The following is a 56,493-nucleotide window of genomic DNA, read 5'->3' as shown; positions in this document are numbered from 1 at the left end:
GGTGGACCACCTGGCGCACCAGCTCGGCGGCCGTGTTCTGCGGGGTGATCTGCACGGAGGCGGGGTTCTTGAGGAACTTGGAGGCCAGCTGCTTGATCTCGTCCGTGAATGTGGCCGAGAAGAGCAGGGTCTGACGGCTCGTGGGCAGCAGGGCGAGGATCTTCTGGATGTCGCGGATGAAGCCCATGTCGAGCATGCGGTCGGCTTCATCGAGCACCAGGATCTCAAGCTGGCTGAAGTTCAGGTTGCCCTGGCCCTGGTGGTCCAGCAGGCGGCCCGGGGTGGCGACCAGGATCTCGACGCCGGCCCGCAGGGCCTTGGTCTGGGGGTTGATGTTCACGCCGCCGAAGATGGTGGTGGAGCGCAGGGGGATGTGCTTGCCGTAGGCGCGGACGCTCTCCTCCACCTGCATGGCCAGCTCGCGGGTGGGCGTGAGGATGAGGGCGCGGATGGGATGGCGCGCGGGCGAGGCCGAGGTGCTGGCATGGGGGGCCAGCAGCTGCAGCATGGGCAGGGTGAAGCCGGCGGTCTTGCCGGTGCCGGTCTGGGCGCGGGCCAGCAGGTCGCGGCCCTCCAGCACCAGGGGGATGGCCTGGGCCTGGATGGGGGTGGGGGTTTCGTAGCCCTGCTCGCGTACGGCGCGCAGCAGCTCGGGCATCAGCCCGAGGGTATCGAAGGACATGGTCGCTCCTGGAAGGGCCCGCCCGCGGAAGGTTTCCGGAGGCCCGGTCAGGGCGAAAAGTGGGGTATTCGGACTGAAAAGAGGCGGAGACCGGGGGTCGCCTGCGATCACGAAGTCATTAGTTTATCTGAATAGTCAGGATTTCGCCAGCCACCGTTCCAGGTGGGCGTTCCAGGCTGGCCGGAGAGCCAGGACCGATGGGGCTTCAGATGGAGGACGCCGTGCGCAGCAGAGCGTCCGCGGGCGCCGGGCGCCGGACGCGGCGATGGCGGCGGTGCTGGTGCCGGCGATGGACCTCGAAGGCGAACGCGTCCAGGGCCTCGGAATCCGGGGGCTCGCCGTTGAGCGACAGGGAGAGCGTGAGCAGCCCCTCCCGCTCGGCGACGTGGATGAACTGGGCGTCCGCCAGCTTGGAGGGCATGCACTCCAGGGGGCCCACCAGGACGGCGGCGTCGATCTCGCCCCGGCGCCACCCCAGGATGGGGGCGCCGAGGGTGAGCACGGCCTCCCCTTCCAGGGCCTCGCGCAGGTAGGGGGCGGAAGCCTCCAGGACCCGGGGCAGGGACCCGCGGCGCGGCCAGCCCAGTTCCGCCTCCAGAAGGCCCTCGGCCACGGCCAGGATCCGCTCGCGGATCCAGCGCTCCACCTGGGTGGCGGGGCCCTTCTTGGCGCCCTGGGCCCGCGAGGTGTGCTCGGAATACTGGATGAACTCCGTGGTGGCCTCCATGTCCACCCGGAGTCCCCGGGCCGCGAGGGCGCGGGCGGCCTCCCCGTTGGCGAAGGGATCGAGGCGCACGTAGATCTCCCCCGTCATCAGCACGCGGGGCAGGTCGGCGCCGCTATCCGCCTGCCGGAGCTCGCCGAGGGCCTGGCGGAGCAGCGCGGTCAGGCCGTACATCCGTCCCGTGGCCACCTCGGTGATCACGCGGGTCGCGCTGAGGTCGCCCTTGGCGGCCGCCTCCAGGTGGGCGGCCAGGCGGCTGGCCCAGCGGTCCCGGATGGTCTGCGCCTGGCCCGGCAGCCGTTCCGCGGCCCGGATCAGGCAGAGGGCGCGTTCCAGCGTGCCGAAGGCCGCCATGCCCGCGAAGAGGATGGCCTTGAAGCCGGCGGGCAGGCCGCCGAAATAGTCGCCGTAGGGGGGCGACCAGATCCGCACGCGCCCTGCTTCGCCCAGCCGCTTCAGCACCAGCTGGTGCAGGGTGCGATAGGCGCCCATGCGGCAGGGGCCCGAGGCGGCGGGGAGCAGCAGGATGACGCGCTCCCCGGGATGGCGCTCCAGGTGGGCCAGGAGGTTTCCCAGCACGAGGGTCATGGGCAGGCACTCCTTCCCGGAGGTCTGCCGGCGGCCCAGGAGGAGGGCGGTATGGTTCGAGGGGGGCAGGGCTTCCGCATTCACGCCCATGCCCCGCAAGGTGGCCGCGGCGGCTTCGGTCTCCGGGCCCATGGGCGGGATCAGCAGGCGCTCGCCCAGGCTTTGGATCTCCCGGAAGGTGCGGGTGCCCACGGACAGGTCCGACGCTTCCCTCGGGGCGCTCCGGGAGGTCCGCTGCCGGTCCTCGCGGACGCAGTGGAGGAAGGCCTCCACGCGCGTCTTGGTGCCGGCGTCCCCGGAGTGGCCGTCGGTCTCGATCACGGCGTAGGGGCGGCCCTCCATGAGCCAGGCGAACATCGGCACGGTGAAGCTGTCCGGCCCGCAGGCGTAGTTGGAGCAGAAGATGCTGTAGAGACCCGGCGTCCTCCGGACCTGCCAGGCCGCGCGCAGGATGCGCTGGCTGTGGCCCCAGAAGACCTCGTCGAAGATGGGCGCGTCCTCCGCCACGGGCAGGCAGTCCAGGGGGATGCCGATGGCTCCCTGTTCCCGGAGGATGGCGGGCACGTTGGAGTTCAGCACGTCGTTATGCAGGGTGTAGCCCCGCCCCAGCAGGACCACCGGCACGATCTCGTGCTCCCGGCAGAAGGCCAGGGCCCGGCGGCCCATCTCGCGAAGGTCGGCCTCGAAGGCGAGCTGCGCGGCGCGGGCTGCCCGCCAGGCGGGGCGCCAGCTCAGGGGCCGGCCCAGGTCGATGGCGAGGGCGCGGCAGACGGCGAGGAAGGTCCGGGAGTCGAAGGCGCCGTTGCCATGGTCCACCACGGGTGACAGCACCTTGGGGCCGCCCTCGCCCAGCAGGAGGCGGAGCACGTCCGGCGCGCCTTGGGAGATGGGGCAGACGACGGAATGGGTCTCCCCGCCCACCCGCGGGAGTTCGCGCGTCATGGGCAGGAACAGGTAGTCGGGTTTGGCGTCGGCCATGTCGGTCATGCCGGCCACGAGGCCGTGGTACTGCTGCATGGGGGCGCAGAAGGGAACCCCGGCTTCCTCGATGCCCCGCTTCAGGGCCTCCCGACCGGGCGTGGGCGCCACCTGCAGGTCGAAGCCCAGCTCATGGAGGAAGGTGGCGAAGAAGGGGAAGGTGCCCTGCAGCTGGAACTCGCCGCTGATCCCGATGAGCGGACGGCCGCGCCGGTCGGAGAGACGCTCCGAGAGCTGGGCCACCCACTCGCGGCGCTCCCGGAAGGGGTCGGGGGCCAGGTCGGGCAGCTTGGCGCGGCGCGTTCCCTTGTCCCACAGCGAACAACCGCCGCCCCAGGTGAACTTCGTGACCCGGCCATCCACCTGGGTGGTGAGCCGGTCGATGCGGCACTTGTTCCCCGCGCCGCCGCACCCCTGGGTGGCCGTGCAGACGAACTGGTCCTTGGCGGCCACCTCCGCTTGCAGGAAGCGGGCGCCGTCGAGGGGCTCCGCCTCTTCCCATGCCAGCTCCCGCGCCGCCAGGAGCGCGATGCCCACGGCGCCCATGAGGCCGGGCCGTGGCGGAACGATGACCTCGGCCCCGGTCTGGCGGGCCACCGCGGCGGCCAGCGCGTCCGACGCGAAGGGCATGCCCTGGCAGAAAACCACCTGGCCGACGGATCGGCTGCCCTTCACCCGGTTCAGGTAGTTCGCCACCACGGAGTCGTAGATGCCCGAGATGATGCTGGACTGGGGGGCGCCCGCGGCCACGGCCTCGTCGATGACCTCTGCCATGAAGATGGAGCAGTGCTGGCCCAGGGAGATGCAGCTGTCCGCCGAGAGCGCCACTTCGCCCAGCTGGGCCACGGACTCGATGCCGGTGAACCGCCGCCCCTGCTCCTCGATGAAGGAGCCCGTGCCGGCGGAGCAGGCCTCGTTCATGGCGGCGTCCACCACCTTGCCATCCGCGAGGCGGATGTACTTCGCGTCCTGCCCGCCGATCTCGAAGATGGTGTCCACCCTCGGATCGCACTGGAGGGCGCCGGTGGCGTGCGCGGCGATCTCGTTGATCACCCAGACCGCGTCCCGGCCGTAGCACACGGAGAGGAGGGAGCCTACGATCTCGCGGCCCGAGCCCGTGACGCCGAGGCCCTGGATGCGGTGGGTGGCGGCGGGGCTGGCGAGGAGCTCGCGCATGAGGGCCTGGGCGGCGGCCACTGGGGCGCCATCCGTGGGCAGGTAGCCCTCCCAGAGCACCGCGCCCAGCCGGGCGTCCAGGGCCACGGCCTTCGAGCCGGTCGAGCCGATGTCGAAGCCCAGGATCACGTCCTGGGGCTCTACGTCCACGGGACCGGTGGGCACGGGGCCGACGGGCACGGGGCCGGCGGCCAGGGGGCCCGACGGCTCCGCCAGGCGGCGGACCCGGCCCAGGTGGAAGGCCAGGGGTTCGGTCACCTCCAGGGAGGCCCGGTCCGGCGGGCGCAGCAGGGCGCCCAGCCCGGGCACGGCCGCCGGAGCCTCCGCGGCCAGCACCGCGCAGCCCAGGGCCTCGAGGAAGAGGCGATCCTCCTCTCCGGCCTCCAGGAAGGTCATGCCGTGGGCCGCCGCATGGCGCCGGAAGTGGGCCTGGACGCGCGCCGAGCGGGCCACCCCGCCGGCCAGCAGGAGGCGCTCGGGGCAGACCTTCGGCTTCATGAGGGCCTGCACGTTCTCGGCGATGGCGTCGAGCAGGCCCGCCAGGATGCGCTCCCGGGATTCCCCCTTGTTGGCCAGATGGGTCATGTCCGTCTTGAGGATCACGGGGCAGCGCCCCGACAGCGGCGCCGGGTCCGTCACGCCCTCCGCCAGGGTGGAGGCCTCCTCCACCGTGAGGCCGAACCGCCCCACCAGCTGCTGCAGGAAGTTGCCCGTGCCCTGGGCGCACCGGCCGTTCTCCCGGAAGATCTCCCGGCCTTCCCCTCGGAGTTCCAGCACGGAGAAGCCTCGGCTGCCGATGGACACCACGGTGGCAGGCGCGGGGCCGTGCCGGAGGCGGAACCCCGCCGCCAGGGCCTGGCGCCCCGGGATCCGTGCCAGCGCCACGGGGCGGCCCATGCGGCCGGTCACCGCCGCACCGTCCACGTGTTCCCAGCCCCACGCACCGAGCAGATCCACGAGCACCTTGCCGGGCTCCTTCCCGTGGGGCACCCGGGCCCGGCGGGTCCAGGTCCAAGCCCCGGCCTCGCCCACCAGCTCCACCGCCTTCAGGGTCTCCGCGCCGAGATCGAGGCCGATGAACCGTGCCATGGCGTCTCCCTTCGATCACCCAATGGGCTCCCGGGCAGGATGGGTGCGACCAGAGGCCAGCGGCCAGCGGCAAGGCGCGGGTGTCGTCCTTTGTCGTGCCCTTCCGGGATTCGGGTAATCCATCCATGAATCCGAGGTTTTGGTTTGACGGTCAAGAGGGTTTCGGTAGAATTCCGTTGCATTTTCAATGGGATCATCCGGCGTCAGCAGGTGGGGGAAGGTTCTCCCCGGGGGTGGCGATGGCAGACGAGGTCCTGGAGGAGCGGCTGGAATCCTGGAAGGAGATCGCGGCCTACCTGGACCGCGATGTCCGGACGGTCCAGCGCTGGGAGAAGGGAGAGGGCCTTCCCGTGCATCGGCACCTCCACGACAAACAGGGCAGCGTCTTCGCCCACCGCTCGGAGGTGGACGCTTGGCGGGCCGGGCGGATCCTGGCCCCCGACGCGGAGGGGCCGGCCGCGATTCCCGAGGCCGTCACCACGGCGGAGCCCGCCCCGGTCGAGGTGATCCGGCCGGAACCGCGGGGCGTGGTGCCCAGGGTGCTCTGGTCCCTCACCGCGGCGCTGGTGCTGGCGGGCGGCATCGCCCTGGTCTGGCGGCTGGGCTTCAGGCCCTCCCGGCCGGGCCCGGCCCTGGCGGTGCTCCCCTTCGTCGATCTCGGCGGAGAGCACGGCCAGGAATTCTTCAGCGACGGCTTCACCGAGGAACTCATCACCCAACTCGGCCGTCAGCAGGGCGAGGGCGGCCGCGTGGTGGCCCTGCGTTCGGCCCTGGGCTACCGGAACACGGAGAAGCGGCCCCGCCAGGTGGCCCATGAGCTGGGCGTGGACTACCTGCTGCAGGGGTCGGTGCGGCGCTCGGGCGACCGGGTGCGGGTGGCGGTGCACCTGCTGCGCGGCGCCGACGAGACGCACATCTGGGACAGCAGCTTCGACCGGGACGTGCGGGACGTCCTGGTGCTCCAGCGGGAGGTGGCGGACGCCATCGCCAGCGGGATCAGCCTCAAGCTGGAACCCGGACGCGTCCGCCCCAGGCCCGTCAAGCCAGAGGCCTACGAGGCCTACCTCCGGGGCCGGTTCCTCTGGAACAAGCGCACTCCGCAGGACCTCTACCTCGCGCTGGAACGCTTCCAGGAGGCCGCGCGGCTGGATCCCACCTTCGCCCCCACCCACGTGGGCATCGCGGACTGCTATGCCCTGCTGGGATCCGCCGAGATGGGCGCCATGCGACCCGGGGAGGCCATGCCCTTGGCCAAGCGGGAGGTGATGACCGCGCTGGAGCTGGACCCCGCATCGGCCGAGGCCCACGCCTCTCTCGGCCACATCCGGCTGATCTACGAGTGGGACTGGGATGGGGCCGAGGCCTCCTTCAACCGGGCCCTCGATCTGAACCCGGGCTACGCCACCGCCCATCAGTGGTACGCCCTCTACCTCAGCGCCGTGGGCCGGAGCGAGGATGCCCTGGCCGAGCTGCGGAAGGCCGAGGAGCTGGATCCGCTGTCGCCCGCCGTGAAATCCGCCGTGGCCGAGGCCCACTACTTCAACCGGCGCTACGAAGAGGCCATCGCGGCCTCGCAGAAGGCCCTGGAGCTGGATCCCGGCTTCATCCTGGGCTACCTGAACCTGGGGCGTGCCCTGGTCATGCAGGGGCGGCACGAGGAGGCCATCACGGCCCTGACCGAAGGCTGGGAGCGCTCCGGCCGGGCCCCGGGCATGACGCTCTTCCTGGGGTTGGCCTACGCGGCCAAGGGGAACCGCGGCAAGGCGCAGGAGATGCTGGATCTCCTCAACCATCCGCCGTTCTTCAATGGGAAGCCGGTGTACGTGCCGGCCCTCTACCTGGCCGGGCTCCAGGGCGGCCTGGGGGATCGGGAAGGCGAGTTCCGCAGCCTGCAAAGGGCCCTGGAGGAGCGCTGCGAGTACCTGATCTACATGGACCGCGAACCCATGGCGGATCCCATCCGTCGGGACTCCCGGTTCAAGGGCCTGCTCAAGACCGTCCGGCGATAGGGACGGTTAGGGCTGGCCGGTGATAGGGCCGGTCAAAGCCGGCTCAGGCGCGTCTCCAACTCGCCCAGGGGCCAGCTCTCCTGCTCGCCGCTGGCCATGTGCTTGACGGTGATGGTGCCCCCATCCAGTTCCCCGTCGCCGAGGATGAGCACGGTCTGGACACCGGTGCGGTTGGCCGTGGCCATGGCCTTCTTGAGGGCCCCGCCGCGGGTCTCCAGCTGGAGGGCGATGCCCGCACCCCAGAGCTGCCGCGCCAGCTTGAAGGCTTCCATCGCGGCCCGCTCACCCAGGGGGATGAGCAGGGCGGGGGCGGTCTGGGGGGCCTCGCCGCGCACCTGCTGCAGCACCATGGCCAGGCGGTCCAGGCCGATGGCCCAGCCGAAGGCGGGCACGTCGGGGCCGCCCAGGTGCTTCACCAGCAGGTCGTAGCGCCCGCCGCCCAGCAGGGCGCTCTGGGCGCCCAGGTCCGAGCTGAGCAGCTCGAAGGCGGTGCGGGTGTAGTAGTCCAGGCCACGCACCAGCCGCGGATTCTCCTCGAAGGGGATGTCCAGCTCCGTGAGCAGGGCTTTGAGCCGGGCGTGATGCTTCGCCGAGGCCTCGTCCAGGTAGTCCGTGATGACCGGATGACCTCCCAACGCCGCCTGGCACCTTTCATTCTTGCAGTCCAATACGCGTAGCGGATTGGACTGAATCCGCCGGTGACAGTCCTCGCAGAACTGCTCCGACCTTTCAGCGAAGAAGGCCCGGAAGGCCTCGTAGAAGGCGGGACGCGATTCGGGCGTGCCCACGCTGTTGATGGAGAAGACCATCTGCTTGAGCCCCAGCTCCTTCAGGAAGCCGTGGAGCATGAGCAGGCTCTCGGCCTCGCTCTCAGGCGTGGCCACGCCGAAGCTCTCGGCGCCGATCTGCCAGAACTGGCGGTAGCGGCCCGTCTGCATGCGCTCGTAGCGGAACTGGGGGCCGATGTAATAGAGCAGGACGGGGTCGCTGGAGGTCAGCAGCTTGTGCTGGATGGCCGCCCGCACCACGCCGGCGGTGTTCTCCGGGCGCATGACCACCTGGCGGCCGCCCCTGTCCGTGAACTCGTACATCTCCTTGTTCACGATGTCGGAACTTTCCCCCACGCTGCGTTTGAACACATCGAGCTCTTCGAGGATGGGCGTGCGGATCTCCCCGTAGCCGTGACGGCCGAACACGCGCCGGGCGGTTTCCTCGATATGCTGGAACCAGCGAAGCTCCGCCCCGAACAGATCCCGCATACCTTTCACCGATTGGGCCATGATCCGACTCCTGAGCTTTCTGTCGCTCGTCACCTTCAGCCTACTGTCTTGGGCCCAGAGTCCCAAACCCGCCGGTCCGACCCCCCATCCCCCGCGCCTGAAGGTCATGGTCGACCCGGGGCATGGCGGCGATGATGGCGGAGCCAGGGGCCCCAAGGGCCTGAAGGAGAAGGCGGCGGCCCTCGAGATCGGCAAGGCCGTGGCGGCCAAGCTCGAGACCGCGGGTTTCGAAGCCGTCCTCACGCGCGAGGACGACACCTTCATCCCCCTCTGGGATCGGGCCAAGGCCGCCAACGCCCAGGGGGCAGATCTCTTCATCAGCCTCCACCTGAACGCCGCCCGCGCCCGGGCCGCCCGGGGCTCCGAGGTCTACTTCCTGAGCCTGGGGAAGGGCGATGACGAGGAGGTGGTGGCGGCAGAGAATGCCGGCGCCGGCGACGCTCCGGCCAGCGCGGACACGGTGGTGGCGAGCATCCTCGACGACCTGGCCCAGAAGGCCTTCCTCCAGGATTCCGAGCGGCTGGCCGTGGCCATCCAGGGCCAGCTGAACCGGCTGGCGGGCATCAAGGAGCGGGGCGTCAAGCAGGCCCCCTTCATCGTCCTCCGGGGGGCGGCCATGCCCGCCGTGCTGGTGGAGGTGGCCTTCATCTCCAACCCCAAGGAGGAAGGGAAGCTCAAGGAGGCCGCCTTCCGCGCCAAGGTGGCCGACGCCATCACCCGCGGCGTCCGCCGCTACTTCGCCCAGGCCAACGGCAGCGTGCGCCGGAAGACCGTGGCCGGACCGGGCTGAGCGCCTTTTTGCCTCAGAAGCCGAAGGTCATGGGAACCCCGGCTCCCGACCCTCAACCTTGAACGGAACGCCGATCGCCGCCATGATGGAAGGCTGCAGTACCCGTAGCTCAGTTGGATAGAGCGTTGGCCTCCGAAGCCAAAGGTCGCTGGTTCGAATCCAGTCGGGTGCACCAACAAAGCCAGGGGGGCCGCATGGCCCCCCTGGCTTTGTTGCGGTTCTCTGGGTTCGAACCAGCGAGTGGACCGCCCAAGGCGCCACCTCCGTCTGGAGGACAGCGCTTGGCGCTGTCCTCCAGGTCCTCGCTCCGCTCGTTCGCGGAGCCGGAGCCTCTGTGGCGCCGACGCGGGCCGGGGCGGCGCAGCCGCACGGTTCGAATCCCGATCGGGCCGCATGGCCCCTCTGGCTTTGTTGCGGTTCTCTGGGTTCGAACCAGCGAGTGGATCGCCCAAGGCGCCACCTCCGTCTGACGGACAGCGCTTGGGCTGTCCTCCCGGTCCTCGCTCCGCTCGTTCGCGGAGCCGGACCCTCTGTGGCGCCGACGCGAGCCGAATGGCCTCCCAGGCCGAGGGGGGGCTCCTCCCTGGGGAAACATTTGAAGGCGCCTTGACGGGCCTCATTTTGCGAGGCACAATGATCTTGCCTAAACCGGAGGTCCCAGTGGATCGTGAACTCCTGAAAGGCAGCACTCCCTTGCTGCTGCTGTCGCTGCTCTGCGAGGGGCCCATGTACGGCTACCAGATCATCGAGACGGTCCGCCAGAGAACGGGGGGAACCTACACCCTCAAGGAAGGGGCCCTGTACCCGGCTCTCCACAAGCTCGAGGCGACCGAGTTCATCGCGTCGTACTGGGAAACCCAGGAGAACGGGCGGGAACGGCGCTATTACGCCATCCAGCCCGCGGGCCAGGCCTTCCTGACCGCCAAGAAGAAGGAGTGGAACCAGTTCGTGGACATGGTCCAGGCCTTCGTCGGGCCGAGGGTCTGAAGGATCCATCACCGTGTCCCGCGCGCTCGACGGCTACCTCGCCCAAGTGGCTGCTGGCCTGAGGGGAGTGTCCCGCTGGCGGCGCCTCAGGCTGCTGCGCGAACTGGAGGCTCACCTGCTGGACGAGGCTGAGGCCAGGGGCATCGAAGGCGAATCGGCCATGGCGGCCCTGCTCGCCGAGAAGGAGCGCCCCGGCTTGCTGGCCGGGGAACTTGCCGCCGGCGAGGGCCAGGACGCCAACCACCGTGGCGGCACCGCCCTGGCCGCGGGCATGATCATCGGGATTGCGACAGGCAGCCACATGTGGTTCGAGGGCTGGCGCTGGTACATCTGCGTGGCCTTCGCCGCGGCCCAGGGCCTTGCCGTGGGGGCCGGCTACTTCTGGGCCCGGCGCCACTGGCTCCGGCTCGATCCCTGGGCGAGAACGGCCGTGGCCGTGCTGCTCACCTCCCTGCTCTCGATCCCCCTCGGGTTCACCACCGCCCACGGGTTCAAGCCCACGCGCCTGTTCTATGGCGCCTATACGGGATTCCTCCTGGAGCGCCACAGCCAGGAGCGCCCTCTCTGGCAGACCCTCCTGGAACCGGTCCTCTTCACGGCCTTCATGTTCGCCCTCGAGACGGGGTTCCTGGGCCGGATCCGCTTCCGGTGGTGGCAGGTGCCCCTGGAGCTCAGCTTCAACGCAACCCTGCTGATCAGCGTGATGCTGGCGCTGAAGCTGCGCCGCGCCCTGGCCGAGCGCTGGGTGCTGACGCCCCAGGAGCAGGAGAGCTGATCCAAGCTCTGCCCCGGGGGCCCTGCCTTGGGGCTCTGCCTCGGGAATCCTCCTTGAGGGACGGGTGATTTGGCGATAAGCTATCCATCTTGCGTGGACAAGCCGCGTGCGTTCACCCCGCCCATGGGGGCATCCGGTCGGTCCCAGGAGGAAGAGATGAAGGAAAAGATCCACCCCGAACTGCACGATGTGAAGGTGCACTGCGCCTGCGGCAACGAGTTCATGACGCGCTCCACCAAGAAGGAGCTGCGCGTGGAAATCTGCTCGGCCTGCCACCCCTACTTCACCGGCAAGCAGCGCCTGATGGACACCGAGGGCCGCGTGGAGAAGTTCAACAAGAAGTACGCGAAGAAGGAAGCCCCGGCCGCCGCTCCCGAAGCTGCCGTCGAGACGACAGAAGCCTAGCTGTGATGTTCCAAAGAACGGGCCGAGCTTCTCGGCCCGTTCTTTTGTTTATGCTGTCCGGGGGTCCCGCGCTGCGCGCACACCCCCGGGCTCCCACGCCCAGTTCCGGCGGAGCCGGCCCAGGGCTTTCACCACCAGACAGGGCGCCGGATCCCGAGGTGAGCGATGCTCGACCAACTTGAAGCCGTGGATGCCCGCTTCCAGGAAGTGGAGGCGCAGCTGCAGGATCCCGCCGTGGTGTCCGACCCCAAGCGGCTGCGGGAGCTGACCAAGCTCCGCGCGGAGCTGGAGCCTGTGGTCCAGGCCTTCCAGGCCCAGCGCACGCGCCTCAAGCAGCTGGAGGAGGCCGAGTCCATCCTGGGCGACAAGACCATGGATGCGGATCTCCGCGAGATGGCCGAGATGGAGATCCCCGACCTGAAGAAGGCCATCGCCGAGGGCGAGGCGGAGATCAAGCGCCTGCTCATCCCCAAGGATCCCGCCGATGCCAAGAACGTGATCCTTGAGGTCCGCGCCGGCACCGGCGGCGAGGAGGCCGCGCTCTTCGCCGCGGAGCTGTTCCGCATGTACATCCGCTTCGCGGAGCGCAGGGGCTTCAAGGTGTCGGTGCTGGATGAGAGCGACGCCGATGCGGGCGGACTCAAGGAGGCCACGGCGGAGATCCAGGGGGAGGGGGCCTACAGCCTCTTCCGCTTCGAGAGCGGCGTCCACCGCGTGCAGCGGGTGCCCAAGACCGAGACCCAGGGCCGCATCCACACGTCCGCGGCCACCGTGGCCGTCATGCCCGAGGCCGAGGAGGTGGACATCGAGATCCACCAGAAGGACTTGCGCATCGACACCTTCTGCTCCGGCGGCAAGGGCGGCCAGAGCGTGAACACCACCTATTCCGCCGTGCGCCTCACCCACCTGCCCACGAACACCGTGGTGAGCTGCCAGGACGAGCGCAGCCAGATCAAGAACATGGCCAAGGCCATGACCGTGCTGCGCAGCCGCCTGCTCCAGAAGGCCCAGGAGGAGGCCGACGCGGCCCACTCCGCCCTCCGCAAGTCCCAGGTGGGCAGCGGCGACCGCAGCGAGAAGATCCGCACCTACAACTTCCCCCAGGGCCGCGTCACCGACCACCGCATCGGCGTCACCATCCACCAGATCGACAGCTTCATGTCCGGCCAGCTCGAGCCCATCATCGAGCCCCTGCGCGCCGCGTTCGAGGCGGAGCGGTTGCAGGCGCTGGAGGCCTGAAGCTCCGCCGCTGAGCGCTCGCCGCTGCGCGGCTCTGCGCACGCGGCTCCTGGCAGCCCGCGATCGGGCGGTCCCCCAGACCGCCCTCCCGTTCGCCCGGCCCCTGGGGTCCGGGCTCCCGGAGCGGGGCCCCCCATGTCCGGCCAGCTCGAGCCCATCATCGAGCCCCTGCGCGCCGCGTTCGAGGCGGAGCGGTTGCAGGCGCTGGAGGCGTGAGCCTGGCTCTCAGCTCTCAGCTGTCAGCCATCAGCTCTCGGTAAAAGCAGAAGCGGGAGGCATGCCTCCCGCTTCTTTTTTTAGCTGGTAGCTGACAGCTGATAACTACTTCTTCAGCGTCACCTTCTCCGGCGAGGTCAGGCTGAAGGCGACGGGCTTGCTCGCTGGAATCTTGATCACGGTGTCGGCGGTGCCGGCGGCCACGGCGGTGCCGGCGGCGGCGCCGATGGCCGCGCCGCCGAGGGCGTGGTCACCCTGGTTCTTCTTGTCGGAGAGGAGGCCCACCAGGGCGCCGAGGGCCGCGCCGCCGCCGATGTACTTGGCGTTGCGCTCTCCGCGGGCGGTGGCCACCACCACGTGCGTGTCCGTATCGATGCCGACGCCAGCGATCTCGGTGAGACGGATGCCCAGGGCACCCTTGCCATTGCTGAGACGGCCCGCCGCGGCGCTCTGGGTCACGACGCCCCGGGCCGGGCTGCCGGCGCTCCAGACCAGCTTGCCGTCCACCACGACGTCAGAGGCCAGCGAGCCCTCCCAGGGATCCCCGGCCTGGTCCTTGTCCGTGGCCAGCTCGCGGGCCAGGGTGATCTCGAGCTTGGTGCCGGTGGGCACGTCGACCACCACGGGCTTGGGCGCCTCCTTGGCGACGGGAGCCGAGGCCAGCATGGCGGCCTCCTGCTTCTTGGCCTCGGCGCGCTTCTTCGCGTCGGCCACCTGGCGTTCCAGGGCCTTCACCTGGGACTTGGTCACCTGCTTGACGGTCTCGGCGTCCTCTCCGGTGACCTTGCCGGACTTGGCCTCGGCGAGCTGCTGCTCAAGCTGGGCAACTTTGGCCTCGGCGGCCTTGGCGGCTTCATCGGCCTGGATGGCGGCTTCGCTCTTGCGGTTGCATCCCACAGCCAGGACAAGTGCCGCGGCGAGGGACATTCGGATCAGGGCAGTGCGCATGGGACCTCCGTTGAGGGGGTATATAGTATGACAGCCCGCAAAGTTTACCCACCATGGCCACTCCCAACCTCAACCCCCGCGGTGAATCCGTGCTCCGCACCCTCATCGAGGCCTACCTGGAGGCCGGTGAGCCCGTGGGGTCGCGCCTGCTGTCCAAGCGGTTCCCGGAGCCCCTGTCCAGCGCCACCATTCGGAACGTGCTCTCGGACCTGGAGGACGAGTCCCTGGTGGCCCAGCCGCATACCTCCGCCGGGCGGATCCCCACGGAGCGGGCGTACCGCTACTACGTGGACCGCTGGCTGAAGGCGCAGCCCCCGGACTCCGAGTTGGAAGGACGCCTTGCCGCGGCGCTGGAGGGCCTCGACCTGGATCCCGAATCCTGGGCCCGGCACGCCAGCCGGACGCTGGCCGAGGTGATGGGAGGAGTCTGCCTGGCCCTGCCCCTGCCGCTGACCCAGAGCCGCCTGGTGCGCCTGGAGTTCGTGCCGGTGGGACCGGGCCGCCTGGTGGCCATCTGGGTGGGGAGCCTGGGCGAGGTGGATCACCGGCTCATGGACAACCCATGGAATTACAGTGATACCGTGCTTACTGAGCTGGCGAATTTCGCCACCGCCCAGTTCGCGGGCCTCACCCTGGGCGAGATGCGGTCGCGGCTGCTGGACGCCCTTCAGGCGGGGGCCCGGGAGGGGGAGACGCTTCGGACCCGCCTCCAGGAGCTGGCCTCCCAGTGGCCGGAGGAGCGCCAGGCTGGCGACCCCCCGGTGCTGGTGTCCGGGCTGGGGCGTCTTGGCCAGCTTCCCGAATTCGAGGATGTGGCCCGGTTCCGGGGCCTGGTGGCCGCCTTCGAAGAGCAGGGCCGCCTGGCCCGCCTGCTGAATGCCTTCGCGGACAGGGCCTCCCAGGACATCCAGCTGCTGCTGGGGTCGGAGAATCCGTACCTGGACGGCTGGCCCCTGGCCACGGCCGTCCGCACGGTGGGGTTGGGGCCGGCCGGCTACGTGACCTTCGCCCTGGTGGGGCCGCTCCGCATGGACTACGGCCGGGTCATGGGTGGCCTGCGGTGGTGGTCCCGGCAGGTCCAGCGGCGGCAGGGCGGATCCTGAGACGGTTCCCCGCCGGACTGCGTATACTGCTGCGATGACCACCGGCACTCCCCGCGAGCCCAACGACCTGCCCGCTCCACCCTCCGGCGAGCCTGAGGATGTGGTGGATCTCAGCTTGGACGACGCCCTGGACGCGGATCTCCAGTCCGTCGCAGACGAGGTGGCATCCGGGTATCCCGCCCCGTCCATCGAGGAAGGCGAACTCACGGAGCTCGACGGCTCGAGGGAGGGCCTGGAGGCGGCTCTCACCGAAGCCGAACGGCAGATGGAGGAGATGCTCCGGCGGGAAGGCGAGCTGATGGACCAGCACCGGCGCCTGGCGGCGGACTTCAACAATTTCCGCAATCGCGTCCAGCGCGACATCGCCCTGGCCGTGGAGCAGGCCGAGCGGAAGATCCTCCTCGAGGTGCTTCCGGTCCTCGACAACTTCGAGCGTGGCCTCAGCGCCTCCTACCAGGATGTGGACACCTTCCGCGCCGGCGTGGAGCTGATCCAGAAGCAGTTCGTGGAAGCGCTTCGCCGCATGAACGTCGAGCCGCTTCCGCTGAAAGTCGGCGACACGTACGACGCCCTCCACGCCGAGGCGCTCACCACCTTCAGCGATCCGAACCTTCCCGACGGCGCCGTGGCCGCGGTCTATGAGCGCGGCTACAACCTCAAGGGGCAGCTCCTCCGTCCCGCCCGCGTGGTGGTGAATCGGCTGCAGGATTCCGGGAAGCCCTAGCTGTCGCCCTCCCCGTGTCTTTGGATGACCCAAGAATCCGATTTATCATGAAGTTGCAATTCCCCGGGAGTTCCACCCATGGCAGGCAAACTGATCGGCATTGACCTCGGTACGACGAACAGTTGCGTCTGCGTGATGGAGAGTGGCGATTCACGGGTGATTCCCAACCGGGAGGGGAGCCGCACGACCCCCTCCGTGGTGGCCTTCACGGACAAGGGCGACGTGCTGGTGGGCCACATCGCCAAGCGCCAGGCGGTCACGAACCCGCAGCGCACCCTCTTCGCCGTCAAGCGCCTCATCGGGCAGCGGTTCAACGCCCCCAAGGTCCAGGAGGCCGTCGGTCGGCTGCCCTTCCCGGTGGTATCCGCGCCCAACGGGGATGCCTGGCTGCGCGTGGGTGAGCGGGACTACGCGCCGCCCGAGGTCACGGCCATCGTCCTGCGTTCCCTGAAGCAGGCGGCCGAAGCCTTCCTCCACGAGGACGTGATGGACGCGGTCATCACGGTCCCGGCGTACTTCGACGACGCCCAGCGCCAGGCCACCAAGGACGCTGGCAAGATCGCCGGCCTCAATGTGCAGCGCATCATCAACGAGCCCACGGCGGCGGCCCTGGCCTACGGCTTCAACAAGAAGGGCCTGAAGCAGATCCTGGCCATCTACGACTTCGGCGGCGGCACCTTCGACTTCACCTTGATGGAGATGAACGACGGCGTGTTCGAGGTCCTGGCCACCAGCGGCGACACCTTCCTGGGCGGGGAGGACATCGACCTGGCCATCCAGAACTGGCTCGTGCAGCAGTTCCGGGAGAAGACGGGCATCGACCTCTCCTTCGACCGCATGGCACTCCAGCGGCTGAAGGAGGCCAGCGAGAAGGCCAAGTGCGAGCTGTCCACCCTGGAGCGGGTGGAGATCCGCCTGCCCTTCATCGCCCAGGCCCCGAGCGGGCCCCAGCACCTCGAGGCCACCCTGACCCGCGACCAGCTCGAGGAGATGGCCCGGGCGCTGGTGGAGCAGACGCTGGTCCCCATCAAGGACGCGCTGGAGCAGGGCGGCAAGACGGCCAAGCAGGTGGACGAGGTGATCCTCGTGGGCGGGCAGACCCGCATGCCCATGGTGCAGCGCCTGGTTCGGGACTTCTTCGGCAAGGAACCCAACCGCAGCATCAACCCGGACGAAGTGGTGGCCACGGGCGCCTCCATCCAGGGCGCGGTCCTGAAGGGCGACATCAAGGACCTGGTGCTGCTGGACGTCACGCCGCTCAGCCTGGGCATCGAGACCCAGGGCGGCGGCTTCGTGAAGATCATCCAGCGCAACGCCACCATCCCCACCCGGGACGCGCGCACCTTCACCACGGTCACGGACAACCAGAGCCGAGTGGAGATCCACGTGCTGCAGGGCGAGCGGGAGCTGGCCGAGCACAACAAGAGCCTGGGCCGGTTCGACCTCATCAACCTGCCGCCCCTCCCCAAGGGCGTCCCCCAGATCGAGGTGGCCTTCGACATCGACTCCAACGGCATCGTGAAGGTGTCCGCCCGGGACCTCATGACCGGCCTGGAGCAGAGCATGAGCATCCGGCCCAGTTCCGGCCTGTCCGAACTGGAGATCCAGCGCATGATCCGCGAGGCCCTGGCCAACGCCGAAACCGACGTGAAGAAGCGCGACGCCCTGAAGTACATCGCCTCCGCCGAGGGCCTGATCTTCTCCTGCGACAAGAGCTTCGCGGAATGCGGCAAGTACCTGGCGGAGGACCAGCAGATCATGATCCGCGACGTGCTCTCCCGCGCCCGGCAGGCCGTGGCCTCGCAGGACTCCGCGGCCCTCCGGGCCTGCGAGGGCCAGCTGCTCGAGGCCCAGAACCTGCTGACCGACGCCGTCCTGGCCGCCAGCGAGGCCATGATGGCCTCCCTGGATGGCGAGGATGAGGGGGCGGGGCCGAATTAGGCCGGCCCATCGGCTATCCTGGAATCCAGGATGGGTGCATGAAGCGTGACTACTACGAAGTCCTCGGCGTTTCGAAGGACGCGGGGACGGACGAACTGAAGAAGGCCTACCGCAAGCTGGCCATGGAGCTGCATCCCGACCGCAATCCAGGCAACAAGGAGGCGGAGGAGAAATTCAAGGAGGCGGCGGAGGCCTACAGCGTGCTGTCGGACCCCGAGAAGCGCCGGGTGTACGACCAGTTCGGCCACGCGGGCCTGGGCGGCGCGGGGGGCGGCGGCCAGCAGTTCCAGTTCGATCCGAACCAGTTCGCGGATTTCGAGGACATCCTCGGCAGCTTCTTCGGCGGCGGGCTGTTCGGCGACCTCTTCGGCGGCGGCCGGCGGCGGGCCAGCGGCGAGGAGCGGGGCTCGGACCTGCAGTACAACCTGAAGCTCAGCTTCAAGGATGCGGTTTTCGGCAAGGAGAGCGTGGAGCTCAGCATCCCGCGCCTGGAGGCCTGTGGCACCTGCCATGGCTCCGGCTGCGAGGCGGGCACGCGGCCGGAGACCTGCCCCCAGTGCCGGGGCGCGGGCCAGGTCGCCATGCGACAGGGCTTCTTCCAGATGCTCACACCCTGCCCCCGCTGCGAAGGCAAGGGCCGCATCATCCCGAAGCCCTGCCGCGAGTGCCGCGGAGAGGGGCGGGTTCATCGGAAGGCCAAGGTCAGCTTCAAGGTGCCCGCGGGCGTGGACCGGGGCACGCGCCTCCGCCTCCAGAACCAGGGCGAGGCCGGGCGCTTCGGCGGCCGCACCGGCGATCTCTACGTGGTGTTCGACGTGGAGCAGGATCCGAAGTACGAGCGGGACGGGTTCGACCTCCACCAGCGGCTGGAGGTGTCCTGGCCCCTGTTGGTGACCGGCGGCGCGCTCGAAGTCGAAACGCCCTACGGCGCGGACAAGGTGAAGCTGGCGGCGGGAACCCCGGCGGACCACGTGGTGAAGCTTGTGAATGCCGGTGTCCCCAGGCTCCAGGGCAGCGGCCGCGGCGACCTCTACCTGCACCTGCGGGCGGCCGTGCCGAAGTCCATCACGGCCGAGCAGCGCCAGCTGCTGGAGCAGCTCCGCCGGAGCCTCGACGGCGAACCCGCCGGGGAGAGCGAAGAAGGCTTCCTGGCCAAGGTGTTCGGGGCCGAGAAGGGCGGGAAGAAGAAGCGGAAGTGACGGTCAGTCCGCCACCACCACCTGCCGCTTGCCTTCCCGCTTGGCGCGCAGGAGGGCGCGGTCGGCCTGTTCGATGAGGTGGCCGGCGCCGTCGGCGTGCTCCGGGAAGGCGGCCACGCCGGCGCTGAGGGAGATGGTCAGGCGGTCGTTCCCGATGGTGACGGGCTGGCCCAGGATGACCTCGATGAGGCGCTCCGCCAGCTTCTGGGCCCCCGGGGACCGGGTGCTGGGCATGATGAGACAGAACTCATCCCCTCCATAGCGGTAGAGGCGGTCATGGGCGCGGCAGAGACGCTGGGCGGTCCGGGCGACGGCCTCGAGCACGATGCTTCCCGTGGGGTGGCCGTACTGGCTGTTCACCTGCTTGAGGTCATCCACGTCGATGAACACCAGGGCCACGGATTCCCCCTTGGCGGCGGCCTCGCGCACCGTCTGGGGCAGCTCCGTCTCCAGGCACCGGCGGTTCTGGGCCACCGTGAGATCGTCCTTGAAGGACAGGGCCCGGCTCTCCTCCAGGCGCCAGGCGTTCAGCAGCAGGGGCTCCACGTCCTCGAAGCCCAGGAGGAAGCGCTCGGGCGGCTCAAGGGGGTCCAGCAGGCGCAGGAGGCCCAGCTGTTCCGAGGCGGCCAGGAGGAAGGCCTCGCCCTGGCGCACCAGGTCCAGGGCCTCGTGGCGGGGCAGGGGGGCTTCCGGGAAGGAGCCGTCGCCCGCCCGCTGGTAGAACAGGCTCTCCTTCCGGAGCCAGATCGCGCCACCCTTCGCCCGCGACTGCCGGATGGCGCGGCTCAGGATGAGCTTCAGCAGATCGTCCAGGGAGGCCAGGTGGAGCATCTGGCGCAGCCATCCCTCGCTGCCGAGGTCCCGCTGCCGCAGGTGCCGGAGCGCCTCCCGAGCCGCCTCGAGGGGGCGGTCCTGGCGCATCACCCAGCCTGGCCGCTGTTCCAGCACGGCGCTGATCTCCTCCGCCTCCGCCTCCTGGACCCACCACAGAATTTCCGACCCCTCCGCCGGGATCAGCCGCGGATCCGGCCGTTCGGCCACCAGCACCAGCGAACCGGGCCCCGGTCCTGGCACCACGTCGTGGCCCCAGGCCTCCAGGGCCGTTCGCAAGGCATTGCCGGCCGTGGATGGTTGCGGTTCCAGCCAGTGGATGTGGTGCATGGGGCTCCGGGAAGGTGGGGTCAGGTTGTCACGGGCGGTCAGCCCAGCGCGGCTTCGAGTCTCATGGCGAGTTGGCCGAGGTGGGCGGCGAGGGGCTCCAGGACGGGGAGCGAACCTTCCCGCTGCCCGCGCTCAGCGCGGACCCAGCGCTTGAGGAGGACCACCGCCTGGGCATCGCGCACGCCGAGGCGCTTGGTGCTCTGGATCAGCTTGTGGGAAAGGCGGGCGCGCTCGGTCCCCGCCGGGTTTCCCCTCAGGCTGGCGATGAGCTGCAGGGCCTCCTGGGCCACTTCGAGATCCTGCCGGATGAGGGGCACCCGGGCATTGATCCGGAGCAGGAACAGCTCCAGGAACCGCAGCAGCTCGCCCAGCACGTCCATGGCGTCCCGGAGGGCCTGGTGGACTTCCTCCGGGGATTCCAGCAGCTGGCCCAGGTCCTCGATGAGCCGCTCGGCCTCCTCCCGGTCGGGCCGTCGCATCAGGGGGAACTCGGGGCTGCGGCGGAAGGCCAGCAGGTGACGGTAGGCCTGGGCGAGCCCGAGGGCGAGCCGGGGCCAGTCCTGGAGCTCCAGGCTCAGGAGGAGGTGGGTGTGGATGGGCGGGACCTGTTCCCAGAGCCGCTGGATGCGGAGCCGGAGGCGATCCCCCTCTTCCATCAGGCTGGGGGAGTCCGGGAACAGGCGCTGTTGCACATCAGGAGAGAACAGGCCCACGAGCTCGCCCATGAGCTGCTTCTGGTGGTTGAGGAGCAGGCCGCGCAGGCTGTCCTGGGCGTGGGCCACCTGCTCCGCGTCGGCCCCGGCCAGGGCCTGCTGCAGGAGGCTCCGCAGGGTCCCCTGGTCCTGGCGCAGGCTCAGCACCGCCTGGCGGAGGTAGGCGCGGAGCCGGGGCGCCTCGGGCCGGTCGGGGTCCACCAGGGCGGCCCGGGCGGGGTCGTAGGCGCGCTCCGCCACCCGGCCCAGCTCGGATTCGATGACCAGGAAGGTGGGCACGGAGGCGTAGATCTCCTGGGCGCCGGTGCCGGCCGAAGGCTCCAGGGATTCCATGAGCCCCAGGAGGGAGATGTGGCTGGCCAGGGCCCGGGCCACCACGGAGAAGAGGGCCGGATCCCCGGCCCGGAGATCCCGGAGCAGTTGCCGCAGCTCGACCGGGGTGCGGTCCCTGAACAGCTCGGCGTCCATGCGGGGCAGCACCCAACCCAGGTGGTCCCAGAGCCAGCGAAGGCTTCCCCGCACCTGCTCCACCGCGGGCCAATGGATGCCTCGGTCCATGGGCCGCATCAGGCCCAGGCGCAGGTTGGACACCACGTGCTGCAGCAGCAGCAGGGGCTCCGCGCGGGCATGGAACTCCGGAGGGATGCAGGCTTCCAGGTGCTCCGCCAGCCGGGCCAGGGATTCCTCCAACCTCCCCTGTCCCTGGATGGCCCGGTTCACCACCTTCATCTGGGCGTTCAGTCGCGCCACGGCCTCCGGCCCGTCTTTGCAGGTCTGCAGCGCGGTCATGATCTGGCGGAAGGAATCGCGATGATCTTCCAGGAAGGCCGCCCACAGGGCCTGAAGGGTTCCGGCCTCCTCACCCGGTGGGGCGGCCATGGTCCGGAGCGAAGCCAGGAGATCGAGCAGCAGGCCCACCCAGGCGGGCTGGTCGTGTTCCACCATCAGCTCCCGGTGGGCGGTGCCGGTCAGGTGGGCCAGCCGTCCGAGGCTGTGCTGCAGCACCAGCCCCATGGCGATCCGGGCCTCGCCGAGGCGGCGGGGCGAGAACTGGTGGAGGAAGGCCAGGAAGAGTCCGAGGTTGCGTCGCAGGTTGGCCTGGGCCGGGGACTCCCCGGTGCTGGCGGTCTCGCCGGAAGGTGCTTCCAGCAGGGGATCCAGGTCTCCGGCCCCTTCCCGGAGGATGTCCTCCAGCAGGGCCAGGTCCGTTCTGGATAGACCCTTCTCCCGGATCAATTGCCGGGCCAGCATCAGACGCTGGGGCGGAGTCCCTGGGGCAGGCATGGCGAAAGCATACAATGGGCCGGGCGTGGGATACCTCCGGGAGGTGTTACCATCGCATCACCCCATCCGGAGGCAGCCAGTGGTCAGCAAGCTAGGGGAAATGCTCGTCAAAGCTCAGCTCATCACGGATGCCCAGTTGGAAGAAGTGATCAGGATCCAGCGCCGGGAAGGCGGAAAGCTGGGCAGCATCGTCGTGCGCCAGGGCTACTGCTCGGACCAGGACATCGTGAGCTTCCTCGGCATGCAGTACGGCGTCCCCGCCGCGGATCTGGAACAGTGGCCGCCCATCGACTCGGGTGTCATCGCGCTGATCCCGAAGGACCTGGCCCAGCGCCACAAGGTGCTGCCTCTGCAGCGCACCGGTAACGTGCTGACCCTGGCCATGTCCGATCCCACGGACATCTTCGCCATGGATGATGTGCGCTTCCACACCGGCTACAACGTGGACCCGGTCGTCTCCAGCGAGATGGGCCTGGTGCGGGCCGTGGAGAAGTACTACGGGGGCTCCAGCGGCGTGCGGCTGGCGGATGCCCAGGGCGCGCGGGCCACGATGAGCGGCGCGGCGGCCGCAGGTCCCACCGATTCCGGCCCCGCCGGACCATTCAACGAGCAGGACGAGCACTTCGACCTCCAGGAGCTGGAGCAGGAACTGGATGCCGACGCCGAATACGAAGCCACGGAGGACGACGAAGAGAGCATCAACGTCGGCGCCCTGAAGAAGGGCAGCGAAGACGCCCCGGTGGTGAAGCTCGTGAACATGGTGCTCATCGACGCCATCAAGCGCGGGGCCTCGGACATCCACATCGAGCCCTACGAGAAGAACTACCGCATCCGGTTCCGCATCGACGGCATCCTCCAGGAGGTCATGCGGCCGAACCTCAAGCTGCGGGATCCCCTCACCTCCCGCGTGAAGATCCTGGCCAAGCTCAACATCGCCGAGAAGCGCCTGCCCCAGGACGGGCGCATCAAGCTGCGCGTGAACATGGGCGGCCGGCAGAAGGTCATCGACTACCGCGTGAGCATTCTGCCGACGCTCTTCGGCGAGAAGATCGTGCTGCGGCTGCTGGACAGCGACAAGCTCATGCTCGACCTCACCAAGCTCGGCTTCGAGCCCGAGAGCCTGGAGCGCTGGGACCGGCAGATCTCCAAGCCCTACGGCATGGTGCTGGTGACGGGACCCACGGGGTCGGGCAAGACGAACACCCTGTATTCCTCCATCGCCAAGCTCAACACGGTGGACACCAACATCCTCACCGCCGAAGATCCCGTCGAGTTCAACTTCCCCGGCATCAACCAGGTGCAGATGAAGGAGCAGATCGGCCTGAACTTCGCGGCGGCCCTGCGCTCCTTCCTCCGGCAGGATCCCAACATCATCCTCGTGGGCGAGATCCGCGACTTCGAGACCGCCGAGATCGCCATCAAAGCTTCGCTCACGGGCCACCTGGTGCTCTCCACCCTCCACACCAACGACGCCCCCAGCACCATCAACCGCCTCATGAACATGGGCGTGGAGCCGTTCCTGGTGGCCACCTCCGTGAACATCATCTGCGCCCAGCGTCTCGTGCGCCGCCTCTGCAACAGCTGCAAGGCCGTCGACACCCACCACCAGCCCGAGGAGGCCCTGCGTGAGGTGGGCTTCACTCCGGAGGAGATCCAGCGGGGCATCACCTTCTACAAGCCGGTCGGGTGCGATATTTGCAACAAGCGCGGCTACAAGGGCCGCGTGGGCCTCTACGAGGTGCTGGAGATGTCAGAGACCCTGAAGGACATGATCCTCACGGGCGCCTCGGCCATCGAGCTGCGCGAGCAGGGCCAGAAGGAGGGCATGATCACCCTCCGCCGCTCCGGCTGCCGCAAAGTCCTCGACGGCGTCACCACCATCGAAGAGATCATCCGCGAGACAGTCCTCTAGGAAAGGTTCGGCATGAGTGAGATCGGTTCCAACTACGTAGCTCCGCTGCAGCAGCTGCTCAAGACGATGGTGGAGTACGGAGGCACGGACCTCCACATCACCACGGAATCGGCGCCGCAGATCCGCATCGACGGGCGCATGGTGCCGCTCAAGCTGCCCCCCATGGATGCCTCCCAGACCCGCTGGCTCTGCTACGGTGTCATGACCGACCAGCAGAAGCACCGCCTCGAGGAGGATCTGGAGGTGGACTTCTCCTTCGGCCTCCAGGGCGTGGCCCGCTTCCGCGCCAACGTCTTCAACCAGCGGGGCGCCACGGCGGGCGTCTTCCGCACCATTCCCGAGAACATCCGCAGCTTCGACCAGTTGGGCCTGCCGCCCTCGGTCCAGGCCCTCTGTGACAAGCCCCGCGGCCTGGTGCTGGTGACCGGAGTGACGGGTTCCGGCAAATCCACGACCCTGGCCGCCATGGTGGACAAGATCAATGCCGAGGAGCCCGTCCACATCCTCACCATCGAGGACCCGGTGGAATACGTGCACAAGCACCGGCGGGCGCTGGTGAACCAGCGCGAGATCCACGCGGATACCCACAGCTTCAAGAAGGCCCTTCGCTCCGCCCTCCGTCAGGATCCCGACGTGGTGCTGGTGGGTGAGATGCGCGACCTGGAGACCATCGAGTCGGCCCTCACCATCGCCGAGACGGGCCACCTCACCTTCGGCACGCTGCACACCAACAGCACCGTGCAGACCATCAACCGCATCATCGACGTGTTCCCCAGCCACCAGCAGGCCCAGATCCGCGCCCAGCTCTCCCTGGTGCTGGAAGGCGTCATCTGCCAGAGCCTCATTCCCAAGGTGGGCGGCAAGGGCCGGGCCCTGGCGCTGGAGATCATGATCCCCAACTCCGCCATCCGGAACCTCATCCGCGAGGACAAGATCCATCAGATCTACGGCACCATGCAGTCCGGCCAGACGAAATACGGCATGCAGACCTTCAACCAGAGTCTCTCGGATCTGGTGCTCCGCAAGGAAATCAGCCAGGAGCAGGCCTTCGAGTACACCTCGAATGCCGACGAGCTGAGGGAGCTCATCAACCGGGGCGTGGGCGTCGGCTCTGCCGGCGGCCGCGGGGCGGCCACGGCCCAGCCGACCGCCAGCACCAATCCCGCCCTGGGAGGCCGGAATCCCAACATCAAGTACACCTAAACCATTCCCTGCGACCCATTAGATCTTCACCACTGATCCATTCCTGCCTATCCTGAAGGCACCATCGTTCCCAGCTGTCCGCCGAGGTCCGCATGCCCGCATACGCATGGAAAGGCAAGAATCGAATGGGGGAGGCCCAGGAGGGCGTCCTGGTGTCCGAATCCCGGGATGCCGCCGCCGCCACCCTGAAGCGAAACGGCATCGAGGTCACGGGCATCAGCGCCATGGCCGCCAAGGGCACCAAGTCCTTCGGCAAGGTCAAGCCCAAGGACCTGGCCATCTTCACCCGGCAGTTCAGCGTGATGATCGATGCGGGCCTGCCTCTGGTGCAGTGCCTGGAGATCCTGGGCGCCCAGCAGGTGGACAAGGGCTTCCAGAAGATCATTGAGGCCGTGCGGGAAGACGTGGAGAAGGGTCTCACCCTGCAGGCGGCCCTCTCCAAGCACCCCAAGGCCTTCAACGACCTCTACGTGAACATGGTGGGCGCCGGCGAGAGCGGCGGCATCCTGGACGTCATCCTCCAGCGCCTGTCGAGCTACATCGAGAAGGCCGTCAAGCTCACCGCCAAGGTGAAGGGCGCCATGACCTACCCCGTGGCCATCATCACCATCGCCATCGCCGTGGTGGTCATCATCATGGTGAAGGTGATCCCCGTCTTCTCCGCCATGTATGACGGTCTGGGCAGCAAGCTGCCCTTCCCCACCCTCGTCTGCATGGCCATCTCCAGCGCCCTCATCAACTACAGCTGGATCCTGATCATCGCCACGGTCCTCATCGTGGTGGGCCTGCGCCAGTACTACAAGACGCCGGCGGGCCGGCTCCAGATCGATGCGCTCATGCTGAAGATCCCCATCATCGGCGACGTGCTCCGCAAGGTGGCCGTGGCCCGGTTCTGCCGCACCCTGGGCACCCTCATCAGCTCCGGCGTGCCCATCCTCGAAGGCATGGACATCACGGCCCGCACCGCGGGCAACATGGTGATCCAGAACGCCATCCTCAAGTCCAAGGACGCCGTGGAGCAGGGGCGCAACATCAGCACCCCGCTGGCGGAAACCAAGGTCTTCCCGCCCATGGTGGTGCAGATGGTGGGCGTGGGCGAGGCCACGGGCGCCCTGGATGCCATGCTGGCCAAAGTGGCCGACTTCTACGAGGACGAGGTGGACAACGCCGTGGCCAACCTCACGAGCCTCATGGAGCCCATCATGATCGCCATGCTTGGTGGCATCATCGGCTTCATCGTGGTCGCCATGTACCTGCCCATCTTCAACCTGGCCAACGTGTTCGGGAAGGAGTGACCTCTTCCACCAAGGTCGCTTCTTGGTAAGGCGAGTCCTCGGGACGGAGCCGAACGAACGGCGGAGGGCTTGCGGTCGCTTGCTTGGGCGGCCATCGGTCCATGGCTGGATGGCATTCGATCCAGGCTCATGGCAGGGAAAAGGAGCCGCAGGCTTGGGCTCCGTCCTTTGCTTGCTTCTTGATCCAGCGCCATCTGTCGCTCATGGCCGGAGCTGCGATGACCCTGGTTTGATCGACATGGCCCACGGCCACATCCGAAAGGTCGTCCCGCCGCACGGAGGCTGGCACGGGACTTCCGCCGAACGCCGTTGCGGTCCGGCCTCAAACCGGAGCCATCCGCGTGTCGTACGGGCAGACTACGTGGCCATTCAGGCCGAGGTCCAACCAAGCGTTCCCGGAGGATCCCAGCTCGGTGGCCGTTCGGATCCTCAGCCAGCTGAACCGGCTCTCACCGGGCGGGGCTGAAGGCTGGGTTCAGGGTACGTTCGCGCCGCTCTGATCGATCTTGACCATCTGTTTGTTGTTCTGCGTATCGACGGCCGTGATGGTGTAGGTCAGGCGGTCTGCGTTGATGACCAGGGTGAACCGCATCTTGCTGGCATCTTTGATCGTGAAGGACACGGGCGGCGTCAGGGTGGGGCCGGTTCCATCCGGCGACCAGACAAAATTGCCCGCGGCCGGGTAGAGCCCGACTTCCGCCTTCACGTTTTCCAGGGCCATCCGAAGGGCCGTGGCGTTCGCACGGGCATCTCCCACCTGACGGGCATAGTCCCTGGCGCCGCTGAATCGGGGGATGGCGATCGCCGCCAGGATGCCGATGATGGCGAGGGCCAGGAGCAGCTCGATCAGGCTGAAACCTCGGGTGGCGGGGGATCTTTTCATCGCAGCTCCTTCAGAGCCTCAGGACCGTTCAACAGTCATTCGAGTATAGGCACGCGGGGCCGGAGACCGGCTTCACAGGGGCAGGGAACTTTCCGGGGTCTTGGGCAGGGTATGGATCTGGACACCCCCTTGCACCTTGAGCCCATAGGTAATTTGAATGACATAAGGACCATTCGGGTTGATGGGCAGGAGCCCCACTTCCCCGGGAATGGTGGCCGCCGCCCCGAAGGTGTACGCGTACCGGGTCTGGTCGAACGGGTTTCTCATGTTGAGGAACTCGAAGCGGGCCTTCATGACCGCCATGGTCTCCGTGATGGTGGTGGCCGTGGCCAGGTCGGCGGCGGTGCGCTCCGCCATGGGCTGCTCCACGGTATCCAGGGCGTTCTGCATGGCGGCGGCGATGTCGGCCGCATTGGCCTGGGTGGCGCGGTTGCGGGCGGACTCGCGCTGGCCCAATAGGGCCGGGATGGCGATGGCGCTGATGATGCCGATGATGGCCAGCACCATCAGCAGTTCGACGAGGGTGAATCCAGTGTCTCGTCTCATGGTCAGCTCCTGGATTCATGGATAGGGAGGGTGAAACAAGACCCATGCCAACGGAGTGGGTCTTGTTGAAATAAGCGCAAAAAAAGGGGCCGCAACGGGTGCGGCCCCTTTCCGTTCAGGCCGAAGCCCAAGGGTTCCGATTACAGAGCCAGGGAGCTTTCGGGGGACTTGGCCAGGGTGTTGAGCGCGAAGACGCCCTTGACCTTGGTGCCGTAGGTGATGCCCACCACGCTCTGGCCGTTCACGGTGGCGGCCAGCAGGCCCACTTCACCGGGGACGGTGGCGGCGGCGCCGAAGGTGTAGGCAGCCAAGGCCTGGTCAAAGGGGTTCTTCATGTTGAGGTACTCGGGGCGGTTGGAGACGGCCGTCAGGGTTTCGCCGACCGTCGTGGCCGTATCCAGGTCCGTGACGCTGCGCTGGCCAGCCGGCTGATCCTCGACGATGCCCAGGGCCACCTGGATGGCGCCGGCGATGTTGGAGGCGTTGGAAGCCGTGGCGCGGTTGCGGGCGGCCTCACGCTGGCCCAGCAGGGCGGGGATGGCGATGGCGCTGATGATGCCGATGATGGCAAGCACGAGCAGCAGTTCGATGAGGGTGAAGCCCTTCTGGTTCTTCATGTGATGTCTCCTTGTGGGCGATGGCCGCGTGTAAAGGTATCAATCCCTATGCCAATTTACCAATCCTCCTGAGAGGCTCCTGAAATCCCAGCACCTTAGGGCAAGAAAGGACCGGTGGAAAGCCGTGACGGGCCGGAAAGGGTTACGGGAGTGACGTAGAGGGTCAGATTTCTGCCCTATTGCGTCGAAGCGCCCGACGGGGGACCGGCTTGCGGCTTCCCATGGGCCCGGAGCCAGGCCTGGGCTCGGCTCGCGGCGCGGACCTGCTGATCCGGGGGCAGGCTCTTCCTGTAGGCCTCCACGGCGTAGGCCTGCGGGGGGGAAATGCCGAACCCTCTCGCCAGAAGCATCCAGTAGAGGGCCTCTTCGGAATCCGAAACCACCCCGAAACCCTGGCGGTACAGGAAGCCGAGGGTGAAGCAGGCCTGGCCATCTCTGGCCTCGCCCTGGGCCCGGAGCAGTAGGAGCGCGCGCTTGAAGAAGGGGGCCGCTTCGGCCGGTGAGGATTCCTGGAGGAGCTCCCCCGCGAGGACCATGGCGAGCGGATGCCCCCCATGGGCCGCCGCCTCAGCCCAGCGAAGGGCCTCCGCCTGATCTTTGCGGGCCCCCAGCCCGTAGTGGTAGGCGCGTGCCAGGGCGAACTGGGCGAGCGTGTGGCCCTGGTCCGCCGCGCGGCGGAAGGCGGGCACCGCCCGCTCCGGAGACTGCTGAAGAAACCTGCCCCCCTGCTGGTAGAGGACTCCGGTCAGGTACTGGCCCTCCGGGGAGCCCAGGCGCCCTTTGAACAGGGCCCACAGCACCGGGCCTTCCCTGAAGGCTGTCGCCACCAGGAAACTGACCGAAAAGGCCGCCAGGGAGGTTTTCAGCCATCGCCGGGTGGATGTCCAGCCGCGGCTGCCGATGCGATTCAGGTACACCGCGTACCCAAGGCCCCAAAGCAGGGCCACGCCCAGGGCCGTCAAGGCGAGAATGGCCCCCCAGTTGCGGACGTATCCCCAATCGATCATTCCGTTCATGATGTCGCGCACCCTAGCTGGATCATGGTTCGAGCGTTTCAAGGAGTTCCCGCGCCCCGCGATGCTTCGGATCCAGCCTCAGGGCTTCCTGGGCGGCCTTGCGGGCTTCGTCTTTCCTTCCGAGGTCGCGGAGGATCTGGCCTTTGCGCCACCAGGCGCCGGGATAGCCGGCGGCGCCGCCTTCGAGGGGCTCGCGGAGGACCTGGTCCAGGGCGGCGAGGCCTTCGGGGCGGTGGAGGCCGCTGCTGGCGGCCACCTTGCCGAGCTGCAGGTGGAGGAGGCTGGGGGCGTCCACTTGGGCGAGGTGGTCCTGGACCACCTGCCAGGCGAGGTCGGGGCGGCCGCCGTGCAGGTAGGCGTCGCTGACGGCGGCCACGCCCCGGGCGCGGGTGCGCACGCCGGGCAGCAGGCGGGAGGCCTCGGCGAGCAGGCGGGCGTTCTTCCCGGCTTCGCCCATGGCCTTCTTGGCGGGGCGGCGGTCCAGGGCATCGAGCCACTGGCCCACCACCTCGGGATCCTGTGGCGCCTGGGCCAGGGCGCGACCGAAGTAGGGCTGGGCCTCCCACCACTTGTCTTCTTCCACCAGGACCAGGGCCTGGAGAAGGTCCCCCCGGGCCGGGGCCACGCGGCGGAGTTGGTCGGCGCAGCGCAGGGCCTTCCGGGTGGAGCCGCCCAGGATGCCCGGCAGCATCTCGTAGGCCAGGCCGAGGCTCATCCAGGCGGGGGCGAGGGTGGGATCGGCTTCGGTGGCGGCGCGCAGGTCGTCCATGGCGCCCAGGGCGCCGCGGAGGCTGCCGAGGTCCCGCTGGCGGATGGCCTCGCCCGCCCGGGCCAGGCCCCGGGCCAGGAGGGCGTCCGCCAGGCGGGGGTTCGCGGCCAGGGCGCGATCCGCGGCCGAGTGGGCCTCGGCGAAGCGCTGGAGGCTGGAGAGGGCTTGGGACTTGGCCGCCCAGGCCGCGGCATCACCCGGGTTCTGGCGCAACCGGGCCTCGGCGTCCGCGAGCACCTTGAGGTAGCGCCCGGCGTCCAGGTCGGCCCGGAAGGAGGGCGCCGCAGGCTGGGCCAGGAACACGAGGGCGATGGGGAGGGGGAGGGGCACGGGCATCCTTCAAGCGAACGCGAAGACAGGATTAACAGGATTGAAGGCAGGATGAACAGGATTGGGGTGGGAGGCTGGAAGGTTTTTCCATGGGAATCCAGCGGCCAAGGGCAACGGTCCCGTCCTGACCTCGGGTATAGCGTGGCGGCGCGGGTTCGGCTATGCTAAGTGATTGTTTGCACATGGCTCTGGAGGAGATTACATGAGCGCCAAGGGCGGATTGTTGGAAGGGAAACGGGGCCTGATCATCGGCGTGGCGAACAAGCGGTCCATCGCCTGGGGCATCACCCAGAAGGTGGCCGAGGCCGGCGCCCAGCTCTGCCTGACCTACCAGAACGAGCGCCTGGGCGAAAACGTCCGCGAGCTGGCGGCGGAGCTGAAGAATCCCCTCCTGCTGCCCATGGACGTGGGCAGCGACAGCCAGATCGTCATGGCCTTCGACGAGATCCGCAAGAAGTGGGGCAAACTCGACTTCCTGGTGCACGCGGTGGCCTACGCCCCCCGGCAGGCCCTGGAAGGCCGCTTCGTGGAGACCAGCCGCGAGGATTTCCGCGTGGCCCATGACATCAGCGCCTATTCCCTGGCAGCCGTCTGCAATGCGGCCCAGCCCCTCATGACCGAGGGCGGTTCCATCGTGACCCTCAGCTACCTGGGTGGCGAGCGCGTGGTGCCCGGCTACAACGTGATGGGCGTGGCCAAGGCCGCCCTGGAGTCCACGGTGCGCTACCTGGCCGCGGATCTGGGACCCCAGGGCATCCGCGTGAACGCCATCTCCGCCGGCCCCATCAAGACGCTGGCCTCCTCGGCCATCCCGGGCATTGGTTCCAAGCTGAAGGCCCATCGTTCCCACACCCCGCTGCAGCGCGACACGGACCAGCTGGAAGTGGGCGATGCCGGCGTGTTCCTCGTCAGCGACATGGGCCGCGGCATCACCGGCCAGGTGCTCTACGTGGACGGCGGCTTCAGCATCATGGCGGGGTGACATTCTCCGGGGGTTCCCCTCGCAACGCCTGCGTTGCGAGGATCTAAGGGCGCGCTGCGCGCACACCCCCGGACCCCCGCGATCGGCCCGGCAGAGCCGGGCTGATCCGCATTCCTTCGGATCCGGGATTCAGGCCTTCAGGTGCTCAAGTGTGTCCAGCACATCCTGCACGTGCCCCTTCACGCTCACCTTGGGCCAGACGTGGCGGATGACGCCCTTGGGGTCGACGAGGAAGGTGCTGCGGATGATGCCTTCCACTTCCTTGCCGTACATCAGCTTCTTGCCGAAGGCGCCGAGGGGCTTGAGGAGGGCGCACTCGGGGTCGGAGAGCAGGCGGAAGGGGAGGCCCTGCTTGGTGATGAAGTTCTGGTGGCTCTTGAGGCTGTCGCGGCTGAGGCCGTAGACCTGGGCGCCCAGGGCCTGCACGCGGGTCCAGCTGTCGCGGAAATCGCAGGCCTCCGTGGTGCAGCCGGGGGTGCTGTCCTTGGGGTAGGCGTAGAGCACGGTCCAGCGGCCCTTGAGGTCCGCGGCCGTGATCGTGGCCCCCTGGTCGTCCTGGAGGGAGAAGGCGGGGAGGGGATGTCCGATCAGCGAAGTCATGAGCGGTAGGGTAGCGCACCGCCTGTGACCGGGGACAACCCGCATTGCGGTGAGAATGGGGCCGCGAGGTCATCCATGAACCTGACCGAATACCTGTCCGCCGAATGGAAGCCCGCCCTGGGTTGCACGGAGCCCGCGGCGGTGGCCTACGCCGCCTGCCTGGCCGCCCGGCAGGGGCGCGGCGAGCCGCGCATGGCCCGGCTGGTGCTCGACGTGCGCACCTACAAGAACTGCCACGCCGTGGGCATCCCCAACAGCGGCGGGCGCACCGGGGTGCTCTGGGCCCTGGCCCTGGGGGCCGTGCTGCCGGATCCGGCCCCGGCCCTGCAGATCTTCGAATCCGTCACACCCCGGGCCCTGGAGCAGGCGGGGCGATTGCTGGACCGCGGCGCCCTCCACGTGGAGGTGGACGCCTCCCGGCCCGATCTCTACATCGACTGCACCGTGGCCTGCGAGGGGGGCGTGGGGCGGGCGGTACTGGAACAGGAACACACCCGCCTGGCGCGGCTGGAGACGGATGGCATGGCGGCGCCCCTGGCCGCGGCCCAGTCGGGCCCGGACGCCGTGGACTGCATCCGGGAGCAGGTCGGGACCATGTCCCTGGCGGAACTGGTGGCCCTGGCCCAGACGATCACCGAGGCGGACCGGGCGCGCCTGCGCGAGGGTCTGGCCCTGAACCTGGCCATGGCCGAACACAGCGTCGACCACCTCCCGGCGGGCTTCGTGCCCGGGCCGGAGGGCGAACCCTGGCTCCGCATTCCGCGCCTGGTGAGCTCCGGCGTGCTGGGGCGCATGTCCGGGGAGCCCCTCACGGTCATGTCCCTGGCGGGCTCCGGCAACAAGGGCATCACCGTGTCCGTGGCGCTGGGGCTGTGGGCCCGGCGCAAGGGGTACAAGGAGGCCCGCATCGAGGAGGCCCTGGCCCTGGCCTGCCTGCTGACCACGGCCACCACCCACCACCTGGGGACGCTCTCCGCGGTGTGCGGGGCCTCCAACGCCGCCGGCATCGGCATCGCCGTGGGCCTGGTGCACCTGGGCGGTGGCGGGATCCCCCAGATGGAACTGGCCATCCACAACATGGTGGGCAACCTGGCGGGGCTCATCTGCGACGGGGCCAAGATCGGCTGCGCCATGAAGGCCATGACCGGCGTGGAGGCGGCGTTCCGCTCGGCGGAGCTGGCCCTCGCAGGCTTCGGCATTCCGGGGACAGACGGCATCGTGGGCGCCACCGGCGAGGCCTCCCTGGCCCACCTGGGCCGCCTGGCCCAGCAGGGCATGGCCTGCGCCGACGGCGAGATCCTGGACATCATGCAGGCCAAGCTGGGCTGATCAAGCCATTGGACGGGGCACGGACGCCCAGGCCAAGCCCAGCACCAGGACCAGGGCCGCCCAGCCCAGGGGGGTGGGATCCGTGGCGAGGCGGGGCAGCTGCTCGAGGAGCAGGCGCCCCAGGCTGTCGTGGTCGGGACCCGGACCCAGGCCGAGGGTGGACAGGGTGGCCTCGCCCCACAGCGCCCCGAGCCAGGCGCCGGGGAACAGGCCCGCGGCCTGGTCCAGGGCCCAGGGGGACCACCGGCGGAGGGTGGAGGCCGGCGTGGCGCCCAGGGTCCGCTCCGCGGCCCAGGCCGGCGATTGCCGGAAGGCGTCGAGCTTGACGCGCAGGGGGGGCTCCAGGTGGGGGGCCAGCAGCAGGCCCAGCAGCAGGAAGAGGGCCGCGACGTTGAGGCCTCCGGCGGCCGCGGCCAGGGGGAGCAGGAAGAGCACCGGCGGGAGGCTGCGCAGGGCGGACAGTGCGCCGGACCAGCGCCGGCCCCGCCAGGCGAGCAGCAGCGCGGCTCCCAGCCCCAGCAGGGCGCAGGCGCTGGCGAACCCCACACTGCGGGACCCCGCCAGCAGCAGGCGCAGCAGGGCATCCCGCCCCAGGTCGTCCACCCCCAGCGGATGGCCGGGCGAGGCGGAGAGCCCGCCGTGGAACGGGTCGAGGGGCAGGTCCGGCAGGGCCAATGCCAGAAGGAAGGCGAGGCGCCATTTCACGGCGCGGTCTCCGGGTCCATCCGCCGGGATGACAGCCAGAGCAGGGCCAGCGCCACCACCCAGGCCGAGAGTCCGGCGCGATCCCGCCCGGCCACGCGGTCCATCCAATCCATGCCGAGGCCCGGCACGCCCAGCATCCGTTCCAGGACAAGCGAGGCCGTGAGCCAGACCGGAAGGCGGGCTGCCAGCCAGCAGCCCGAAAGACGGGCCAGGGCCAGCCGCCGGGCCCGGAGCGTCACCGCGCGGCCCCAGGCGGTGGGGAAGGGCACCTCGCCTGGAAGCGCCGTCGCCAGCCACCGGACCTCGCCGGGGAGGGCGGCCAGGAGGAAGGCCGAGAGCCAGCCGCCCTGGCCCGGCGGGCCCCAGGCCGCGGGCCAAAGGGCGAGCAAGGTGCCGGCCCAGAGCAGGTCGGGTGGGGCTTCCAGCAGGGCCAGGGAGCTCCGGGTCGCCAGGGTGGGCCCGCCGAGCCAGGCCAGCAGCGGCGCTGCGATGGCCAGGGCGCCCAGGGCGAGAGCCGCGGGAAGCAGGGCGTGGGCCGGGAAGGGCGGGGGCGGAACCGGCCGCCACAGGGCGCCGGGCAGGCTCCAGGCCAGGGTCAGGGCGAGACCCCAGACGGCCGCGCCCTGCAGGCTGTCCCGCCTCACCGGTTCCAGCGCCAACCCGCGGCCCCCGGCGTGGCCAGGTACAGGCCCAGGGGGCTGGGCGTCACGGAGAGGCGCTTGTCCACCCAGACCACGCTCTGGAAGTCGAGGATGGGCAGCGCCGCCGGATGCTTGGCCCAGACGCCCTGGAGCTCGCGCCAGCCGAGATCGCCCGCCTGCCGGAGTCCGGCGGCCAGCGAGGCGACCTGGGGGTCGGACCAGCCGGTGACGTTCATGGGGCCCTTGGGTTCGAGGTACTCCAGGACGGCCCATGGATGCGGCTCGAAGACCACCACGGAGCAGGCCAGTTCGAACTCGCCCTTGCGGAGCCGGTCCACCAGGATCGCCTGCTCCAGGGGCATCAGCTGGAGGTCGAAGCCGTCCTTCCGGGCCCGGTCCCGCAGCGCCAGCAGCAGGTTCTCGGTGGACGCCTCGCCCGCGGCATAGAGCAGCTTCAGCCGGCCCGGCGGCTTGGGCGGATCGGTCGGACTGTCGATGGCCTGGGGGTCGAAGCCCAGGCTCTCGGGCCACAGGCCGCGGCTGGGCCGGGCGTTCTGTCCCAGCAGGCCGGGCGGGAAGGCGTCCTGGCGCCAGCGCTCCAGGAGCTGCAGGGGCCCCGTTCCGGCGCGGCTCCAGACCACCAGCTGGGCGTTCATGGGCTGGACCACCACGCGGTGGGAGGTGGGCGGCGGCAGGGGCCGGGCCGGCGGGGCGCCGATGGTGAGCCAGCCTTTCTGCAGGGCCTGGAGCACGCCAGCAGGGTCGGGCAGCAGGCGGAATCGGATGCCGTCGATGCGCGGCTTCAGGAAGTGCTCCCGGCGGTAGAAGGTCCATGCCGCGGGATCTTTCTGGAAGCGGAAGGGACCGGAGCCGCGCTCCGGATGGCCCTTCTGGGCCACAGGCACCCGGGCCAGCTCCAGCAGCAGGCGACCAGGGGGCTTGGGTGAGCGGATCCAGATCCGGCCGTCCTGCTGTCCGGTCACCGCGCCGTCGAGAATCGCCCGCTTGGTGGCGCTGGCGGAGGCGTCGCGCCGGATCTCGGAGAAGGTCCAGAGCACGTCCTCGGGCGTCACCAGGCTGCCATCGGTGAACCGCGCGTCGTCGCGCAGGGTGAAGGTGATGAGCCCATCCCTCTGGATCTTCCAGGAGGCGGCCAGCCTGGGCACGGCCTGTCCCTCAGACCCCAGGCCCACGAGCGCGTCGCCGGCCAGGGACTGGAGGATCCACTGCTCGTAGCTGTCGCCGCGGATGAAATCCAGGGGCCCGGGATCCCGGGGCAGGGACTCCTCGACCATCTGGCTCCAAGCTGGAGCGAGGGTGGAGAGGAAGACCAAGGTCAGGGCGGCAAGGCGATTCCGCATGGCTGGGGCTCGAGGAAGTTTCCTCTCAGCATGCCCGGGTGCCCGGGGCTCTGCCAAGGGTGGACTCCACCGGGCGATGGCTGTTGCTACTCTGATTGGCGGAGGCCTCGTGGCGGATCTTTCGGAGTCCAAGCTGTTCTGGTGGTGGCCGCTGATGGACCGCCATCGGCGAACCCTGTACTGGGGCCTGGCGGCTACGGTCTGGTGCAGCGTGGCCGCCTCCGTGGTGCCCTACTGGTCCGGCCGGGCAGTGCACGCCCTGGAGCGCCAGGACTGGCACGGCTCGCGGGTCTTCCTCGCGTGGATGCTGGCCTTCACGGCGGCGGCCGGCATCGGCCGCTACCTCATGCGCAACACCCTCATCGGCCTCAGCCGCGACGTGGAGCGGGAGCAGCGCGAGTCCCTCTACACCTTCCTGCTCTCCCGCCCCTTCGCCTTCTACGAGCGGCAGCGGGTGGGTGACCTCATGTCCCGGCTGGGCGACGACGTGGGCACGGTCCGCATGGCCACGGGGCCGGGGCTCATGAGCTTCCTCCAGGTGCTCTCCATCCTGCCGGTGACGCTGGGCCTGATGTTCAGCACGAGCTGGAAGCTCACCGTCGCCGTCATGCTGCCCTTCTCCTTCCTGGCCATGGGCTACTACGTCATCGGGAAGTGGAGCCATGTGGTGCAGCAGAAGCTGCAGCTGGCCTTCTCGGCCCTCACCACCCACAGCCACGAGACCATCAGCGGCGAGCGCGTGGTGCAAGCCTTCGGCCTGGAGCGGATCCGGGTGGCCCAGTTCAGCGACCTCAGCCGCCGCCACGCCTCCCTCAGCATGAAGCAGTCGGTGATCTTCAGCGCCTACGCGCCCCTGTCCGCCTTCATCAGCGGCGTGTCGGCCCTGGTGCTGGTGTCCTACGGCGGCAGCCTGGTGGTGCGGGGCGTCCTCAACCTGGGCGACCTCACCGCCTTCACGGGCTTCCTGGTGGCCCTGGCCTGGCCGATGATGAGCCTGGGCTGGTCCGCGAACCTGTTCCAGCGGGCCAAGGCCGGGCAGGAGCGGCTGGACCAGCTGCTGCGCAGCCCGGAGACGTCCCTACCGCCCGCCGAGGCCGTCGCGCTGCCGGAGGTTCCCGCCGCGCTGGTCCTGGATGGCGCGAGCCACCGCTTCGAGACCGGCCGCGGCCTGGGCCCCCTGGACCTCACCCTGGCGCCGGGCGACAGCCTGGCCGTGGTGGGCGGCATCGGCTCGGGCAAGACGCTGCTGCTGCAGGTGCTGGCGGGTCTGCGCGCGCCTCAGGCGGGGCGCCTGCTGGTGGACGGGGAGCCTCTGTCGGATACCACCCTTCGCCGCCACTGGGCCGGCCTGGGCTGGGTGCCCCAGGAGGCCTTCCTCTTCTCGGACACGCTGCGCACGAACCTGGCCATGGGCCGCCCCGAGGCCACCGAGGAGGAGATCTGGGAGATCGCCCGGGTCGTGGCCATGGACGACCTGATCCACCGTCTGCCCCAAGGGCTGGACACGGTGGTGGGCGAACGGGGCGTGGCCCTCAGCGGCGGCGAGCGCCAGCGGACGGCCCTGGCCCGCGCCCTCCTGCGCCGCCCCCGCCTGCTCCTCCTGGATGACGCCCTGTCGGCGGTGGACGCGGAGACCGAGAGCCGCATCCTCGAGAACCTCCGCGCCTTCCTCGGCAAGTCCACGCTGGTGCTGGCCACGCACCGGGTGTTCGTGGCGGAGACCTGCGCCCGGGTGCTGGTGCTGGAGGAGGGCCGGGCGGTCCAGCTGGACACGCCCGAGGCCCTGGCCACCCAGTCGGGCCTCTTCGCGCGTCTCAAGCGGCTGCAGAGCCTGGAGCGGGAGCTGGTGAAGGGAACCCTGTGAGGGTTCCCTTCCTTGACCGCGCGGTGGCGTCGCGGGGGCTGGTGCTGGCCCTCTCCGCCTGGGTGGCCTTCGCCATCGCCACCCTGGTGCACGTGCAGAACGCCTACTGGGCGGCGATGCCGGTGTGGGTGGTGGCCCAGGCCTCGCGCGGGGTGCTCCTGGAGCGGGCCCTCTTCCGCGTGGTGGGCACCCTGCTGGGGGCGGCCGTGGGCTTCGCGCTGCTCCACGTGCCCGCGCCCCCCTACGTCCAGTTCCTCCTGCTGGGCCTGTGGGTGGCCCTCAACGGCGGCCTCACGCACGTCCTGCGGGGCGTGCATGGCTACGGGGCGCTGCTGGCGGGGATCACCGCCGCCATCGTCGTCGTCCCGTCCGTGCTGGCGCCGAGGGCCTCCCTGGAATTCGCCACGGCGCGGGTGGAGTGCACCCTCATCGGTGTGCTGGTGGCCACGGTCATCACGGGGCTGGCCACTCCCAAGTCGCCGGCCCAGGCCTTCTTCCTGCAGATCCGGCACCTGGCGGCGGACGCCGTGGCCTACGCCGCGGACGTGCTGCGCCACGGGGCCCCCGCCATGGGCGCCGAGAAGCGCCGCATCCTCGCGGAGATCAGCGAGGTGGAGGCCTCCGCCCGCCTGACCCTGGCGGGTTCCTTCGAGGGCTACCGGCGGCTGCATGACGTGGATTCGCTGGTGGTGGGCACGCTGGGCGTCATGAGCGCCGCGGTGGCGCTCCGGCCCCACGAAGACGCGCCGGCCGGCTGGACGGAGGGACTGGCTTCCCGTCTGGCATCCGTGGCGGGGCGCCTGCGCTCGGCGTCGGATGCGCCGCCGGAGGAACCCTCTCCCATCCCTTCCCAGGCCGATTCCGAGGCCAGCCCGGAGACCGGAGGCGAGCGCCTGTCCAGCGCCCTGACCCGCCTCCTCGAGGCCAACGCGGCGCTGGCCCGGCCCTTGGGGCCCTCCAAGGCCCTCCCCTTCCAGCGGGAGCTGGCCGTCCTGGCGCCGCACCGGGAATGGCCCCAGGCCGGGCGCACGGCCCTGGCCTCCGGGGCCGCCGCCTTCCTGGCCGCGGCCCTGGCCCACGGGACCGGATCTCTCCTGGTGGTCCAGGCCGCGATGGGCCTTTGCATCTTCCCCCTGGTGCTGGGGTCCATGGCGCTGCCCCAGCGCGTCGCGCCGAAGCTGCTGACCGGCGTGGTGGCCGGTGCCTTCGTGGCGGCCCTCTACCGCCTCCTGCTGCAGCCGGCCTTCCCCTCGCCCCCGGCGCTGTGGTGGACCCTGGCGCCCTTCCTGCTGGTGGGCGGCTTCCTGCGGGCCCACCCCCGCACGGCCATCGCGGGTGTGGACTTCAACATGTGCTTCCTGCTGGCCAGCCAGGCCGGCGCCACGGCGACCGTCAGCCCCCTGGACATCGTCGGCGGCTCGGCCGCCCTGGCCACCGCGGCCTGCCTGGTGGCCGGCGGCTACATCCTGATGCCGCGGAGCTCCGTGAAACAGGCGGAGGAAGCCGTGGGTGTCATCCGCCGGGACCTGCTTCGGATGGTGGAGCCCGGCCCCGGGGACGCCACCGGCGACTGGCGCGCCCGTGGCGCGCGGCAGATCCTGAGGCTCTCGCTCCACCTGGGCCGCGCCAAGGACATGGGGTGGCGCTGGCCCAAGGGGATGCTGGCGGTGCTGAGCCTGGGACACGCCATCGAAGCGCTGCATGAGCTCCCGGAGGCCGCAGGCGGGCCCACCAAGGCGGCGGCCTTCGGCGCCCTGCGGCGGCTGGTGGAGGACCCCCGCGGCACCGCCGGGGAGATGCGGCGCCTGGCCGGCGCCACCCCGGACACCCCCCTAAGGCAGGTGCTGCTCGACCTCGCGGATGGCCTGGAGACCTCTGGGGAATTGTTGACCTTCGGACGGCCTAGCGTCTGATCACGCCCCGTCGCGGAACGTGACTTTGTTGATCTCGGCGAAGGTGGTGATGCCCAGCCGCACCTTCTCGATGGCGCTCTCCCGGAGGAACTGCATGCCGCCCCGGCGCGCGGCGGCCTTCACTTCGCGGGTCGGCGCCCGCTGGATGAGCAGCTCGCGGATCTCGTCGTTGAGGCCCATGAACTCGATGATGGCCTGCCGGCCCCGGAAGCCCGTGCCGTGGCAATCCACGCAGCCCACGCGGTCGAAGAGGGTGGCGCTCCGCAGCCAGGCTTCGTCCACGCCGTTCTCCTCCAGCTCCTGGGGGGTGGGGAGCGGGGCGGGGCGCTTGCACTTGGGGCAGAGCACGCGGATGAGGCGCTGGGCGAGGATGCAATTCAGGGACGACACGAAGTTGTAGACCTCGACGCCCATGTGCTGGAAGCGGCCGATGACGTCCAGCACGTTGTTAGCGTGGACGGTGGTGAAGACCAGGTGGCCCGTGAGGGCGGACTGGATGGCGATCTGCGCCGTCTCGGGATCGCGGATCTCGCCCACGAGGATCTTGTCGGGGTCGTGGCGGAGGATGGAGCGGAGACCCAGGGCGAAGGTGAGGCCCTTCTTCTCGTTCACGGGGATCTGGGTGACGCCCTCGAGCTGGTATTCGACGGGATCTTCGATGGTGATGATCTTGTCCTCGGGGGCCTTGATCTCGCTCAGCACAGCGTAGAGGGTGGTGGTCTTGCCCGATCCCGTGGGGCCCGTCACCAGGAACATGCCGTAGGGCTCGCGGGAGAAGCGGCGCAGGCGCTTCAGCTCGTGCTCGGAGAAGCCCAGGATCTCGAGCGAGAGGGCCTGGAATTCCTCGGTGAGGTTCTCCTTGTCGAGGATGCGGATCACCGCGTCCTCGCCGTGGATGGTGGGCATGATGCTCACGCGGAAGTCGATGGCCCGGCCGCGCACCTTGAGCTTGAAGCGGCCGTCCTGCGGCTTGCGCTTCTCGGCGATGTCCAGCTCGGACATGACCTTGATGCGGCTGATGATGGGCGAGGCGAAGCGCCGGTCGATGGGCTCGGCGGCCGGGTACAGGCTGCCGTCGATGCGGTACTTGATCTGGAAGCCGGTGGCGGTGGTCTCGAGGTGGATGTCGGAGGCGCGGCGCTGGAGGGCGTTGAAGACGGTGGTGTCCACGAGGCGGACGATGGGGGCCTCGTCCTTGTCGGTCAGGCGCTCGAGGTCGAGCACCTCCTCATCCAGATCCTCTTCGTGGAGCACCTGGATCTTGAGGGCCTCGCCGGCCTCGTCCATGACCTTCTGGCCGCTCTCGGACTTCTTCAGCACCTCCTGGATCTGGGCCAGGGGGGCGCCGGCGAAGCGGAGGGGCCGCTTGAGCTGCTGGCGCAGGAGGTCCTGGGTGGGAATATCCAGGGGGTCGGCCATGGCCAGCCACAGCACGCCCTCCCGCTCCTGCACCGGCACGAAGTGGTGCTTGAGCATCAGGTCGAGCGGGATAGCCTGGAACAGGGCGAACTCCACCAGCTCCCGGGTCAGGTCCAGGGTGGGGTACAACTCCCGGGCCGGCCGGAAGCCAGTCAGGCCAGGATCGCCAGTCTCGACACTATCCGCGGGCTCCGGGGGATTGGGAAAAGTCATGGAATCATCCTACTGGAAGGCGTGCCCGCCCGGATGCGCGGAATCGGACCTGGATCACAAAGGACGCACCGGTTGGCTTCGATCGTTGACCTGCGCCGTACCTGCGCCGCACAATGACTGGTCCTGGAGGCTCCATGCGTGGGTACGCGTCCATCCTGCTGCTGATCCTGGTAGCAGTGGCCCTGCCGATCATCATCCTGAATCTGTCACGGCTCTTGCGCCCGAGTTGGCCAAGTGCCGCGAAGTATTCAACTTATGAATGCGGTATCGTCACCACCAGCGGCGCGCGGGAGAAGTTCTCGGTCCGCTACTACCTGGTGGCGGTGATGTTCCTGGTGTTCGACGTGGAAACCGTCTTTTTGATGCCGTGGGCCATTCAGATGAAGGAACTGGCCGTCTTCGGCTTCATCGAGCTGGGCCTGTTCCTGTTCCTGCTGCTGTTCGGCTACGGCTACATCTGGTCCAAGGGAGCCCTGACATGGGAATGAACCAACCCACCGCCCTTGAGCACATCCTGATCACCACCAAGGTCGAGAAGGTCATGAACTGGTCCCGCGCCACCAGCGTGTGGCCGGTGACGTTCGGCCTGGCCTGCTGCGCCATCGAGATGATGGCCGCGGGCGCCAGCCGCTTCGACTTCGACCGCTTCGGCGCCGGGATCTTCCGCGCCAGCCCGCGCCAGGCCGACCTGATGATCATCGCGGGCACGGTGACCTACAAGATGGCGCCGGTCATCAAGACGCTCTACGACCAGATGCCTGAACCGAAGTGGGTGATGGCCATGGGCTCCTGCGCCACCGCCGGCGGGCCCTTCGACTCGTACCACACGATCCAGGGCGTGGACAAGGTCATCCCGGTGGACGTCTACATCCCGGGCTGCCCGCCCCGTCCCGAGGCCTTCATCTACGGGTTCCTGAAGCTGCAGGACAAGATCATGACCAGCAGTCTGGCCGACCGGTACAAGGACATCTTCGAGGAGGTCGGCTGATGTCGGAACCGAACGTCCCCCAGACTCCGGAAGCGGCGGAGGTGCCCGCGGGCCCCTACGTGTATGACTACAAGGCGGCGCCGTACCGCCAGATCGCCATGCCGAAGACGGTGCCGCTGCCGAGCTACCGTACCTACGTGGCCGAGCAGAAGGCGGCCGCCGAGGCGGACGAGGCCAAGTGGCAGAAGACCCTGGCCGACTACGAGACCGCCAAGGCCAAGGCCGAGGCCGAGGGGAAGGACGCCCCCAAGCCGCCGGTCCGGCCCGTCCCCCGCAAGGACGACAACGACATGAAGCCCCCGGTTCCCCAGGAGGCGACGGACGCCGACCTCCTGAAGCTGAAGGAGCTCCTGGGCGACAAGGTCGAGGAGATCTTCGAGCAGGCCGGTGAGCTGGTCTGCCAGGTGAAGAAGGAAGCGATCCACGAGGCGCTGACGTTCTGCCGCGACGAGGCGGCCCTGAAGTACGAGATGCTCGCCGACCAGTCCTCCACTCACTACCCGGCGGCCAAGGACTTCGCCTGCAGCGTGGTCTACCACCTGACGAGCATCAGCCGCCGCAAGCGGCTCCGGCTCCGCATCCTCGTGCCCGAGGGCTTCGCGCCGGAGAGCGCCTGCTCGCTCTACCCCAGCGCCAACTGGATGGAGCGGGAGATCTACGACATGCTCGGGATCCGCTTCCAGAACCATCCCGACATGACCCGCATCCTCTGCCCCGAGGACTGGGAAGGCTATCCGCTCAGGAAGGACTATCCGACCGTGGGCTGGGGCCAGCGCGACATCGCCTTCCGCGAGGACCGCGGCGGCATGCTCGAGCGCATCGCCCTCCAGAAGGCCGGCCAGCTGGGCATCAACCTGAAGCAACCCAAGGCGGACTAGGAGCGGACGGTGTTCAAGAACGAGGAAATGGAAATCAACCTGGGCCCGCAGCATCCGTCCACGCACGGTGTGCTCCGGGTGAAGCTCCGGTTGGATGGCGAGACCGTCACCCATTGCCGGCCGATGATCGGGTACCTGCACCGCGGCGTGGAGAAGATCTGCGAGAACCAGTCCTTCTTCCAGGGCCAGGTCTGGACGGATCGCATGGACTACTGCTCCGCCGTGGCCAACAACCTGGGCTGGGCGGAAGCCAATGAGAAGCTGCTTGGCATCACCGTGCCGCGCCGCGCCCAGTACATCCGCACCCTGCTGAACGAGTTCAACCGCATCGCCTCGCACCTGATCTGGCTGGGCACCCACGCCATGGACATCGGCGCCTTGACGGTGTTCCTCTACGCCTTCCGCGAGCGCGAAGACGTCCTCGACATCAACGAGGCCTTCTGCGGCTCCCGCCTGACCACCACGGCCTTCCGCATCGGCGGCCTGCGCGAGGACCTGCCTCCCGGCTTCGAGAAGATGGTGCGGAAGTTCCTGGCGAAGTTCTCCGACTGCCTCGAAGAGTACGAGGCCCTGCTCACCGAGAACCGCATCTGGAAGAAGCGCACCATCGGCGTGGCCCGCCTCAGCGCCGAGGACGCCATCGCCCTGGGCGTGACCGGCCCCATGCTGCGCGCGGCCGGCGTGGCCTACGACATCCGCAAGGCCTTCCCCTACGCGGCCTATGCCGAGATGGACTTCGAGATCCCCACCCGCACCGAGGCGGACACCTACGCCCGGTACCAGGTGCGCATGGCAGAGATGCGCCAGAGCGCCCGGATCATCCAGCAGTGCATGGACGGCATGCCGGAAGGCCCCGTCATGGCCAAGCTCCCCAAGATCCTGCGCTCCGAGGTCAACGAGGTCTACCACGCCACCGAGTCGCCGAAGGGCGAGATCGGGTACTACCTCGTGGGCGAGAAGGGTTCCTTGAACCCCTACCGCTTCCACGTGCGGGCTCCCGGGTTCATCAACCTCCAATCCCTGCCCAAGATGGCCGAGGGAGGACTGATCGCCGACGTCGTCGCGGCCATCGGATCCCTGGACATCGTGCTCGGCGAGATCGACCGCTAGCCGACGAGGATCCCAAGACATGCCGACCCCGACCCTCACCCAGTCCATCGTGATCACCCTCATCCAGTGCCTGCTGGTGGTGATCTTCGTCTTCGTCGTCGTCCCCCTCACGGTGTTCGCCGAGCGCAAGGTGCTCGGCCACCTCCAGCAGCGCCTGGGCTCCACCCGCGTCGCCAGCGGGCACATCGGCGTCACCGGTTGGATGAACCGCGGCATGTGGAAGTGGGGCAAGATCCCCGTCCTCTCCTACTGGCGCGGCATTCCGGGCCTCGTGGGCGACGTCCTGAAGCTGATCCTCAAGGAAGACGTCATCCCGGCCAAGGCCGACAAGTTCGTCTTCTTCCTCGCGCCGTCCATCAGCATGGTGGCCGCGATCGTGGTGTTCGCCGCGATCTCCTTCGTGCCCGGCACCTTCTTCACCTTCCCCACCTGGTTCCCCTACCTGGGCGGCCTGCCGGTCTCCGGGGGCATCTCCGACATCAACGTGGGTCTGCTCTGGATCCTGGGCGTGGCGACCGTGGGGGTGTACGGCATTGTCCTGGCCGGCTGGTCCTCGAACTCCAAGTACCCCCTCCTGGGCGGCCTGCGCAGCGCGGCCCAGATGGTGAGTTACGAAGTCCCCCTGACCCTCAGCCTCCTCGCGCCGGTGGTCCTGTCCGCCAGCCTCAACTTCAGCGAGATGTCCTCGCGCATGGCGGTCGGCATGCCCGCCTGGGCCCTGATTCCCCAGGTCATCGGCTTCCTGCTGTATCTCACCTGCGGCTTCGCGGAGACCAACCGCCTGCCCTTCGACATGCCCGAGGCCGAGAACGAGCTGGTGGCAGGCTTCCACACCGAGTACTCCGGCATGAAGTTCGGCCTCTTCTACCTGGCCGAGTACATCAACATGACCGTCGTGTCGGCCCTGGCTTCCGCCTTCTTCCTCGGCGGCCCCTGGCTGCTGCCCTTCGGCCTGCAGGGGCTGCTGAACCCGTACCTGCCCGGGTTCCTGTCCTGGTTCGCGGCGCCCCACGCCATCTTCTTCGTGGCCAAGATCGTCTTCCTGCTCTTCACCTACATCTGGGTGCGCGGCACCATCCCCCGCTACCGGTACGACCAGATCATGGCCGTGGGCTGGAAGTACCTGATCCCCCTGGCGCTGGTCAACCTCCTGCTGGCGGCTGTCATCCGCTGCTTCGTCGTCTAAGGGGCCGTCCATGAACAAGTTCCTGAGGACCCTACTCCCCGCCGACATCGCCAAGGGCCTGTCCGTCACCGGCAAGCACTTCCGCCAGGTCTTCTTCACGGCCAACCGGCGCAAAGTGCCGTTCCACATCGTCTCCGAGTACCCCGAGGTCCCCGCCAAAGTCCAGCCGCGCTTCCGCGGGCGCCTGACGATGCTGAAGGACGAGCAGGGCGTGATCAAGTGCGTCTGCTGCCTGGCCTGCGAAAAGATATGCCCCACCCAGGTGATCACCATCGAGAAGGGCAAGCAGGAAGGGCGCAAGATGCCTTATCCCGTGCGGTACGACTTCGAGATGGAGCGCTGCATCTTCTGCGAATTCTGCGTGGAGAGCTGCGGATTCGACGCCATCATCCTCAACCACCAGTTCGAGCTGGCCGCCTACAACCGCGAGGACTTCTCCCTCGGCACGGAAGGGCTGGGCCAGAACATGTTCGAGCCCTCTCACGTGGGCAAGTTCAGCGTGGCTGACGACTGACTCCATCCCTTCGCGCCTATCCAGAGGACGTCCCATGGAACATTTCATCGAAACGATCGGCCGGAACATGTTCGCCATTTTCGGCGTCCTGGCCCTTGTCGGCGCCCTACTCATGATCGGCGCCAGGAGCGCGATCCACAGTGTGCTGGGCTTCCTCTTCGCGATGTTGAACATCGCTGGTTGCTTCCTCGCGCTGGAGGCCGAGTTCCTGGGTGTGGCCCAGATCCTGGTCTACGCGGGCGGCATCGTGGTGCTCTTCCTCTTCGTGGTCATGCTCGTGGAGATGAGCAAGAAGCACGAGGGCGAAGTCTTCCAGCTGCAGTCCCGCTACGCGGTGCTGGCCGTCGCGGGCGGCGTGGCGCTGTTCCTGGGGGTGTTCCGCAAGGCCATCTTCGGCGCTTCCTCGCCGGAGGCCCTGGTGCTCAGGCCTGAGCTGGCCAAGGGGCTCGACGTGGCCCATCAGAACGCCCAGGCGGTGAGCCGCGGCCTTTTCGCGGACTACCTCCTGCCCTTCGAGATCCTCAGCGTGATCCTGCTGGTGGCCCTGGTGGGCGCCGTGGTGCTGGCAAAGACGGAGCGGGTGTGATGGTCAGCCTGAACGCAGTCCTTGTCATCTCCTTCCTGCTGTTCTCCATCGGCATCGCGGGGGTGCTCATCCGCCGCAACGCCCTGATCATCCTCATGTGCGTGGAGCTCATGCTCAACGCCGCCAACCTGAACTTCATCGCCTTCGCCCGCCACAGCGGGTCCGTCTCCGGCCAGGCCTTCGCCCTGCTGGTGATGGGCTTCGCGGCTGCCGAGGTCGCCGTGGGCCTCGCGCTGGTGGTGGCCCTCTACCGCCGGCGCGACACCGTCCAGGTGGACGACATCAACCTGCTGAAGGGATGACGACGACCATGAGTGCCGAAATGACCCTGACGCACGCCGCCACAGCCGCCTCCCAGGCCGGCAGCTACCTCTGGCTGATCCCCTTCCTGCCCTTCTTCGGGTTCCTCATCAACGGCCTCAGCGGCCGCAAGCTGCGAAACACCGCCATCGTGGACACCATCGCCCTCGGCAGCGTGGGCGTGGCGTTCCTGCTCACGATCGGGTATTTCATCAAGCTCGCTGGCCTTCCCGCCGACGGGCGGTCCATCCACCAGAGCCTCTGGACCTGGTTTGACATCGGCGGCGCCCATGTGTTGGGCGGGATGACCACCTACAAGATCGAGTGGGCCTACAAGTTCGACGTGCTCAGCGGCTGCATGGCCCTCCTGGTCTCGGGCGCCGGCTTCCTGATCCACTTGTTCAGCACCGGCTACATGGCGGAGGAGCGCAACGACGGCCGCTACTACCGCTTCATGGCCTACATGAACCTCTTCGTGTTCAGCATGCTGAACCTGGTGCTGGGCGCCAACATCCTGATGATGTTCCTGGGCTGGGAAGGGGTGGGCCTCTGCTCCTACCTGCTCATCGGCTTCTACTTCGAGAAGGAGTTCGCCGCCGTCGCCGGGAAGAAGGCCTTCGTCACGAACCGCATCGGCGACTTCGGCTTCATGATCGGGTTCTTCCTGATCTTCCAGGTCTTCGGCACCCTCGACTACGACACGCTGATGGGCTCGGTCCGCGGCATCGCGACCATGCCGGCCATCACACTCTACGGCCACACCGCGAGCCCCACCTGGTGGTTCAACCTCATCGGCTGCTGCCTCTTCGTGGGCGCCATGGGCAAGTCCGCGCAGATCCCCCTGTATGTGTGGCTGCCGGACGCCATGGCGGGCCCGACGCCCGTCAGCGCGCTGATCCACGCCGCCACCATGGTCACCAGCGGCCTCTACATGATCACCCGGCTGAACTTCATCTACGTGAACGCCCCGGTGGCGCTCGCCGTGGTGCTGGCCTTCGGTTCCCTGACGGCCTTCGTGGCCGCCACCATGGGCCTGGCCCAGTACGACATCAAGAAGGTGCTGGCCTACTCCACCGTGTCCCAGCTGGGCTTCATGTTCATGGGCATGGGCGCCGGAGCCTTCAGCGCGGGCATGTTCCACGTCTTCACCCACGCATTCTTCAAGGCCAGCCTCTTCCTCGGGTCCGGCGCCGTGATCGCCGCCTGCCACCACGAGCAGGACATGCGCAACATGGGCGGCCTCAAGAAGCTGATGCCCATCACCGCCATGAGCATGATCCTGGCGACCTTCGCCATCGCCGGCATCTTCCCCTTCTCCGGATTCTTCTCCAAGGACGAGATCCTCTGGAAGGTGTTCGAGGGCTGGTACCAGCACGGCCACTACACGGGCCCCACGCTGAACCTGGTGGCCTGGATCCTGGGCATGCTCGGCGCCTTCTGCACCGCCTTCTACATGACCCGTCTCATCGCCATGACCTTCTACGGCAACTACCGTGGGGCAGGGGATGACCCCTGGGGCCTGTCGGTGCAGTCGGAGGCCCACCACGGCCACGATGACCATGGCCATGTGGCGCATGCCCCGGAGGTTCCCGGCCACCTCGAGAACCACGTCCACGAGCTGGGCAAGGCGCACGACCATCACGTGGATGACCCGGAAGACCACGACTTCGTGCCCGGGCACCACCCCCACGAGGTCTCCTGGCGCATGTGGCTGCCGGTGGCCATCCTCGCGGGCCTGGCGGTGGTCGGCGGGTTCCTGAACTACCCTGAGAGCCTCCACCGCGTCCTGCCCATCGTGCCCGCCGAGCTGTTCAGCAAGTGGATCGAGCCGATCCTCTACCAGGCGGCGCCCGTCCACCACGGCGAGCACGTGCCGCCCGCCATCGAGTATGGCCTCATGGCCTGGGCCACCCTGCTGTGGGCGCCGGGGGCCATGCTGCTGGCCTGGTGGATCTACAAGGTGGATCCCAGCTGGGGCCGGGCCAAGGCCTTCGTGGCCCGCTTCCCGAACCTCTACCGCTGGGTGAACGCCAAGTACTACGTGGACGAGTTCTACGAGGCGGCCCTCATCGAGCCCATCAAGCGCTTCTCCGCCCAGCTCTGGAGCTTCGACACCTGGGTGGTGGACGGCATGGTGAATGGCGCGGCCCGCATGACGGTCCTCTGGGCCGAACTCTCGCACTGGGTGGACGAATACCTGGTGGATGGAACGGTCGACCTCATCGAGTACATGGTGCAGGAGACCAGCCAGGTCTTCCGCAGCGTCCAGAGTGGCCGTGTGCAGCACTACGCCTTCGTGATGTTCCTCGGCTTCCTCGTCATCGCCTTCTGGAAATTCCTCGTCTAGCCCTCATTGGTCGGAGTCCCCATGTTCACCGCAAACACGACACTGATGCTGGTGGCGACCTTTCTGCCCCTTCTGGGGGCGCTGGTCCTGCTTCTCGTGCCCAAGGACCAGCGCCGGGTCTTCGAGATCGGCTCCCTGCTGGTGATGATCGTCAGCTTCCTGATGAGCGCCGTCTTCTGGTTCGGCTATGACCGGGCCAGCGACGCGGTCCAGTGGGCCCAGGCCTGGAACTGGATCCCCTCCATCGGGGTGAAGTTCAGCGTGGGCATGGACGGCATCAGCCTTCTGCTCTGGCTGCTGACCACCTTCATCGGCCCCATCGCCATCGCCTGCTCCTTCAGCGCCATCACGGAGCGCCACAAGGAGTACTACATCTGGATGCTGGTCCTCCAGACGGCCATGCTCGGCGTGTTCATCACCCAGGACATGTTCCTCTTCTACCTGTTCTGGGAAGTCATGCTGGTGCCGATGTACTTCCTCATCGCCATCTGGGGCGGCCCTCAGAAGCTCTACGCGGCCATCAAGCTCTTCCTCTACACCCTGGCCGGCGGCGTGCTGATGCTGGTGGCCATCCTCGCCATCTACTTCCTGCAGCACAAGACGACGGGGGTCTACGACTTCTCCCTGGCCAGCTTCCACGCCATGGCCCCCGTGATCGCCCAGCAGACCAAGACCTACCAGATCCTCCTGGCCCTGGCCTTCTTCATCGGCTTCGCCATCAAGGTGCCGATGTTCCCCTTCCACACCTGGCTGCCGGACGCCCACGTGCAGGCGCCCACGGCCGGTTCGGTCATCCTCGCCGCCATCCTCCTGAAGATGGGCACCTACGGTTTCGTCCGGTTCCTGCTGCCCATCCTGCCCGATGCGACCAAGATGCTGCTGAAGCCTTTCCTCATCCTGTCCCTCATCGGCATCATCTACGGCGCCCTGGTGGCCATGATCCAGAAGGACATGAAGAAGCTGGTGGCCTACTCCTCCGTGAGCCACCTCGGCATCTGCATGCTGGGTCTCTTCGCCCTGAACCCCTACGGCATCAAGGGCGGCATGTTCCAGATGATCAACCATGGCATCAGCACCAGCGGGCTCTTCCTCGCGGTGGGCATCGTCTACGAGCGCCGGCACACCCGCATGATCGCGGACTTCGGCGGCCTGTCGAAGAGCATGCCCGTCTACGCCACCATCTTCATGATCATGACCATGAGCAGCCTGGGCCTGCCCCTGCTGAACGGGTTCATCGGCGAGGGCGTGGTCCTCATGGGCGCCTTCCAGGCCTTCCCCTGGGCCGCCGTCGTCGCCACCCTGGGCATCATCCTCGGCGCCGCCTACCTGCTGTGGATGTACCAGCGCGTGATGTTCGGACCCATCACCGCCGTCAACGAGAAGATGGAAGACCTCAACCTCCGCGAGGTGCTCTACTTCGCGCCCCTGGTGGTGACCGCCTTCTGGATCGGCATGTATCCCAAGCCCATCATGGACGTGATGGACGCGCCGGTGCGCAAGCTGGTGGAGCAGATCACCCCCGGCTACCACGCCGCCCAGTCCCTGGCCGCCCAGCAGGCCGTGGCCGCCAAACTCGGCATGCAGGGCATGGTCGCTCCGGCCCACCACGAGGAAGCGGCGCCTGCCGGCCATGAAGCCGCCCCCGCCGGCCACGAGGCTCCCGTCCAGGAAGCTGCTGCCCCCGAAACCCATGGCCACGGCGGAGGCCACTGATGACCGGCTTCGCACAGGGGCTTCTGGACGCGCTCCTTCGGGACACGCACCTCATCACGCCCCAACTCTTCCTGATGGTCGTGGCCACGCTCATGCTGTGGCCCGGCGACCTCTTCTTCAACCGGAACGAGAAACACCGGTGGGCCCCCATCACCCTGGTGGTCCTCGCCATCACCGCGGCCCTGATCGGACGCACGCCGGACGGCGAAGGCTTCTCCCGCATGTTCCGCATGGACGGCCTCACCCGGGGTTTCGAAATGCTGTGCGTGCTGGGCACCGCGGCCACCGTGGCCCTCAGCGTGAAGCTGCTCAACGGGCTCAAGCAGCAGACGGTCGAGTACTACGCCCTGATCCTGTTCTCCCTGGCGGGCATGCTCTTCCTCTGCGGCGCCTCGGACCTGATCTCGGTCTACTTCAGCCTCGAGCTGATGGCCATCTGCATATACATCCTGGTGGCGTACCTCCGGGACCGGGCCACCAGCGTGGAAGCGGGCGTGAAGTACTTCCTGCTCGGCGCCTTCTCCAGCGGCATCCTCGTCTACGGCATCAGCCTGCTCTACGGCGCGGCCGGCGGAACCACCACGAACCTGGCGGACCTGAACCAGGCGCTGGCGCTGACGCCCACCACCAGCAACCTCCTGGTGTTCTCGGGCGTGCTCATGGTGCTGATGGGCATGGCCTTCAAGGTGGCGGCGGTCCCCTTCCACATGTGGTCGCCGGACGCCTACGAGGGCGCCCCGACGCCGATCACCATGTTCATGGCCACCGCTCCGAAGGCCGCCGCCCTGGCCGCCTTCCTGCGGGTCTTCGGCGCCGGCCTTCACGGCGTGTCCAGCGACTGGGTCCTGCCTCTCTGCTACATCGCCGGGGCCAGCATGATCCTGGGGAATGTCACCGCCGTGAGGCAGGAGAGCATGAAGCGTCTGCTGGCCTACTCGAGCATCGCCCACGTGGGCTACATGCTGCTGGGCGTCCTCTCGGGCGATCCCAGGGCCGGCGCGCAGGCCGTGTGGCTCTACATGCTCATCTACATCGTGATGAACACCGGCGCCTTCGCCGTGGTGATCTACCTTCAGGGCAAGGGGGAAGGCGAGCGCATCGAGGACTTCAAGGGCCTGGGACGCAAGCATCCCGTGTTGGCCTTCGCCATGATGGTCTTCATGCTGAGCTTGGCCGGCATCCCCCCGCTGGCGGGCTTCTTCGGCAAGTTCTACCTCTTCAAGCTGGCCATCGAACAGGGCTTCGTCACCCTCACCGTGATCGCGCTGCTCACCAGCGCCGTGGGCGCCTACTACTACCTGGGCGTGGTGAAGGAGATGTACTTCCGGGAACCCGAGGGCGAGGCCGTTCCCATGGGCGCCACCTCGGTCTTCGTGGTGACCTTGGCCTGCGCCTTGGTCCTGGTGGCCACGGCGTTCGGCCCCTGGCTGGTGGATTGGGCCTCTAAAGTTACGTGGGTGTAGGCCCCGGCCGTACACTGGAAGGCGCGGGGCGACCCGCGCCTTTTCTATTGGAGGGCACTGGTGATCTTCAGGCGCGGCGGGGACGCGGATCCCGGGGAGCGGGCGCTTTGGGGCGACCTCATGTCCCTGGGCCTGACCTTCCCCATCTGCATCGCCCTGGGGTTCTTCCTCGGGCGCTGGATCGGCGGACGGTTCGGCCACGCCGCGGTGGGGCAGTGGGTGGGCCTGGCCTGGGGCATCGTCACGGCCTTCTGGGAGCTCTACAAGGTGAACCAGCGCATGGCGAAGCGGGATGCCGAGGAACTGAAGCGTCTCAAGGACGGGAAGGACCGCCATGAGTGAGGGCGGGGGCAGGGACGAGGGTGAGGACCACCTCCGCCGGGTGACCTGGGCCATGGTGGTCCTGGGGCTCCTGGGCGTTCCCCTCTGGGGGTTCCTGCGCTCCTGGACGGCGGCCCTGGCCTTCGGCGTGGGGGCGCTGGCCAGCCTGGGGTTCTGGGTGCTCCATCGCTACCTGACGGCCCGGATGTTGACCCCGTCGGTGCGCCGGAGGTGGCTCTACGGCCTCCTGTCCATCGGCAAACTGGCGTTGATCGCGCTGGTGCTGCGTGGGATGATGGGGAGATACCCGGCGGAAGCCCTGCCGCTGGCCATGGGAGTGCTTCTCTTTGTGGCCGGTATCCTGCTGGAAGCCCTCCGCCTGGCCTTCCGGAAACCCGAAGCCACGCCGCCTGATTGAGGTCCGACCGAGATGGAACACCACGCATCGTTGCTCGCCCAGTGGCTCACCCAGGTCCTGCACCTGTCGCAGCACCCCTGGCCCGGGTTCGCCCACGGGGCCGCCCTGTCCATCCTCGAGCGCTATGACCATCTGCTGAACGCGGCCCTGGCGGCTCTGGTGACCATGCTCTTCACGGCCCTGGTGCGGAAGAACCTCTCCCGGATCCCCGGCCCCCTCCAGCAGATGTTCGAGGGCGTGGTCGAGTGGCTCAAGGGCATGATCAACGACAACATCGCCCACCACGGGGAGAAGTACCTGCCCTTCATCGGGACGATGGCGCTCTTCGTCTTCTTCAACAACCTCTTCGGCCTCCTGCCCGGTCTCAGCCCCGGCACCAGCAACTGGAACGTGACGCTGGGCGCGGCCCTCGTGGTGTTCGGCTACTACAACTTCCACGGGATGAAGGAACAGGGCTTCCTGAAGTACTGGGCCCACTTCGCCGGCCCCATCTGGTGGCTCTCGATCCTCATGTTCCCCCTGGAGATCCTCGGCCTCCTCAGCCGCATCCTCAGCCACTCCCTCCGTCTCTTCGGCAACATCGCCGGCGAGCACGTGGTGGCAGGCATCTTCTTCGGTCTGATGCCCATCCTCCTGCCGGTGCCCATGATGTTCCTGGGCCTGTTCTTCGGGCTCATCCAGACCTTCGTGTTCACGATGCTGGCGACGATCTATCTCAGCGGCGCTGTCAGTCACGAACATTGATATCGTCCGGGGGGCGCCCGAGCAGCGGGCGAAGATCCCCCCCGGACCCCCAGCGTGTCGCCCAGGCGAAGCCTGGTCTCCACACCCTCCGATGATCCTTTTTCTCTTAACCGTCTGCGGGATTCCGAACCCCAAGGACACGCTTCAAGGAGCATTGCCATGAAGAAGTTCCTCACCACCGCCTTCCTGTTCACCCTGGCCGCCGTCGCCTTCGCGCAGGGCGCCCCCGCCGCTGCCACGAAGAGCCTCTTCGAGGGCCAGTTCACCGCCCACATCGCCCTCGCCATCGCGGCCGCCGGCTGCGGTCTGGCCCAGGGCAAGGCCGTGGTCGCCGCCTGCGAGGGCGTGGCCCGCAACCCCCAGGCCGCCGGCAACATCCGCACCACCATGATCATCGGCCTGGCCCTCATCGAGGCCCTCGTGATCTACGTGCTCGTGGCCGCGTTCGCCATCAAGTAGGACCGAAGTGGTTCCAACAACGGGGCGTCCCTTTTTCGGGGCGCCCCGTTTTTTTATGATTCATACTGAGGAAAGTCGGTAAAGATGCTGGACGTCATGCGCCACCATGCCCTATTTCCCATGCCGCCGGAGGTCACCCAGGTGATCCTTGGCGGGGGGTCGCCCATCGACCTTGAGGGTCTGCGCATCCAGTCGTCCGACGAGGCCTGGACCTTCGCCCTCAACTACGGCTACGACATGAGCGTCCCCTCTCAGCGGGCCAAGGTCGTGAAGATCTATGAGGACGCCATCGACTTCCTCGAAGGGGTGGTGCTCGAAGGCACGAACCTGCATGTCCCGAACGAGCTGCGGACCGTCGGAGACCCCCTCGATCTCCTGGTCTGGGCCTCGGAACGCCCCCGCACCCTCAGCGGCCGGTGGGCCTGCGCGATCCTGCGGGTGATGCACACCCTCTTTCACGTGGACCACAACGTGAACCTCCGGTTCCTCCCGGAGATCCAGCGCCAAGTGTTCAGCCGCTACGACCAGTTCCTGGTGTGCGAGGACGGGCGCTGGCTGCTCCGGGGCGCCTACGAGGTGCCGCTTGTGGCCGTGGAGCGCAAGGAGAACAAGGACCGCGTCTCCATGCTCCTGAAGATGCTCCACAAGCCCGAGAACGTCGCAGAGACCATCTATGACCAGATCGGCATCCGGTTCGTGGCCGAGGACCGCCTGGGCGTGCTCATGGCCATCCGCTTCCTGCTGGACCACCACGTGCTGATGCCCACCCACATCAAGCCCAGCCGCAGCCGGAACCTGATGATCGACCTGAACGCCCTGGCCGCCTGGACGGAGACCCTGCCGCCCCTGTTCCAGATCCAGGACCTGAGCCCCGAGGAACGGCAGGCTCTCAGCGGCACCCTCGCCCTCAAGACCGGCGGCATTGAACAGAACCCATTTTCCAGCAAGGATTATTCAGCCATCCAGTTCACGGCGCGCACCCTGATCCGGCTCCCTGGCCCCGGCGCCTCCGTGCTTGAGACCCTCCAGGACCGCCTCCGGGACCTGGGACACGGGGACCTGGCGGATCTCGCCCGGATTCCAGAGTTGATCCAGGAACAGGAGGAGTTTACTTTCTTCTTCGCACACGAAGTCCAAGTGATGGAACAATCAGGGTTTCAAAGCTCACGTTCAGGTCCAGCATCCCATTCGGAATACAAACAACGCCAGCGTGACGCTGCGCGCCGGAGAGTGCTTCAGGGAATTCTTCAGGAGGAGCCATGTTGAACATCCAGACCCGCCAAGAGGGCACCGCTTCCGTGGTGTCGATCCAGGGCAAGGTCAACTTCGAAGTGACCGCCCAGCTGCGGGATGTGATCCGGGAAACGGTGGCCACGGCCCAGCCCAAGCTCCTGGTGATCAACCTGGAGGGCGTCAGCTTCATTGATTCCTCAGGCCTGGGCCTGCTCGTCGCGGCCCGGAACAGCGTGGACAAGTCCGGCGGAAAGCTGCACCTGTCCTGCCTTCCCGCGCCCGTGAAGAAGACCTTCGACCAGACGAACCTCACCAACTACTTCTCCATCTTCGCCACGGAGCAGGACGCCCTAAGGGGGGCGTGACAGCCCCCGCAGGGGCCTTCCTGAAGGGTCTGCATGGCCAAGGGCGTGGTCCTGGTGGTGGATGATGAAGCGCCCATCCGGGACATCCTCAGCTTCTACCTCAAGCGGGCGGGCTACCAGGTCCTGACCGCGGGGCATGGCGTGGAGGCGATCGCGGAGATGGCCCGCCTGAAGCCGGATCTCATCATCTCGGACCTGCGCATGCCCGAGATGTCCGGCGACGAGCTGTGCAAGCGGGTGAAGAGCGATCCCGCCACCC

General features: G+C 68.3%; 51 protein-coding genes and 1 tRNA gene (2 of these 52 running past the window's edge). 36 read left to right on the top strand and 16 right to left on the bottom strand.

Annotation, left to right across the window (positions count from 1 at the left end; translation table 11 throughout):
- Positions 1-682 carry the 5' portion of a DEAD/DEAH box helicase gene (locus tag MLE42_RS03610; protein WP_243286520.1) on the bottom strand. 623 nt of this gene lie to the left of the window's left edge, so the window shows 682 of its 1,305 coding nt (coding positions 1-682); it begins with the start codon at positions 680-682; the stop codon falls past the left edge of the window.
- Between the two features lie 205 nt (positions 683-887).
- Complete coding sequence (locus MLE42_RS03605) at positions 888-5,237, bottom strand: BadF/BadG/BcrA/BcrD ATPase family protein (RefSeq protein ID WP_243286519.1); 4,350 nt, start codon at positions 5,235-5,237, stop codon at positions 888-890.
- Positions 5,238-5,476: 239 nt separating this feature from the next.
- On the opposite strand from MLE42_RS03605, the gene MLE42_RS03600 reads away from it, so the two are divergent.
- Entirely contained in the window at positions 5,477-7,246 is a 1,770-nt protein-coding gene (locus tag MLE42_RS03600; RefSeq protein ID WP_243286518.1) for a tetratricopeptide repeat protein, read from the top strand.
- Between the two features lie 32 nt (positions 7,247-7,278).
- Here the strand turns inward: MLE42_RS03600 and hisS are convergent, their stop codons facing one another.
- Positions 7,279-8,526 (bottom strand): histidine--tRNA ligase, encoded by a 1,248-nt coding sequence (gene hisS / locus MLE42_RS03595; RefSeq protein WP_243286517.1) that lies wholly within the window; start codon positions 8,524-8,526, stop codon positions 7,279-7,281.
- On the opposite strand from hisS, the gene MLE42_RS03590 reads away from it, so the two are divergent.
- The 6 genes from MLE42_RS03590 to prfA all read left to right on the top strand — a co-directional run bounded on the left by MLE42_RS03590 (position 8,525) and on the right by prfA (position 12,722).
- A complete protein-coding gene (locus MLE42_RS03590) occupies positions 8,525-9,316 on the top strand; it encodes an N-acetylmuramoyl-L-alanine amidase family protein (protein WP_243286516.1) in 792 nt (263 codons plus the stop codon). The genes hisS and MLE42_RS03590 overlap by 2 nt on opposite strands.
- Before the next feature lie 98 nt (positions 9,317-9,414).
- Positions 9,415-9,491, top strand: a tRNA-Arg gene (locus tag MLE42_RS03585).
- A gap of 485 nt (positions 9,492-9,976) precedes the next feature.
- Positions 9,977-10,303: a PadR family transcriptional regulator gene (locus tag MLE42_RS03580; RefSeq protein WP_243286515.1), complete on the top strand. Its 327-nt coding sequence runs from the start codon at positions 9,977-9,979 to the stop codon at positions 10,301-10,303.
- A 13-nt stretch (positions 10,304-10,316) separates the two neighbouring features.
- Positions 10,317-11,078, top strand: a complete 762-nt coding sequence (locus MLE42_RS03575; protein WP_243286514.1) for a hypothetical protein — start codon at positions 10,317-10,319, stop codon at positions 11,076-11,078.
- Positions 11,079-11,234: 156 nt separating this feature from the next.
- Positions 11,235-11,483, top strand: a complete 249-nt coding sequence (gene rpmE / locus MLE42_RS03570) for a 50S ribosomal protein L31 (RefSeq protein WP_243286513.1) — start codon at positions 11,235-11,237, stop codon at positions 11,481-11,483.
- A 165-nt stretch (positions 11,484-11,648) separates the two neighbouring features.
- Positions 11,649-12,722 (top strand): peptide chain release factor 1, encoded by a 1,074-nt coding sequence (prfA, locus tag MLE42_RS03565; protein ID WP_243286512.1) that lies wholly within the window; start codon positions 11,649-11,651, stop codon positions 12,720-12,722.
- 321 nt (positions 12,723-13,043) lie between these two features.
- Here prfA and MLE42_RS03560 read toward each other — a convergent pair whose 3' ends face one another.
- On the bottom strand, positions 13,044-13,886 hold the full coding sequence (locus MLE42_RS03560; protein ID WP_243286511.1) for a hypothetical protein: 843 nt from the start codon (positions 13,884-13,886) through the stop codon (positions 13,044-13,046).
- Between the two features lie 53 nt (positions 13,887-13,939).
- Between MLE42_RS03560 and hrcA the strand changes: the two genes are divergently transcribed.
- The 4 genes from hrcA to dnaJ all read left to right on the top strand — a co-directional run bounded on the left by hrcA (position 13,940) and on the right by dnaJ (position 18,853).
- Positions 13,940-14,989 (top strand): heat-inducible transcriptional repressor HrcA, encoded by a 1,050-nt coding sequence (hrcA, locus tag MLE42_RS03555; RefSeq protein ID WP_243286510.1) that lies wholly within the window; start codon positions 13,940-13,942, stop codon positions 14,987-14,989.
- A gap of 34 nt (positions 14,990-15,023) precedes the next feature.
- Positions 15,024-15,713: a nucleotide exchange factor GrpE gene (locus MLE42_RS03550; protein ID WP_243286509.1), complete on the top strand. Its 690-nt coding sequence runs from the start codon at positions 15,024-15,026 to the stop codon at positions 15,711-15,713.
- A gap of 78 nt (positions 15,714-15,791) precedes the next feature.
- A complete protein-coding gene (dnaK, locus tag MLE42_RS03545) occupies positions 15,792-17,654 on the top strand; it encodes a molecular chaperone DnaK (RefSeq protein ID WP_243286508.1) in 1,863 nt (620 codons plus the stop codon).
- A 38-nt stretch (positions 17,655-17,692) separates the two neighbouring features.
- Entirely contained in the window at positions 17,693-18,853 is a 1,161-nt protein-coding gene (dnaJ, locus tag MLE42_RS03540; protein WP_243286507.1) for a molecular chaperone DnaJ, read from the top strand.
- Positions 18,854-18,856: 3 nt separating this feature from the next.
- Here dnaJ and MLE42_RS03535 read toward each other — a convergent pair whose 3' ends face one another.
- Positions 18,857-20,014 (bottom strand): GGDEF domain-containing protein, encoded by a 1,158-nt coding sequence (locus tag MLE42_RS03535; protein WP_243286506.1) that lies wholly within the window; start codon positions 20,012-20,014, stop codon positions 18,857-18,859.
- A 38-nt stretch (positions 20,015-20,052) separates the two neighbouring features.
- Complete coding sequence (locus MLE42_RS03530; protein WP_243286505.1) at positions 20,053-22,011, bottom strand: hypothetical protein; 1,959 nt, start codon at positions 22,009-22,011, stop codon at positions 20,053-20,055.
- Between the two features lie 100 nt (positions 22,012-22,111).
- On the opposite strand from MLE42_RS03530, the gene pilB reads away from it, so the two are divergent.
- From pilB to MLE42_RS03515, 3 genes are all read left to right on the top strand, one after another.
- Positions 22,112-23,923, top strand: coding sequence for a type IV-A pilus assembly ATPase PilB (gene pilB, locus MLE42_RS03525; RefSeq protein WP_243286504.1), 1,812 nt, complete (start codon positions 22,112-22,114; stop codon positions 23,921-23,923).
- A gap of 12 nt (positions 23,924-23,935) precedes the next feature.
- On the top strand, positions 23,936-25,126 hold the full coding sequence (locus tag MLE42_RS03520; RefSeq protein WP_275975694.1) for a type IV pilus twitching motility protein PilT: 1,191 nt from the start codon (positions 23,936-23,938) through the stop codon (positions 25,124-25,126).
- 92 nt (positions 25,127-25,218) lie between these two features.
- Positions 25,219-26,421 carry a type II secretion system F family protein gene (locus tag MLE42_RS03515; RefSeq protein ID WP_243286503.1) on the top strand — a complete coding sequence of 401 codons (1,203 nt, stop codon included), beginning with the start codon at positions 25,219-25,221 and terminating at the stop codon, positions 26,419-26,421.
- A 475-nt stretch (positions 26,422-26,896) separates the two neighbouring features.
- On the opposite strand, the gene MLE42_RS03510 is transcribed toward MLE42_RS03515, so the two are convergent.
- The 5 genes from MLE42_RS03510 to MLE42_RS16265 form a co-directional block, all read right to left on the bottom strand.
- Positions 26,897-27,304, bottom strand: a complete 408-nt coding sequence (locus MLE42_RS03510) for a prepilin-type N-terminal cleavage/methylation domain-containing protein (RefSeq protein WP_243286502.1) — start codon at positions 27,302-27,304, stop codon at positions 26,897-26,899.
- A gap of 72 nt (positions 27,305-27,376) precedes the next feature.
- Positions 27,377-27,850, bottom strand: a complete 474-nt coding sequence (locus MLE42_RS03505; protein ID WP_243286501.1) for a prepilin-type N-terminal cleavage/methylation domain-containing protein — start codon at positions 27,848-27,850, stop codon at positions 27,377-27,379.
- Between the two features lie 140 nt (positions 27,851-27,990).
- Complete coding sequence (locus MLE42_RS15980) at positions 27,991-28,467, bottom strand: type II secretion system protein (protein WP_275975693.1); 477 nt, start codon at positions 28,465-28,467, stop codon at positions 27,991-27,993.
- Between the two features lie 176 nt (positions 28,468-28,643).
- The gene (locus MLE42_RS03495) at positions 28,644-29,474 is read right to left on the bottom strand and encodes a tetratricopeptide repeat protein (protein WP_243286500.1); all 831 of its coding nucleotides are present in this window, start codon (positions 29,472-29,474) and stop codon (positions 28,644-28,646) included.
- A gap of 31 nt (positions 29,475-29,505) precedes the next feature.
- Positions 29,506-30,582, bottom strand: a complete 1,077-nt coding sequence (locus MLE42_RS16265) for a tetratricopeptide repeat protein (RefSeq protein ID WP_243286499.1) — start codon at positions 30,580-30,582, stop codon at positions 29,506-29,508.
- Between the two features lie 202 nt (positions 30,583-30,784).
- Here MLE42_RS16265 and MLE42_RS03485 point away from each other — a divergent pair, with 202 nt between their 5' ends.
- The gene (locus tag MLE42_RS03485; RefSeq protein ID WP_243286498.1) at positions 30,785-31,564 is read left to right on the top strand and encodes an enoyl-ACP reductase FabI; all 780 of its coding nucleotides are present in this window, start codon (positions 30,785-30,787) and stop codon (positions 31,562-31,564) included.
- A 129-nt stretch (positions 31,565-31,693) separates the two neighbouring features.
- Here the strand turns inward: MLE42_RS03485 and MLE42_RS03480 are convergent, their stop codons facing one another.
- Positions 31,694-32,164, bottom strand: a complete 471-nt coding sequence (locus MLE42_RS03480) for a peroxiredoxin (protein ID WP_243286497.1) — start codon at positions 32,162-32,164, stop codon at positions 31,694-31,696.
- Between the two features lie 75 nt (positions 32,165-32,239).
- On the opposite strand from MLE42_RS03480, the gene MLE42_RS03475 reads away from it, so the two are divergent.
- Positions 32,240-33,493, top strand: a complete 1,254-nt coding sequence (locus tag MLE42_RS03475) for an L-serine ammonia-lyase, iron-sulfur-dependent, subunit alpha (RefSeq protein ID WP_243286496.1) — start codon at positions 32,240-32,242, stop codon at positions 33,491-33,493.
- On the opposite strand, the gene MLE42_RS03470 is transcribed toward MLE42_RS03475, so the two are convergent.
- Genes MLE42_RS03470 through MLE42_RS03460 form a run of 3 tightly spaced genes read right to left on the bottom strand, consistent with a single transcriptional unit; the run spans position 33,494 to position 36,200 of the window.
- A complete protein-coding gene (locus MLE42_RS03470; RefSeq protein WP_243286495.1) occupies positions 33,494-34,198 on the bottom strand; it encodes a hypothetical protein in 705 nt (234 codons plus the stop codon).
- Positions 34,195-34,857, bottom strand: a complete 663-nt coding sequence (locus MLE42_RS03465) for a hypothetical protein (RefSeq protein WP_243286494.1) — start codon at positions 34,855-34,857, stop codon at positions 34,195-34,197. The genes MLE42_RS03470 and MLE42_RS03465 overlap by 4 nt, the downstream gene beginning before the upstream one ends.
- Positions 34,839-36,200: an ABC transporter substrate-binding protein gene (locus tag MLE42_RS03460; RefSeq protein WP_243286493.1), complete on the bottom strand. Its 1,362-nt coding sequence runs from the start codon at positions 36,198-36,200 to the stop codon at positions 34,839-34,841. Before MLE42_RS03460 ends, MLE42_RS03465 begins: the two co-directional genes overlap by 19 nt.
- Before the next feature lie 109 nt (positions 36,201-36,309).
- On the opposite strand from MLE42_RS03460, the gene MLE42_RS03455 reads away from it, so the two are divergent.
- Together MLE42_RS03455 and MLE42_RS03450 are read left to right on the top strand one after the other, a co-directional pair.
- Complete coding sequence (locus MLE42_RS03455) at positions 36,310-38,064, top strand: ABC transporter ATP-binding protein (RefSeq protein WP_243286492.1); 1,755 nt, start codon at positions 36,310-36,312, stop codon at positions 38,062-38,064.
- Positions 38,061-39,977 (top strand): FUSC family protein, encoded by a 1,917-nt coding sequence (locus MLE42_RS03450; RefSeq protein ID WP_243286491.1) that lies wholly within the window; start codon positions 38,061-38,063, stop codon positions 39,975-39,977. Before MLE42_RS03455 ends, MLE42_RS03450 begins: the two co-directional genes overlap by 4 nt.
- Here MLE42_RS03450 and MLE42_RS03445 read toward each other — a convergent pair whose 3' ends face one another.
- On the bottom strand, positions 39,978-41,609 hold the full coding sequence (locus MLE42_RS03445; RefSeq protein WP_243286490.1) for a GspE/PulE family protein: 1,632 nt from the start codon (positions 41,607-41,609) through the stop codon (positions 39,978-39,980).
- Between the two features lie 101 nt (positions 41,610-41,710).
- On the opposite strand from MLE42_RS03445, the gene MLE42_RS03440 reads away from it, so the two are divergent.
- The 18 genes from MLE42_RS03440 to MLE42_RS03355 all read left to right on the top strand — a co-directional run.
- A complete protein-coding gene (locus MLE42_RS03440) occupies positions 41,711-42,097 on the top strand; it encodes an NADH-quinone oxidoreductase subunit A (RefSeq protein WP_476729709.1) in 387 nt (128 codons plus the stop codon).
- On the top strand, positions 42,088-42,597 hold the full coding sequence (locus MLE42_RS03435; protein WP_275975692.1) for an NADH-quinone oxidoreductase subunit B: 510 nt from the start codon (positions 42,088-42,090) through the stop codon (positions 42,595-42,597). Before MLE42_RS03440 ends, MLE42_RS03435 begins: the two co-directional genes overlap by 10 nt.
- Positions 42,597-43,475 (top strand): NADH-quinone oxidoreductase subunit C, encoded by an 879-nt coding sequence (locus MLE42_RS03430; RefSeq protein WP_243286488.1) that lies wholly within the window; start codon positions 42,597-42,599, stop codon positions 43,473-43,475. Before MLE42_RS03435 ends, MLE42_RS03430 begins: the two co-directional genes overlap by 1 nt.
- Before the next feature lie 9 nt (positions 43,476-43,484).
- Positions 43,485-44,585, top strand: a complete 1,101-nt coding sequence (locus MLE42_RS03425) for an NADH-quinone oxidoreductase subunit D (protein ID WP_243286487.1) — start codon at positions 43,485-43,487, stop codon at positions 44,583-44,585.
- Between the two features lie 19 nt (positions 44,586-44,604).
- On the top strand, positions 44,605-45,771 hold the full coding sequence (locus MLE42_RS03420) for a complex I subunit 1/NuoH family protein (protein ID WP_243286486.1): 1,167 nt from the start codon (positions 44,605-44,607) through the stop codon (positions 45,769-45,771).
- 10 nt (positions 45,772-45,781) lie between these two features.
- Entirely contained in the window at positions 45,782-46,285 is a 504-nt protein-coding gene (locus MLE42_RS03415) for a NuoI/complex I 23 kDa subunit family protein (protein ID WP_243286485.1), read from the top strand.
- Positions 46,286-46,319: 34 nt separating this feature from the next.
- Positions 46,320-46,871: an NADH-quinone oxidoreductase subunit J family protein gene (locus tag MLE42_RS03410; protein WP_243286484.1), complete on the top strand. Its 552-nt coding sequence runs from the start codon at positions 46,320-46,322 to the stop codon at positions 46,869-46,871.
- The gene (gene nuoK / locus MLE42_RS03405) at positions 46,871-47,173 is read left to right on the top strand and encodes an NADH-quinone oxidoreductase subunit NuoK (RefSeq protein ID WP_243286483.1); all 303 of its coding nucleotides are present in this window, start codon (positions 46,871-46,873) and stop codon (positions 47,171-47,173) included. The genes MLE42_RS03410 and nuoK overlap by 1 nt, the downstream gene beginning before the upstream one ends.
- A 20-nt stretch (positions 47,174-47,193) precedes the next feature.
- Positions 47,194-49,518, top strand: coding sequence for an NADH-quinone oxidoreductase subunit L (nuoL, locus tag MLE42_RS03400; RefSeq protein ID WP_243286482.1), 2,325 nt, complete (start codon positions 47,194-47,196; stop codon positions 49,516-49,518).
- A gap of 21 nt (positions 49,519-49,539) precedes the next feature.
- Entirely contained in the window at positions 49,540-51,231 is a 1,692-nt protein-coding gene (locus MLE42_RS03395) for a complex I subunit 4 family protein (RefSeq protein ID WP_243286481.1), read from the top strand.
- Positions 51,231-52,694 (top strand): NADH-quinone oxidoreductase subunit N, encoded by a 1,464-nt coding sequence (locus MLE42_RS03390; protein WP_243286480.1) that lies wholly within the window; start codon positions 51,231-51,233, stop codon positions 52,692-52,694. The genes MLE42_RS03395 and MLE42_RS03390 overlap by 1 nt, the downstream gene beginning before the upstream one ends.
- Before the next feature lie 60 nt (positions 52,695-52,754).
- Positions 52,755-53,036: an AtpZ/AtpI family protein gene (locus MLE42_RS03385; RefSeq protein WP_243286479.1), complete on the top strand. Its 282-nt coding sequence runs from the start codon at positions 52,755-52,757 to the stop codon at positions 53,034-53,036.
- Positions 53,029-53,433, top strand: coding sequence for a hypothetical protein (locus MLE42_RS03380; RefSeq protein WP_243286478.1), 405 nt, complete (start codon positions 53,029-53,031; stop codon positions 53,431-53,433). The genes MLE42_RS03385 and MLE42_RS03380 overlap by 8 nt, the downstream gene beginning before the upstream one ends.
- Positions 53,434-53,445: 12 nt before the next feature.
- Positions 53,446-54,177: a F0F1 ATP synthase subunit A gene (gene atpB / locus MLE42_RS03375; RefSeq protein WP_243286477.1), complete on the top strand. Its 732-nt coding sequence runs from the start codon at positions 53,446-53,448 to the stop codon at positions 54,175-54,177.
- Between the two features lie 159 nt (positions 54,178-54,336).
- Complete coding sequence (locus tag MLE42_RS03370) at positions 54,337-54,636, top strand: ATP synthase F0 subunit C (protein WP_243286476.1); 300 nt, start codon at positions 54,337-54,339, stop codon at positions 54,634-54,636.
- Between the two features lie 96 nt (positions 54,637-54,732).
- Positions 54,733-55,902 carry a TIGR04552 family protein gene (locus tag MLE42_RS03365; protein WP_243286475.1) on the top strand — a complete coding sequence of 390 codons (1,170 nt, stop codon included), beginning with the start codon at positions 54,733-54,735 and terminating at the stop codon, positions 55,900-55,902.
- Entirely contained in the window at positions 55,896-56,234 is a 339-nt protein-coding gene (locus MLE42_RS03360; protein ID WP_243286474.1) for an anti-sigma factor antagonist, read from the top strand. Before MLE42_RS03365 ends, MLE42_RS03360 begins: the two co-directional genes overlap by 7 nt.
- A gap of 33 nt (positions 56,235-56,267) precedes the next feature.
- Positions 56,268-56,493, top strand: the 5' end (the start) of a protein-coding gene (locus tag MLE42_RS03355) for a PP2C family protein-serine/threonine phosphatase (RefSeq protein ID WP_243286473.1). 941 nt of this gene lie beyond the right edge of the window; 226 of the gene's 1,167 nt are visible here — the first part of the coding sequence; its start codon is at positions 56,268-56,270; the stop codon falls past the right edge of the window.

This window comes from Geothrix terrae (assembly GCF_022808775.1).
GTDB classification, from domain to species: Bacteria; Acidobacteriota; Holophagae; order Holophagales; family Holophagaceae; genus Geothrix; species Geothrix terrae.
The sequence above is the reverse complement of the archived record's forward strand: the minus strand, read 5'-3'. Positions and strand labels throughout refer to the sequence as shown.

Bases quoted from the DNA above. Each gene is read 5' to 3' on its own strand.
- MLE42_RS03605 (WP_243286519.1), bottom strand. From the start codon at position 5,237: ATGGCACGGTTCATCGGCCTCGATCTCGGCGCGGAGACCCTGAAGGCG.
- MLE42_RS03600 (WP_243286518.1), top strand. From the start codon at position 5,477: ATGGCAGACGAGGTCCTGGAGGAGCGGCTGGAATCCTGGAAGGAGATC.
- MLE42_RS03590 (WP_243286516.1), top strand. From the start codon at position 8,525: ATGATCCGACTCCTGAGCTTTCTGTCGCTCGTCACCTTCAGCCTACTG.
- hisS (WP_243286517.1), bottom strand. From the start codon at position 8,526: ATGGCCCAATCGGTGAAAGGTATGCGGGATCTGTTCGGGGCGGAGCTT.
- rpmE (WP_243286513.1), top strand. From the start codon at position 11,235: ATGAAGGAAAAGATCCACCCCGAACTGCACGATGTGAAGGTGCACTGC.
- prfA (WP_243286512.1), top strand. From the start codon at position 11,649: ATGCTCGACCAACTTGAAGCCGTGGATGCCCGCTTCCAGGAAGTGGAG.
- MLE42_RS03560 (WP_243286511.1), bottom strand. From the start codon at position 13,886: ATGCGCACTGCCCTGATCCGAATGTCCCTCGCCGCGGCACTTGTCCTG.
- hrcA (WP_243286510.1), top strand. From the start codon at position 13,940: ATGGCCACTCCCAACCTCAACCCCCGCGGTGAATCCGTGCTCCGCACC.
- MLE42_RS03550 (WP_243286509.1), top strand. From the start codon at position 15,024: ATGACCACCGGCACTCCCCGCGAGCCCAACGACCTGCCCGCTCCACCC.
- dnaK (WP_243286508.1), top strand. From the start codon at position 15,792: ATGGCAGGCAAACTGATCGGCATTGACCTCGGTACGACGAACAGTTGC.
- dnaJ (WP_243286507.1), top strand. From the start codon at position 17,693: ATGAAGCGTGACTACTACGAAGTCCTCGGCGTTTCGAAGGACGCGGGG.
- MLE42_RS03535 (WP_243286506.1), bottom strand. From the start codon at position 20,014: ATGCACCACATCCACTGGCTGGAACCGCAACCATCCACGGCCGGCAAT.
- MLE42_RS03530 (WP_243286505.1), bottom strand. From the start codon at position 22,011: ATGCCTGCCCCAGGGACTCCGCCCCAGCGTCTGATGCTGGCCCGGCAA.
- pilB (WP_243286504.1), top strand. From the start codon at position 22,112: ATGCTCGTCAAAGCTCAGCTCATCACGGATGCCCAGTTGGAAGAAGTG.
- MLE42_RS03520 (WP_275975694.1), top strand. From the start codon at position 23,936: ATGAGTGAGATCGGTTCCAACTACGTAGCTCCGCTGCAGCAGCTGCTC.
- MLE42_RS03515 (WP_243286503.1), top strand. From the start codon at position 25,219: ATGCCCGCATACGCATGGAAAGGCAAGAATCGAATGGGGGAGGCCCAG.
- MLE42_RS03510 (WP_243286502.1), bottom strand. From the start codon at position 27,304: ATGAAAAGATCCCCCGCCACCCGAGGTTTCAGCCTGATCGAGCTGCTC.
- MLE42_RS03505 (WP_243286501.1), bottom strand. From the start codon at position 27,850: ATGAGACGAGACACTGGATTCACCCTCGTCGAACTGCTGATGGTGCTG.
- MLE42_RS15980 (WP_275975693.1), bottom strand. From the start codon at position 28,467: ATGAAGAACCAGAAGGGCTTCACCCTCATCGAACTGCTGCTCGTGCTT.
- MLE42_RS03495 (WP_243286500.1), bottom strand. From the start codon at position 29,474: ATGATCGATTGGGGATACGTCCGCAACTGGGGGGCCATTCTCGCCTTG.
- MLE42_RS03485 (WP_243286498.1), top strand. From the start codon at position 30,785: ATGAGCGCCAAGGGCGGATTGTTGGAAGGGAAACGGGGCCTGATCATC.
- MLE42_RS03480 (WP_243286497.1), bottom strand. From the start codon at position 32,164: ATGACTTCGCTGATCGGACATCCCCTCCCCGCCTTCTCCCTCCAGGAC.
- MLE42_RS03475 (WP_243286496.1), top strand. From the start codon at position 32,240: ATGAACCTGACCGAATACCTGTCCGCCGAATGGAAGCCCGCCCTGGGT.
- MLE42_RS03460 (WP_243286493.1), bottom strand. From the start codon at position 36,200: ATGCGGAATCGCCTTGCCGCCCTGACCTTGGTCTTCCTCTCCACCCTC.
- MLE42_RS03445 (WP_243286490.1), bottom strand. From the start codon at position 41,609: ATGACTTTTCCCAATCCCCCGGAGCCCGCGGATAGTGTCGAGACTGGC.
- MLE42_RS03435 (WP_275975692.1), top strand. From the start codon at position 42,088: ATGGGAATGAACCAACCCACCGCCCTTGAGCACATCCTGATCACCACC.
- MLE42_RS03430 (WP_243286488.1), top strand. From the start codon at position 42,597: ATGTCGGAACCGAACGTCCCCCAGACTCCGGAAGCGGCGGAGGTGCCC.
- MLE42_RS03420 (WP_243286486.1), top strand. From the start codon at position 44,605: ATGCCGACCCCGACCCTCACCCAGTCCATCGTGATCACCCTCATCCAG.
- MLE42_RS03415 (WP_243286485.1), top strand. From the start codon at position 45,782: ATGAACAAGTTCCTGAGGACCCTACTCCCCGCCGACATCGCCAAGGGC.
- MLE42_RS03410 (WP_243286484.1), top strand. From the start codon at position 46,320: ATGGAACATTTCATCGAAACGATCGGCCGGAACATGTTCGCCATTTTC.
- nuoK (WP_243286483.1), top strand. From the start codon at position 46,871: ATGGTCAGCCTGAACGCAGTCCTTGTCATCTCCTTCCTGCTGTTCTCC.
- nuoL (WP_243286482.1), top strand. From the start codon at position 47,194: ATGACCCTGACGCACGCCGCCACAGCCGCCTCCCAGGCCGGCAGCTAC.
- MLE42_RS03395 (WP_243286481.1), top strand. From the start codon at position 49,540: ATGTTCACCGCAAACACGACACTGATGCTGGTGGCGACCTTTCTGCCC.
- MLE42_RS03390 (WP_243286480.1), top strand. From the start codon at position 51,231: ATGACCGGCTTCGCACAGGGGCTTCTGGACGCGCTCCTTCGGGACACG.
- MLE42_RS03380 (WP_243286478.1), top strand. From the start codon at position 53,029: ATGAGTGAGGGCGGGGGCAGGGACGAGGGTGAGGACCACCTCCGCCGG.
- atpB (WP_243286477.1), top strand. From the start codon at position 53,446: ATGGAACACCACGCATCGTTGCTCGCCCAGTGGCTCACCCAGGTCCTG.
- MLE42_RS03370 (WP_243286476.1), top strand. From the start codon at position 54,337: ATGAAGAAGTTCCTCACCACCGCCTTCCTGTTCACCCTGGCCGCCGTC.
- MLE42_RS03365 (WP_243286475.1), top strand. From the start codon at position 54,733: ATGCGCCACCATGCCCTATTTCCCATGCCGCCGGAGGTCACCCAGGTG.
- MLE42_RS03360 (WP_243286474.1), top strand. From the start codon at position 55,896: ATGTTGAACATCCAGACCCGCCAAGAGGGCACCGCTTCCGTGGTGTCG.